Origin of the sequence: Piscinibacter sp. (assembly GCF_050175855.1) — a bacterium.
Lineage (GTDB): Bacteria > Pseudomonadota > Gammaproteobacteria > Burkholderiales > Burkholderiaceae_C > Piscinibacter.
The window spans coordinates 1-50,865 of sequence record NZ_JBFXIO010000002.1 but is presented as its reverse complement, the minus strand read 5'-3'; the positions used below and the strand labels follow the sequence as shown (position 1 = coordinate 50,865).

At 72.0% G+C, this 50,865-nt stretch carries 44 protein-coding genes and 2 pseudogenes; 20 read left to right on the top strand and 26 right to left on the bottom strand.

Annotated elements, in window-relative coordinates:
• A pseudogene (locus AB7U92_RS00675) lies at positions 1 to 117 on the bottom strand (nucleotide pyrophosphohydrolase); the annotation flags it as partial.
• A 595-nt stretch (positions 118 to 712) separates the two neighbouring features.
• Here AB7U92_RS00675 and AB7U92_RS00670 point away from each other — a divergent pair.
• The gene (locus AB7U92_RS00670; protein ID WP_428573724.1) at positions 713 to 1,009 is read left to right on the top strand and encodes a helix-turn-helix domain-containing protein; all 297 of its coding nucleotides are present in this window, start codon (positions 713 to 715) and stop codon (positions 1,007 to 1,009) included.
• 4 nt (positions 1,010 to 1,013) lie between these two features.
• A complete protein-coding gene (locus tag AB7U92_RS00665) occupies positions 1,014 to 2,375 on the top strand; it encodes a type II toxin-antitoxin system HipA family toxin (RefSeq protein ID WP_428573722.1) in 1,362 nt (453 codons plus the stop codon).
• Positions 2,376 to 2,433: 58 nt separating this feature from the next.
• On the opposite strand, the gene AB7U92_RS00660 is transcribed toward AB7U92_RS00665, so the two are convergent.
• The 3 genes from AB7U92_RS00660 to AB7U92_RS00650 all read right to left on the bottom strand — a co-directional run bounded on the left by AB7U92_RS00660 (position 2,434) and on the right by AB7U92_RS00650 (position 8,601).
• Positions 2,434 to 3,696 (bottom strand): amidohydrolase family protein, encoded by a 1,263-nt coding sequence (locus tag AB7U92_RS00660; protein ID WP_428573720.1) that lies wholly within the window; start codon positions 3,694 to 3,696, stop codon positions 2,434 to 2,436.
• 96 nt (positions 3,697 to 3,792) lie between these two features.
• Positions 3,793 to 7,026: a c-type cytochrome gene (locus tag AB7U92_RS00655; protein ID WP_428573718.1), complete on the bottom strand. Its 3,234-nt coding sequence runs from the start codon at positions 7,024 to 7,026 to the stop codon at positions 3,793 to 3,795.
• Positions 7,027 to 7,038: 12 nt separating this feature from the next.
• Positions 7,039 to 8,601 (bottom strand): DUF1501 domain-containing protein, encoded by a 1,563-nt coding sequence (locus tag AB7U92_RS00650; protein WP_428573716.1) that lies wholly within the window; start codon positions 8,599 to 8,601, stop codon positions 7,039 to 7,041.
• Between the two features lie 361 nt (positions 8,602 to 8,962).
• Here AB7U92_RS00650 and AB7U92_RS00645 point away from each other — a divergent pair, with 361 nt between their 5' ends.
• The 6 genes from AB7U92_RS00645 (at position 8,963) to AB7U92_RS00620 (ending at position 19,658) form a co-directional block, all read left to right on the top strand.
• Entirely contained in the window at positions 8,963 to 11,842 is a 2,880-nt protein-coding gene (locus AB7U92_RS00645) for an ATP-binding protein (protein ID WP_428573714.1), read from the top strand.
• A gap of 93 nt (positions 11,843 to 11,935) precedes the next feature.
• On the top strand, positions 11,936 to 12,136 hold the full coding sequence (locus tag AB7U92_RS00640) for a hypothetical protein (RefSeq protein ID WP_428573712.1): 201 nt from the start codon (positions 11,936 to 11,938) through the stop codon (positions 12,134 to 12,136).
• A 92-nt stretch (positions 12,137 to 12,228) separates the two neighbouring features.
• Positions 12,229 to 12,621, top strand: a complete 393-nt coding sequence (locus AB7U92_RS00635; protein ID WP_428573710.1) for a hypothetical protein — start codon at positions 12,229 to 12,231, stop codon at positions 12,619 to 12,621.
• Entirely contained in the window at positions 12,618 to 14,651 is a 2,034-nt protein-coding gene (locus AB7U92_RS00630) for a hypothetical protein (protein WP_428573708.1), read from the top strand. The genes AB7U92_RS00635 and AB7U92_RS00630 overlap by 4 nt, the downstream gene beginning before the upstream one ends.
• Before the next feature lie 93 nt (positions 14,652 to 14,744).
• The gene (locus AB7U92_RS00625) at positions 14,745 to 17,198 is read left to right on the top strand and encodes a hypothetical protein (RefSeq protein WP_428573706.1); all 2,454 of its coding nucleotides are present in this window, start codon (positions 14,745 to 14,747) and stop codon (positions 17,196 to 17,198) included.
• A 9-nt stretch (positions 17,199 to 17,207) separates the two neighbouring features.
• Positions 17,208 to 19,658 carry an InlB B-repeat-containing protein gene (locus tag AB7U92_RS00620; RefSeq protein WP_428573704.1) on the top strand — a complete coding sequence of 817 codons (2,451 nt, stop codon included), beginning with the start codon at positions 17,208 to 17,210 and terminating at the stop codon, positions 19,656 to 19,658.
• Positions 19,659 to 19,668: 10 nt separating this feature from the next.
• Here the strand turns inward: AB7U92_RS00620 and AB7U92_RS00615 are convergent, their stop codons facing one another.
• From AB7U92_RS00615 to AB7U92_RS00605, 3 genes are all read right to left on the bottom strand, one after another.
• On the bottom strand, positions 19,669 to 19,989 hold the full coding sequence (locus AB7U92_RS00615) for a hypothetical protein (RefSeq protein WP_428573702.1): 321 nt from the start codon (positions 19,987 to 19,989) through the stop codon (positions 19,669 to 19,671).
• A 73-nt stretch (positions 19,990 to 20,062) separates the two neighbouring features.
• Positions 20,063 to 20,320, bottom strand: coding sequence for a MoaD/ThiS family protein (locus AB7U92_RS00610; RefSeq protein WP_428573700.1), 258 nt, complete (start codon positions 20,318 to 20,320; stop codon positions 20,063 to 20,065).
• Positions 20,317 to 21,456: a glycosyl hydrolase gene (locus tag AB7U92_RS00605; RefSeq protein ID WP_428573698.1), complete on the bottom strand. Its 1,140-nt coding sequence runs from the start codon at positions 21,454 to 21,456 to the stop codon at positions 20,317 to 20,319. Before AB7U92_RS00605 ends, AB7U92_RS00610 begins: the two co-directional genes overlap by 4 nt.
• Between AB7U92_RS00605 and AB7U92_RS00600 the strand changes: the two are divergent.
• Positions 21,455 to 22,504: pseudogene (locus tag AB7U92_RS00600) on the top strand (flavin-containing monooxygenase); the annotation flags it as partial. The gene AB7U92_RS00605 and the pseudogene AB7U92_RS00600 sit on opposite strands and share 2 nt — an antisense overlap.
• 104 nt (positions 22,505 to 22,608) lie before the next feature.
• Here AB7U92_RS00600 and AB7U92_RS00595 read toward each other — a convergent pair.
• Positions 22,609 to 23,394: a Crp/Fnr family transcriptional regulator gene (locus AB7U92_RS00595; RefSeq protein WP_428573696.1), complete on the bottom strand. Its 786-nt coding sequence runs from the start codon at positions 23,392 to 23,394 to the stop codon at positions 22,609 to 22,611.
• Positions 23,395 to 23,557: 163 nt separating this feature from the next.
• Here AB7U92_RS00595 and AB7U92_RS00590 point away from each other — a divergent pair, with 163 nt between their 5' ends.
• Entirely contained in the window at positions 23,558 to 24,085 is a 528-nt protein-coding gene (locus AB7U92_RS00590; RefSeq protein WP_428573694.1) for a DUF962 domain-containing protein, read from the top strand.
• Between the two features lie 28 nt (positions 24,086 to 24,113).
• On the top strand, positions 24,114 to 25,556 hold the full coding sequence (locus AB7U92_RS00585; RefSeq protein WP_428573692.1) for an aldehyde dehydrogenase family protein: 1,443 nt from the start codon (positions 24,114 to 24,116) through the stop codon (positions 25,554 to 25,556).
• Here AB7U92_RS00585 and AB7U92_RS00580 read toward each other — a convergent pair.
• The gene (locus AB7U92_RS00580) at positions 25,519 to 26,331 is read right to left on the bottom strand and encodes an ADP-ribosylglycohydrolase family protein (protein WP_428573690.1); all 813 of its coding nucleotides are present in this window, start codon (positions 26,329 to 26,331) and stop codon (positions 25,519 to 25,521) included. The genes AB7U92_RS00585 and AB7U92_RS00580 overlap by 38 nt on opposite strands.
• Positions 26,332 to 26,390: 59 nt before the next feature.
• Here AB7U92_RS00580 and AB7U92_RS00575 point away from each other — a divergent pair, with 59 nt between their 5' ends.
• The gene (locus tag AB7U92_RS00575; RefSeq protein WP_428573688.1) at positions 26,391 to 27,086 is read left to right on the top strand and encodes a dienelactone hydrolase family protein; all 696 of its coding nucleotides are present in this window, start codon (positions 26,391 to 26,393) and stop codon (positions 27,084 to 27,086) included.
• 3 nt (positions 27,087 to 27,089) lie between these two features.
• Here the strand turns inward: AB7U92_RS00575 and AB7U92_RS00570 are convergent, their stop codons facing one another.
• The 5 genes from AB7U92_RS00570 to AB7U92_RS00550 all read right to left on the bottom strand — a co-directional run bounded on the left by AB7U92_RS00570 (position 27,090) and on the right by AB7U92_RS00550 (position 31,579).
• Positions 27,090 to 28,571: a Do family serine endopeptidase gene (locus AB7U92_RS00570; protein ID WP_428573686.1), complete on the bottom strand. Its 1,482-nt coding sequence runs from the start codon at positions 28,569 to 28,571 to the stop codon at positions 27,090 to 27,092.
• 140 nt (positions 28,572 to 28,711) lie between these two features.
• On the bottom strand, positions 28,712 to 29,119 hold the full coding sequence (locus tag AB7U92_RS00565) for a DUF302 domain-containing protein (protein WP_428573684.1): 408 nt from the start codon (positions 29,117 to 29,119) through the stop codon (positions 28,712 to 28,714).
• Between the two features lie 78 nt (positions 29,120 to 29,197).
• A complete protein-coding gene (locus AB7U92_RS00560) occupies positions 29,198 to 29,482 on the bottom strand; it encodes a hypothetical protein (protein ID WP_428573682.1) in 285 nt (94 codons plus the stop codon).
• A gap of 100 nt (positions 29,483 to 29,582) precedes the next feature.
• Positions 29,583 to 30,908, bottom strand: a complete 1,326-nt coding sequence (locus AB7U92_RS00555; RefSeq protein ID WP_428573680.1) for an ATP-binding protein — start codon at positions 30,906 to 30,908, stop codon at positions 29,583 to 29,585.
• Entirely contained in the window at positions 30,905 to 31,579 is a 675-nt protein-coding gene (locus tag AB7U92_RS00550) for a response regulator (protein ID WP_428573678.1), read from the bottom strand. Before AB7U92_RS00550 ends, AB7U92_RS00555 begins: the two co-directional genes overlap by 4 nt.
• A gap of 192 nt (positions 31,580 to 31,771) precedes the next feature.
• Here AB7U92_RS00550 and boxB point away from each other — a divergent pair, with 192 nt between their 5' ends.
• Entirely contained in the window at positions 31,772 to 33,265 is a 1,494-nt protein-coding gene (boxB, locus tag AB7U92_RS00545; protein WP_428573676.1) for a benzoyl-CoA 2,3-epoxidase subunit BoxB, read from the top strand.
• On the opposite strand, the gene AB7U92_RS00540 is transcribed toward boxB, so the two are convergent.
• Positions 33,222 to 34,517 (bottom strand): RNA polymerase sigma factor, encoded by a 1,296-nt coding sequence (locus AB7U92_RS00540; protein ID WP_428573674.1) that lies wholly within the window; start codon positions 34,515 to 34,517, stop codon positions 33,222 to 33,224. The two genes, boxB and AB7U92_RS00540, sit on opposite strands and share 44 nt — an antisense overlap.
• On the bottom strand, positions 34,514 to 34,867 hold the full coding sequence (locus AB7U92_RS00535; protein WP_428573672.1) for a YciI family protein: 354 nt from the start codon (positions 34,865 to 34,867) through the stop codon (positions 34,514 to 34,516). The genes AB7U92_RS00540 and AB7U92_RS00535 overlap by 4 nt, the downstream gene beginning before the upstream one ends.
• 158 nt (positions 34,868 to 35,025) lie before the next feature.
• On the opposite strand from AB7U92_RS00535, the gene modA reads away from it, so the two are divergent.
• From modA to AB7U92_RS00510, 5 genes are read left to right on the top strand one after another with little or no spacing between them, the layout of a single operon-like run.
• On the top strand, positions 35,026 to 35,769 hold the full coding sequence (gene modA / locus AB7U92_RS00530) for a molybdate ABC transporter substrate-binding protein (RefSeq protein WP_428573670.1): 744 nt from the start codon (positions 35,026 to 35,028) through the stop codon (positions 35,767 to 35,769).
• A gap of 12 nt (positions 35,770 to 35,781) precedes the next feature.
• Entirely contained in the window at positions 35,782 to 36,465 is a 684-nt protein-coding gene (gene modB, locus AB7U92_RS00525) for a molybdate ABC transporter permease subunit (protein ID WP_428573668.1), read from the top strand.
• Positions 36,462 to 37,538: a molybdenum ABC transporter ATP-binding protein gene (gene modC / locus AB7U92_RS00520; RefSeq protein WP_428573666.1), complete on the top strand. Its 1,077-nt coding sequence runs from the start codon at positions 36,462 to 36,464 to the stop codon at positions 37,536 to 37,538. Before modB ends, modC begins: the two co-directional genes overlap by 4 nt.
• A 7-nt stretch (positions 37,539 to 37,545) precedes the next feature.
• A complete protein-coding gene (locus AB7U92_RS00515) occupies positions 37,546 to 38,334 on the top strand; it encodes a TOBE domain-containing protein (protein WP_428573664.1) in 789 nt (262 codons plus the stop codon).
• Positions 38,331 to 39,176: a Rossmann-like domain-containing protein gene (locus AB7U92_RS00510; protein WP_428573662.1), complete on the top strand. Its 846-nt coding sequence runs from the start codon at positions 38,331 to 38,333 to the stop codon at positions 39,174 to 39,176. The genes AB7U92_RS00515 and AB7U92_RS00510 overlap by 4 nt, the downstream gene beginning before the upstream one ends.
• Here AB7U92_RS00510 and AB7U92_RS00505 read toward each other — a convergent pair.
• From AB7U92_RS00505 to AB7U92_RS00485, 5 genes are all read right to left on the bottom strand, one after another.
• Positions 39,162 to 39,362, bottom strand: a complete 201-nt coding sequence (locus tag AB7U92_RS00505; protein ID WP_428573660.1) for a hypothetical protein — start codon at positions 39,360 to 39,362, stop codon at positions 39,162 to 39,164. The genes AB7U92_RS00510 and AB7U92_RS00505 overlap by 15 nt on opposite strands.
• 74 nt (positions 39,363 to 39,436) lie before the next feature.
• Positions 39,437 to 42,124, bottom strand: a complete 2,688-nt coding sequence (locus AB7U92_RS00500) for a protein kinase domain-containing protein (protein WP_428573658.1) — start codon at positions 42,122 to 42,124, stop codon at positions 39,437 to 39,439.
• A gap of 4 nt (positions 42,125 to 42,128) precedes the next feature.
• Entirely contained in the window at positions 42,129 to 42,665 is a 537-nt protein-coding gene (locus AB7U92_RS00495) for an ECF-type sigma factor (protein WP_428573656.1), read from the bottom strand.
• A gap of 102 nt (positions 42,666 to 42,767) precedes the next feature.
• Positions 42,768 to 43,643 carry a patatin-like phospholipase family protein gene (locus AB7U92_RS00490; protein WP_428573654.1) on the bottom strand — a complete coding sequence of 292 codons (876 nt, stop codon included), beginning with the start codon at positions 43,641 to 43,643 and terminating at the stop codon, positions 42,768 to 42,770.
• 3 nt (positions 43,644 to 43,646) lie between these two features.
• Positions 43,647 to 44,237 (bottom strand): GNAT family N-acetyltransferase, encoded by a 591-nt coding sequence (locus AB7U92_RS00485; RefSeq protein ID WP_428573652.1) that lies wholly within the window; start codon positions 44,235 to 44,237, stop codon positions 43,647 to 43,649.
• A 112-nt stretch (positions 44,238 to 44,349) separates the two neighbouring features.
• Here AB7U92_RS00485 and AB7U92_RS00480 point away from each other — a divergent pair, with 112 nt between their 5' ends.
• Both AB7U92_RS00480 and AB7U92_RS00475 read left to right on the top strand, forming a co-directional pair.
• Complete coding sequence (locus AB7U92_RS00480; protein WP_428573650.1) at positions 44,350 to 44,832, top strand: (2Fe-2S)-binding protein; 483 nt, start codon at positions 44,350 to 44,352, stop codon at positions 44,830 to 44,832.
• The gene (locus AB7U92_RS00475; protein ID WP_428573648.1) at positions 44,829 to 47,183 is read left to right on the top strand and encodes a xanthine dehydrogenase family protein molybdopterin-binding subunit; all 2,355 of its coding nucleotides are present in this window, start codon (positions 44,829 to 44,831) and stop codon (positions 47,181 to 47,183) included. Before AB7U92_RS00480 ends, AB7U92_RS00475 begins: the two co-directional genes overlap by 4 nt.
• Here the strand turns inward: AB7U92_RS00475 and AB7U92_RS00470 are convergent, their stop codons facing one another.
• The 5 genes from AB7U92_RS00470 to AB7U92_RS00450 form a co-directional block, all read right to left on the bottom strand.
• Positions 47,184 to 47,573 (bottom strand): RidA family protein, encoded by a 390-nt coding sequence (locus AB7U92_RS00470; RefSeq protein WP_428573646.1) that lies wholly within the window; start codon positions 47,571 to 47,573, stop codon positions 47,184 to 47,186.
• Positions 47,574 to 47,623: 50 nt separating this feature from the next.
• Positions 47,624 to 48,757, bottom strand: coding sequence for a HupE/UreJ family protein (locus tag AB7U92_RS00465; protein ID WP_428573644.1), 1,134 nt, complete (start codon positions 48,755 to 48,757; stop codon positions 47,624 to 47,626).
• The gene (locus AB7U92_RS00460; RefSeq protein WP_428573642.1) at positions 48,754 to 49,929 is read right to left on the bottom strand and encodes a hypothetical protein; all 1,176 of its coding nucleotides are present in this window, start codon (positions 49,927 to 49,929) and stop codon (positions 48,754 to 48,756) included. The genes AB7U92_RS00465 and AB7U92_RS00460 overlap by 4 nt, the downstream gene beginning before the upstream one ends.
• 11 nt (positions 49,930 to 49,940) lie before the next feature.
• Positions 49,941 to 50,180, bottom strand: a complete 240-nt coding sequence (locus AB7U92_RS00455; protein ID WP_428573640.1) for a hypothetical protein — start codon at positions 50,178 to 50,180, stop codon at positions 49,941 to 49,943.
• Positions 50,181 to 50,191: 11 nt separating this feature from the next.
• Positions 50,192 to 50,865: DUF4331 domain-containing protein (locus AB7U92_RS00450; protein WP_428573638.1), on the bottom strand; the 674-nt coding region annotated here is incomplete at its 5' end.

Below are 50,865 nucleotides of genomic sequence, written 5' to 3'. Positions count from 1 at the left end.
GCCCGCTTCGACGACCAGCGCCGAGGCCAGGTTCTTCGGGGAATGGAACTGTTGCCACTCCCGGTCCTTGGCGAACCGGTCGAGCTGCAGGGCAAGGTCGGTGAGGGAGTCGGGCATGGTCTCGGAGCGCTTCCATGAAAGGGTCGCTGGCATCGAGCCAGCACCGCCAATGTAAGGCGTTCCTGTGCCGTCTCGGAGCGCGCTCGCGAGAGCTCGCAAGGCTCTACCCATCCATGCGGCACTATCCGGGACTTCGCGAAACGCTGCGAGACATCACGCGCGATTTGAGAGAAGATCTGGGCGCCGCGAGATGCGATGCGGGTGCTGCAAATTTGGGCAGCGAGACAGCCGAACCATGTGCTCGGCGTTGGGTGTCAGCAACTAATGCGGCACCTTCGAGGCTCGAGCAGGCCTGTTTCGCGCAAGCGTGAGGTCTCGTGCTGATCCTTCGATCGAGCCCTTGGCCACCAGAAATTTCCAAGGCGCGACAAGCACTTGGGTGAGACGGCAGCCGCGAGAGTGGCTGCCGTTTTTCATTCTGCGGGCGCTTGCGCGCGGGCGAACTTGCGGATGCCGGCTGGTCACGGCGGCTCGTCGCAACGCAGGCATGCAGCGCAACATTGCTGTACAAGATGCCGAATAAAGCATAGTTGGCAAACATGCTCTCTTGGGCATGTATTGCGATAATGCCGGATAAGGCATAAGCTGCGGCATGGACTATCCGATCCAAACTCCGCTGCAACTTGCCACCCACCTACGCTCGCTGCGCAAGGCGCGGGGCCTGAGCCAGGCCGATCTGGGCGCGCGGCTGGGCGTCGGCCAGACGCGCATTGCGCGCATCGAGGGGAACCCAACCGCCATCAGCGTCGAGCAGTTGATCGAGCTGCTGGGCGCGCTCGGGGTGCGGCTGGTGCTCCGTGACACCAGAGGGCCGCAACCGGACAACGCGACAGCATCGAAGCCCCTGCAAGGCAGCACCAGGCAGCGCAAGACGGGCGGCGAGTGGTGACGCGATGGCGGACCTGCACGTCTGGATGAACGGGATGCACGTCGGCGTGTGGTCGGCGCTGCGGACCGGCACGCCGGTGTTCCGCTACGACGAGGACTGGGTGCGGGCCGAGGAAGGTCGGGCCCTATCGCTGTCGCTGCCGTTCAGCGCGAACCTCGAACTTCGAGGTGACGCGGTCAAGAACTACTTCGACAATCTGCTGCCTGACAGTGCCGACATCCGTCGCCGGTTGCGGAGCCGATTCCGCGCGCGCTCGGCCGAGGCCTTCGATCTGCTGTCGGCGATCGGGCGGGACTGCGTCGGTGCGGTGCACTTGCTGCCGCCAGGCGAAGACCCCATCGGCTGGAACACCATCGATGCCGAGCCGCTCGACGAAGCTGGGGTCGAGCGCATCCTGGGGTCGGTGACGTCCGATATGCCGCTCGGGCAACAGGGTGACAACGAGGAACTGCGGCTGTCGATCGCCGGCGCCCAGGAGAAGACAGCGCTGCTGAAGATGGGCCGTCGTTGGTACCGGCCGCGCGGTGCGACGCCGACGACGCACATCCTCAAGCTGCCGCTCGGTCGGGTTGGCAACATGCGGGCCGATATGAGCACCTCGATCGAGAACGAGTGGCTGTGCAGCCGTATCCTGCGTGCGCTCGGCCTGCCCGTGGCGGAAACCGAGATGGCCCGGTTCGGAGACACCAAGGCGCTGATCGTGACCCGTTTCGATCGCCGCTGGGTCGGCATCGAGGATGGTGCGGCACGCAGGACGCGATTCCGGCCGCCAGACGGTGCATGGATCGCCCGACTGCCGCAGGAGGACTTCTGCCAGGCACTCGGCGTCGCGCCCGATCGAAAGTATCAGAGCGACGGCGGGCCCTCGATGCAGGACTGCCTGGCCGTGCTTTCCGGCAGCGAGCACGCGCAGGACGATCAGACCGACTTCGTGCTGAGCCAGTTCGCGTTCTGGCTGCTGGCGGCCACCGATGGCCACGCCAAGAACTTCTCGATCCAGCACCGGCGCGGCGGCCGCTTCGGCCTGGCACCGCTCTACGACGTCCTGTCGGCATGGCCGATCATCGGCAACGGACCGAACCACCTCTCCTATCAGCGCGCAAGACTCGCGATGGGCCTCAAGGCGGGCAACATGCACTACCGGTTGCGTGACATCCAGCCGAGGCATTGGCAAGCGCTTGCTGCGGCGCTGTCGATGGACGCATGGCCCCGGGTGATGGCCTTGGCGCAGAACGTCGATGCGGCGCTGTCTGAAGTGGAAGCCGAACTCCCAGAGGGGTTCCCATCGCGCGTGTGGGACTCGATCGCATCAGGCATGAGACGGCACGTGGATGTGCTTCTGCAAGCGCCGCAAACGTCGCATTGACCACTTCGTCCTCAGTGACGACACCAGCGGCCGTTTCGCTCGCACACCCAAGCCCACATCACTTCACGTAGATCACCCTTCCGTCGCGCACCACGCATTTCACCTCCGCGAAGCGTCTCACGTCTTGCGCCGGATCGGCCTCCAGCACCACGAGGTCTGCGTCGAGCCCCGGCGCAATGCGCCCGCGCCGACCCGACTCGTTCCATCGTGCGGCCGGCGCCGTGGTGAGCGAGGCCAGGATCTGCATGGCGCTCATGCCCGCCTGCGCCATCAGTTCGTACTCCGCGGTGGGGTCGGCGTCGGTCATGTAGTCGACGTCGGTGCCGAAGAGCACGTCGCCGCCGGCAGCGGCGAACTTGCCGAACTCCTGCACGCTCTCGTTCACGATGCGCTCGGCGATCTCCCTGGGTACCTGCTCCTTGGCCAGTTCGTAGCGCAGCAGCTTGAGCGTTGGTATCAGAGAGACGCCCTCGGCACGCAACTGATCGAACAGCGGCTTCGGCCAGGGCGCGGGCACGCCGAGAGGCGGGTGGGCCAGGATGTCCACGCGCGCCTGCAGCGCAGCGCGCACGCCATCGAGGTCGGTGGGGTGCGCGAAAACCAGCTTGCCGCGCCGGTGCGTTTCCTCCACCGCCGCTGCCGCGATGTCGGCGCTCATGCGCTTGACCTGGCCTCCGCCCTGGGGCGTGACGAGGAACAGCTTGGTCGCGTCGGCGCCTGCGTTCAGGTTCTGCCGCACGGTGGCCAGGGCGGAGTCCACCGAGTCGGGCTGTGGAAGCTTGTCGCGAAACGCCGGATCGAGGTGATCGAGATAGATGGGCAGGCCGACTGGCGGAAAGATCGGCCAGCCGGCGGTGAGGATGAGGGGGCCCGCCAGTTCACCCCTGTCGACTCGCGCACGCAGGGCCAGCGTGTTGCCGCGGTCGGAGGCGATGTCGAAGACGGTGGTGAAGCCCCAGCGCGTGAACAACGCCGTCAGCCCCTCCTCGAGCACGCGTGCAGGCCGCTCATGAGCGTTGGTGAACGCGCTGCCGATCAGGTGAACGTGGCTGTTCTGGAAGCCTGCGAGGATCACGCCGCCATCGCATTGCCGGGCCAGCGGCCGAGTCGCCGCTGTGCCTTCATCCGCAGGGCCGACCGCAGCCACCTTGCCGCCGCGGACAAGGATCACCCCGTTCCTGATCGGCATGAGGTCGGGCGCTGGGTAGATCACGCTTCCGCGAAGGGCTTGGGCTGCCGGGGGCGCCGCATGGGCCACCGGCAGGGCTAGCACCAGCATCAGCAGATGGGCCAGGGCGCGCGTGCTGTTTCGTCGGGTCATCGGGCACGTTTAACAGAACGAGGAGCCCGCCTCAACGGGCAGACCCCTCGTTCACTTTGCGCGCCGACTCGGCTGCGGCCTGTGGGCCAGCTCCACCTACTTCTTTTCCTTCAACTCTTCGACCACCCGCGACGCATTCCGCTCCGCCTCGTCGTAGACGCCCCGCTTCGCGGGCTGGTCCTGCTTCCCGATTCCCATCAGTCGTTCACGCTGCGCGCGGATGAAGGCCTCGTCCTGCACCGAGAAGCCCCAGCGCAGCTCCGGCACGGCCCGGTGGCGGCCCTGCACGACGCTCGGGCCGGTGACCATCAGGTACCAGGCGCGTTGGCCTTCCTCCATCGGCAGCCCGCCCTTGGGCGTCTTGAAGTCGCCGCGCGCACCGCTCACCGAGAGCGTCGCGCCGCGTGGAATCTCGATCAGGTCGCCCACGGCAAGTGTCTGCCCGGGCTCGAGCGGCTTCGGCGGCAACGGGCTGCCAGGCTGGCCGAGCAGACGCACGCCGCTCGCCGAGTCGATCTTCGCGCCTTCGAACCAGCCGAGCAGCAGTGCCGGGGCAAAGCGGCCGCTGCGGTCCAGCGGGGGCAGCGGGCCGCCGCCGCAGTCGATGCGCTGGCAGCCGATGTCGAATCGCGGGGGCTGCCTCGGCAGGCATCGCTGCGGGTCGCCCTGGCGGATGCAGGCATCGAGTTCGATCGGCAGCCGCCAGAAGGCGCACTGGCCTTGGGGGCAGATGACCTGCCAGTCGCGCCAGGGGCGCAGCTGCGGGCGTTCGGTCACGGTCACGCTGCCGGCCGAGCAGTTCAGCTGCAGAGCCGAGCCCGCGCGCGTCATGCCACCGGCGAGCTGCTGGCACATCTCCTCGTAGGTGCAGGGCGAGCCGTTGCACACCCGCAGGCGAGGCGCCGGCCCCAGGCTGCCGGCCGCGGCGATGCCCGCCAGCCAGTACTGCGGCGACTGCACGAGCACGCCGCAATACTCGCGCAACTGGCCTTCGAGCGTGCCGCGCGCGGCGGGACTGGAGACGTCGGCCAGCGCGGTGTCGAGATCGGGCACGCCGAAGAAGTCGTTGAGCAGGCCCTTCTCGAGCAGTCCGCCGTCGTGGGCCAGCGCGTCGACGCGGATCTGCGGGTCGTTGATGAACCAGTCCTTCATCGTCAGCACCAGGTCGCGCACCCGGATCGGTGCACCCGGGTTGGCGGCGTTGAAGGGGCCCACCGCGTCCACCAGGCGGTTGATCCAGTCGGGCCCCGACACCGGCCTGGTGCAGGTCTTGTGCTGCGCCTCCCAGGTCAGCAGGCCCTGGAAGTCGGTGTCGCGGAAGCCCGGCTCGGCGTCGCGCACGAACTGGCCGATCGACTTGGTCAGGTCGGCGCTCGGATAGCTCGCGTCGGCGAAGCGCTTGGGGGCCGGCCAGCCGAGCGCGGCGTGCATCGAGTAGGTGAGCGAGCGGGCGCTGTAGCGGTGGATGCCCTCGGCCATCGAGTTCTTGTGGTTGGCCGGCTGCGCGGCCGCGCTGTACGCCGGGTCAGGCACCGGCGCGGCCATCGAGGCGGCTGTCCAGCCGGCCTGCGCCACGGGCGGGAAGCGCGGGTCGATCTCGGTCCAGGGGTCGAGCACCAGGGGCTCGTCGTAGGGCGACGCGGCCGCCGTGGTCTGCGGCGACTTCCGGTTGAAGTAGTCGCTGAGCATGATGCGCTGCAGCAGCGCGCGCACCGACCAGTCGTTGGGCACCAGCGTGTACTCGGAGAGATACCACAGCACGTTCGACTGCGCCTGCGTGCGCGGGAAGTAGTTGGCGATGGTCAGCGGGGCCCCCATGGTCTCGGCCCAGACCTGGTCGGTGATGTTCATCGCCAGCAGGAAGGCCAGCGCCGGCGGGCCGTCGACTTCGCTGGGCGTCGCGGTGCACACGTCGGTGCTGCAAGGGGCGCACGCCATCGGCGTGCCGGCAGCGGGCAGGCTCGCGATCCAGTTGTCGACCTGTGTCAACTCCGCGTTGCTCAGGAACGGCCCGCCCGGCGGCATGCGCGAGCCCGAGCCCGCCGTGCCGCGCAGCTTGCGCGAGAGCATGCTCGCCGCGGCATCGCCGCGCGCCACGCGCAGCACGGTGGCGTCGCGCTGGCTGGGCTGGTCGACCACGTTGTCGGTCCAGTTGGCGGCGGCCAGGTTCATGCCGCCGGCCGGGCTCGTGCCACCGTGGCAACCGGTGCAGCCCTTGCTGGTGAGCAGGGTCTTCACGTCGGTGGTGGCCGGCTCGGGCAGCGGCGCTGGGCCGCCGCCGGTGCAGGCCGGTGTACCGCAGGCGTTGCACGCCGCCGGCTTGCTGCGCACCAGGCCGTTCAGCGCCAGGCTGCGCCGGCCGTCGTCGAGCAGGCTCTGCACCGTCCAGATCGAGCTGCCCACGGGCAGCGGCTGCGTAAGGTGCGGCGCCGGGCCGTGCGTGTCGACCGTGGCGGCGGCGCTGCGGAACGAGCCGCAGCCGGTGAGCGCCCCCCAGGGCGTGCGCGGCGGCGCGCTGCTCGGGTCGTCGAAGATGCCGCCCGAGGCGCCGGTGCGGAACAGCGACGAGAGCTGCGCCGGATCGCCGCCTTGCTCGTTGGCGAAGACCGCCTTCTCGAACTTGCCGAAGACGGGCCAGGCGCGCTTCCAGTAGGTCTGCGGCCCGGTGGTGGAGAACGAGCTGTTGTGGCACTGCATGCATTCGCTCTTGCGGTGCAGGTAGGCGTGCATGAAGGTCTCGGCCATGTCGGTGCGCTGGTTCTCCTCGTTCGCCTCGGCGCCCTGCAGCGGCTTGCTCTGCATCGCGAAGAGGTGCGCCGAGTAGGCCGCGAACACGTTGTCGGCGGCGAACGAGGAGGCGAGCACGTCGCTCATGTTGAAGGCCGACGGCGGCGTGCCGGTGAAGCCGGCGAGATCGGCGCGGCGGGCGAGCAGGAAGTCGGCCAGCGCCGCGTCGCTGCTGGCGCGCAGCGGCGGGCCGTAGCAGCCGGTCTGCGCCTTGTGGCCGCTGCGGTTGACGCGCAGCATGTCCACCAGGTTCTCCTGCCAGTGCGTGCTGAACTCGGGGTCGTGCATCAGCGCGCCGAGCACCTCCTCGCGGCCGCGGCCGTTGGGCGTCGCGGCAATCACGTCCACGAGCAGGCGGGTCTCCTCGGTGCCGCGCACCTTGCGGCCGAGCAGCTTGGGCACCGCCTGGCGCACGAACGACACATCGCCCGCGTCGTCGGAGGGAATGGTGGTGAACAGGGAACAACTCGGGCTGCAGCCGCCCACCAGGGCGACGAGCCCCAGCGCGAGCCAGCGAACGATGCGAGCGGACGGTGTCTTCATGGTGCTGCCTCCCTAGGCGCCGAGCACTTGGGTCTTCAGGCCACGCATCAGGTCGCCGTGGCTGGAGCCGGCGGTCGAGAAGCTGATGTCGGGCACCGCATAGGCGTCGTTCTCGAAGGGCATGATTCCGCAGGCGGTGAGGATCGCGGCACGCAGGTCGGCGGGCCTGAAGTGGCGTGCCGGGTCCGCGCGACCGTCGTCGCCTGCACTCACGCCGGGGGCGTTGCCGTCGAGCAGCGCTCCGGACACGCCACGTGTCACCGGCCCGCCGATCAGCACCTGGCAGAAGCCCTCGGGCCAGTGGTCGCGGCCGCTGCCTGCCCGCGTCGGCGTGCGGCCGAACTCGGTGGTCAGCACCACCATGGTCTTGCTCAGGTCGAGCGTGCCGGCATCGACCAGTTCGCGCAGCGTCTTGCAGATGTTGAACAGGTTGCCGCTCGTCACGCTCGCGTGCGCGCCGCCGTGCGTGTCGTAGGCGCCGCCGCCGGAGGCGGTCTGCATGCCCTTGTCGATCACGCAGGCGTAGCGCGGCGCGTTGGCGCCGGTCTGCGCCAGCAGGTAGGCCGCCAGGCGGATGCCGTGAGCCGGCATGTTCTCGAAGGTGCCCGCGCTGGGGCAGGCCGCATCGTTCGGCAGCGCCAGCGGTGCGGGCGAGCCGGGGGCGGTGAGCAGGCCGTGCAGCGAGGCCGCGCCGAACACCATCGAGCTGCTCGACTCGAAGGCGGCGAAGCCCTTCGAGCGCGTGCGGCCCGCGGGGGTGGTGGACAGCATCGAGCCGTGACGCAGGCTGGCGCTGTACTGGTCGACATACTGGCGCAGCAGCGCATCGCGCTCGCTGCGGATGCCGCTGCGCGTGAGCGAGCCCAGGAATCCCGGCAGGCCGGCGCCCACCTTGAGCACCAGCGGCCGTGCATACGCCGGGTGCATGCCGATGGCGGCCGAGGCCTGCAGGTTGTCGGTGGGGAAGCTGAAGGTCTCCGGCCACAGCACGTAGGAGTAAGGCCGCGGCGGCGGCGGGCCGGCTTCAATGTCGCGCGAGACGAAGTGGTGCTGGATGGCTGCGCCGAGCCCCGCGAGCTTCGGGTTGCCCAGGCGCTGGCCGGTCATCGTCAGCGGAATCGCCGCTTCGTGCGGCTGGAACTCGTGCGCCAGCACGACGATGCGCATCTTGTTCAGGATGGCCGGCTTCCACAGCGGCCGCGTTGCCGGGCCGAGGTGCACCGGCCGGCCATTGGCGTCGTTGGCGAAGGGCGAGAGCGCGGGGTCGGTGAAGGCGGCATCGCAGCCGGCGAAAGGCAGCGCGGCGATCTCGGCGTCGAAGCCTCGGAAGCGGTTGGCCGCGCCGGGCGCGCGGGCATAGAAGGTCTCCCACATCGAGAGACCGCCATAGAGATGGATCTCCAGGATGCGCAGATCCGGCGGCGTGGCCCACACGGTGCCGGCGGTGGCCGGGATGCTGCCCCACACCGCCGCGCGGCTGGCCGAGGGCAGCCAGAGGCCGGCGGCGCCGATGGCGGCGGCGGCCAGCGTGCGCCGCCGGCCGGGATCGATCACGCTGCTCGCACGTCGGGCCATGGCACCACCTCCGCGTCGTCAGTCCTGTGCTCGCACTGGAGCACAGCTGCCGCGGCGGCGCGTCGAACGAACTAGGGGTGCCAGGCCATGCCACTAGGGGGCTGCGTGCCTTCAGCTGTGTTCCTCGCCATGCGCGCCAGCGCAGCCGACGCTGAGCATCAACCGCACCCACGACCGCTTCTTGCTGTCCGACGCGTCCGGCCAGCGCGCGCCCACGTCCGCCGGCATCGACGAAATCCGGGCGGCGCGCGTCGCGGCGAGACCCTTCGCGGAAGTCCTTGGCCTGCGGACAAGCGTGAGGGATTGACGCCCCGACTCGCAGCCTCGAAGCTGCGCCCGGCCCTGAACTCTGACGGCGGAAATGCGACTGCGACTGTTCGGACGTCCCCATCTGACGCTCGACGACGGCCACTGCATGGCGTTCCAGCCGGAGCGGCGATATCGCCTGCTGGCCTACCTGGCCGTCACGGGGTCGTGGGTCACGCGCACGCGGCTGGCCACACTGTTCTGGCCCGAGCACGAGCCCTCCAGTGCGCGCACGAACCTGCGCAAATTGCTGCTCGAGGTTCGACAGCTCGGCCTACCGAAACTCGAGGAGGCCGAGACAGGGCTTCGCTGGTGCCCGTCGACCGATCTGGCCGAGTTCGAAGCGGCCGTGGCCGCGCAGGCATGGGATCGGGCCACGGAACTCGTGCAGGGCCCCCCGCTCGACGGCGTCGAGTCGGGCCCGGTCAGCCCGGCTTTCGAAGCGTGGCTTCAATATGAAAGGGCCCGGATCCTGACCCCGTGGCGACGCGGTGTGCTGGCTGCCTTGGAGCAGGCCGATCCGACCACGGGCATTCCGTGGTGCCGCGTGCTGCTGAAGGTCGACCCTCTCGACGAAGACGCCATGGCAGCGTGGCTGCGCCTGGGCCTGGCCGCCGACGGACGCCAGGAAGCCATCGATGCCTTCCGAGGCTATCGGCATCGGCTGGTGGAGAGCCTTGGCATCGAACCGTCGACTCGCTTGCAGCAAATCTCGGCGGCGTTTCAGCGGCCCCTGGGCGGTACAGGTCCAGTGCGCAGCGTCGCCGAGGTGCTCCTGGGCCGCGAGCCCGAACTGGCGCGCCTTGCCACGCGGCTGGCGGACCCGCAATGCCGCCTGCTCACCCTCGTCGGGCCGGGGGGTGTGGGCAAGACGAGTGTGGCCAGGAGGCTGGCCCAGGAGTGGGCTGCTTCGGGTCGGCCGGTCTGGTGGGTGCCGCTGGAAGACGTGCTGACCCCGTCGGCCCTGGTCGGCCGCATTGCCGATGAAGTGATGCCCGGCCTGCCGCTGCCCAGCCAGGCACTGTCGCATCTGGCCCGCCACTGGCCGGGTGGTCCCGGCCTGCTTGTCCTCGATGCCTTCGAGCATCTCGTGGATGCTGCGGAGCAGCTGGTCGCCTTGCTGGAGACCTCGCCGGCTCTGCGCATCCTGATCACCTCACGCGAACGGCTGGACGTTGCAGCCGAGTGGCTGTTTCCGCTGGCCAGCATGGGTGCCCCGCCGTCCGGCGCCACGATGGACGAGGTGCTGGAGCATCCGGCGGTGCAACTGTTCGACCAGCGGGCCCGGCGCGTGCAGCCCGAGTTCGAACTGGCCGCCGAGTGGCAGGCCGTGCGCGGCATCTGCGCCGCCACCGACGGGCTGCCCCTGGCACTGGAGTTGGCAGCCGGCTGGGTGCGCTTGATGCCATGCCGGCACATCGAGCGAGACCTCGCGACCGGTCTGGCCTGGATCGACGATGGCTCGCACACGCTCGCGCGCAGCTTCGAGCACTCGTGGTCGCTCCTGACGCCTGCAGAGCGCGACGCCTTCTGCCGACTGGCGGTGTTTCGAGGCGGCTTCACGCGCGAGGCCGCCGCGCAAGTGGCCGACGTGCCCCTGCCGCTGCTGGCGAGCCTGGCCGACAAGTCGATGCTGCGCAGGGATGGTCCGGCGCGCCTGTCGACTCATGCGCTGCTGCATGAGTACGCGATGCAGCAGCTGCGTCGCGTCCCCGCCACGCTGGCGAGCCTGCGCGAACGCCATGGCCGCTGGGCGCTGGCCCACCTGCGACATCACTACGGACTGGTCGATGGTCAGCACGCCACGAAGTGCGCTGCCCTCGCCGCGGAGCGCGCCAACCTGTTGCATGCCTGGAGCCACTGGGTCGCGAATGCGGCCCGGCCCGAGCTCGACCTGGCCGCCGAGGTGCTCGCGTGGTTTCACGTCGCCGAGGGGCGGCCGCAGGAAGCGATCGAGCTGTTCGCGCAGGCGGCCGACGCGTTGCGCGACGACACGCCCGAAGGTGCTGCACTGCGTGCGCACCAGGCATGGCTGGAACTCTGGATGGAGCGTTATGCGCAGGCGATCGCGATGGCGCAGCAGGTGCTGCCGGTGCTTCAAGCGTCGCAGCACGAGGCCGGCACGCTGCTGTCTCTGCGCACGCTCGCCCACGCGGCGCGCCGGCAAGGGCGCCATGCCGATTCGGCGAAGCTCTTCGACGACGCGCTGCGGCTGGCACGGCGCATCGGTGACGCGCGCCAGATGGCCACGATGATCGATGCGCGGGCCATGGCGGCCATCATGCTCGGCGAGTACACGCTGGCGATCGAGTCGCTGCGCGAAGCGATCGCACTCAACGAGCAGGTCGGCAACGATGTGCAGCGCATGTATAACGACTTCAATCTCTCGCAGGCCCACGCATTCTGCGGCGACGCGCAGTCTGCCTTAGTGTATGCCGATGCTGCGGTGGAGCGAACCGGGCGCATCGGCTACCGCATCTTCGAGCCCTACGTGCACTGCCAGCGTGCCGCAGTGCTGCAGGCCCTGGGCCGCCACGATCTCGCCGACGGCGACCTGCGGCGTGCCGACGAGGTGGCCCATGCGACGAGCGTGCACACGGCACGGGTCTGGGCGATGGAACTGCACGCGCGCTCGGCGCTGGCCCGCGGCGAGCCCGGCGCTGCGCGTGCGCTGCTGCGTGAGGCCGCGGCGCTGGCCGGCGAGACCGGCAACGTGATGATGGGCGCGGCGCTGGTGCCGGTGGCCGCGCGCACCTCGCTAGCCCTGGGCGACCACGAGCGTGCGTCCCGCTGGCTGTGCGGGCTGCTCGGCAGCGGCCTGACTCAGGCCCCGGTGCTCGCCGAGGCGAAAGCCTTGCTGCATGACGCCGCGCCGGGCCACGGTCCGGCTCCTGACCTGCCGACGACGCTGCTGGAGATCGCCAGCACGCGCTGATCGCGGCCGGACGGCCAGGAAACGGCCTCGAAACGGCACCCTGCCTAGCCTTTCCGGTATCGGGCCTGGGCCCATCCGGCAGGTGCTTCCAGCATGGTCGAGCCGCGGTTGCTGTTGCTTCGCCTCTGGTCGGGCGAGCGCTCGTTTCGCGCTGTCGTGCGCGAGTTCGAACCCGAGCGCAGCTGGCACTTCGACGACCGCCAGTCGCTGATCGACTTCGTGCTCGCATCGCGCCCGATGACGCAAGGCCCGATGGCCGACGACACCGACACGGAAGGGAGAGCAACACCATGACTGCATCGACAGCAACGCCTTCGTGCATCAACTCTGCGCGCCCGGGTGGTGCGTCTGGCCCGGGACCGGTGCCTGCCGAGCGGGCCATGGTCATGGCTACACGGATCGGCCTGGCTGCACTGGCGCTGGCCGCTGCCGCGGCGGCGCACGGGCAGACGCGCTGGGTGGTGGTCAACGGTGAGCGGTTGAGCGATGCGCAGGCCGCGCACTACGACCGTCTGCAATGCGCGACCGTGCCCGACGGCAACTACTGGCTGAACCGGCGCACCGGCGTGTGGGGCTACGCCGGCAACCCGCAGCCGCAGGGCAGGCTGGGCAACGGCTGTGCGCAGTCGGCACCCGGCGGCGTCAATGCAGATGGCACCCTCGGACCGTTCGTCACGATGCGCCGGGCCGAGCAGGAGGCCGCGATGTACCGCGCGCGCGGCCTGCAAGCGGTGGCGTTCCACAACGGCATCGGCTACTTCGTGCGGGTGTCGCGATGAGTGGGCTGCTGCGATGCCTGGGGCTGCTGCTGTTGGCCGTGCTGGCCGGCTGCGACGGCCGCGACCCGGCCCGCGCGGGATGGCCGGAGAGTCGCTCGGCCGTGATGTCCGTCTTTCCGCAGCGCTACACCTTCGGGGGCGACACGCTGCCGGTCGTCGTTCGGCTGGCCTCGCCGGCGGCACGGACCGCGACTTTCACCGTCCGCACCGAACTCCCTGCGGGCAGCGTGGACCTGCCCTCCGGCCCCCTGGAGATTTCGCCGGGCCAGAGCGAACTGCGCTTCGCGTTGAACACGCGGCCGGTGGCCGGCATCGAGCAGGGTCTCGTCGAAGTCACCTGGACCAATGCCGACACCGACACCGGCAGCATCGCGGGCGGCCAGCTCGCCACGCTGCTGCCGGAGCCCACAGCGTTGCAGCTGACCATCGCACCCGGCAGCGTGCCCGGCGGCCAGCCCACCACGCTGCAGTTGACGACCACTCCGACGTATCCGATCGACCTGGTGGTGTCGCTGAGCGCGCAGCCGCCATGGCCCGACCTGCCCGTGCAACTCAACGTGCCGGCGGGCGGGGCGGGCACGCCGACGCCGGTGGCGACCCGCGTCACCGCGGTGCCCGAGACGGTGCAGGTGACGGCCCGGTTGCGTGCCGCGGTCGACATCGAGACCTTGCAGATCCAGACCACGGCCTCCAGCCAGCTGCCGCTGAGCGTGTCCGTGCAGGGCGGCGGCACGGTCAGCAGCGAGCCGCCGGGCATTGATTGCGGCAGCGTGTGCGCCATGGGATTCAACGTCGGTACGCGCCTGGTGCTGACGCCACAGGCCGCGCCCGGCCAGCGCTTCTATGCCTGGACCGGCGACGGCGATTGCAGCGACGGCGTGGTCACGCTCGACTCCGCGCGCAGCTGCACCGCCGTCTTCCAGTCGGCACTGGCGCCGTACCTGCAGAGCCCGGGCTGGCAACAGCTGGGGGCTCCGCTGGCCACGCAGAGCGAAGTCGATCCGGCGCCGTCGCTGGCGCGCGACGGTGCCCATCCGGTCGTGGCCCATGTCGAGGCGCTGGGCGGTGACGTGGCGCGCCTGTACGTCAAGCGCCTGGAGGGCAACGGCTTCGTGACGCTGGGCGGCACGGCGCTCAATGCCGGCAGCATCACCGCCGCCAGCGAGCCGGCCCTGGTGACCAGCGTCACCGGCCAGCCCGTGGTGGCCTGGATCCAGGGCGACGGCATCCAGCAGAACGTGTTCGTGGCGCGCTTCGACGGCAGCACATGGCACAGCGTCGGTGCGGCCGGTGTGCCGCTGAATCAGCGCGCCGGCAGCCGCGCATCGCAGCCGGCCATCGCGCTGGACGCGCAACGCCAGCCGATGGTGGCCTGGCTGGAGGACGGCGCGGTGCAGTTCAGGCGCTTCGACGGCACGGCCTGGGTGGCCGCGGCGGGCGGCGCCGGCCCGGCGGTCGGCGGCGTGGTCGACCAGCTGCGCATGGGCGCCGATCTGGACGGCGAACCGGTGATTGCCTGGCGCGAAGGCACCGGCGCCGCGCAGGCGCTGCGCGTGGTGCGCGGTTTCGACTTCACGCCGCTGGGTGCGCAGGTGGTGCCCGGTGGCGGCCGGGTCGATCGCTTCGCGCTGTTTCCCCAGGTCGGCGGCGCGGTGGTGGCCTATGCGGTGACGGACAGGCCGGTGACCTTGCGCGTGGTCGAGTGGTCTTCAGGCCAATGGGCCGATCGGGGCACGATGCTCGCCAACGACCCGCGCCGCCTGACGCAGGTGGACTTCGCGCGCTTCCCGATGCATGCGTCGGTGGTGCTGGAAGACAGCGCCGCCGGCAGCACCACGCTGGCCCTGCTGCGACGCGACGGCGCCACGCAGGCCTGGGTGGGCGCCGCAGCCGCCCTCGCCAGCACCACGGCAGAGCGGCCGCTGACGGTGTCGCACGAATGGGTCGCGGTGGACTCGCCCCTGCTGGCCACCAGTCACGCGGCCCCGTCGGAACGCTACGCCCTGCGCGTGCGGCGCTTCTTCCCCTGAGCCACCCACGCCCGCAACCAGGAGCATTCGATGAACTGCGCCGGCAATGCAATCACTCCCCCATGGCGATCGCCGACAGGCCTTGTGCTCCTGGTGCTGGCGTGGCTCGTCGCCGCCTGCGGCGGCTCGGGCGGCGGCGGCGCGGCACCTGCACCGGCGCCGACGAGCGTGACGCGTACGGTCAGCGCGGCCGCCGGCGGCACGGTCGATGGGCCCGGCGGTACGCAGCTGGTCATTCCGCCCGGCGCGCTGGCGGCGGATACCGACATCACGATCGCGGTCGATGACCGCGGCCTGCCGGCCGTGCCTGCCGGTGCCTCGCTGGCCTCACCGATGCTGTCGATCACGCCGCACGACCTGGTGTTCGCGCGGCCGGTCACCCTGAGCGTGCCCGTGCCTGCCGACGCCGGTGCAGGCCCGTTCACGCTGCTCAAGACCAATGCCGGCCAGCAGGGGTGGCGCACGCTGGCGGCATCGAACGACGGCGCACGACTGGTCGCCGCGATCTCCGAACTCTCCGGCTTCTTCATCGACCCCGCCGGCTTTCCCATCGCGGTGGCCGTGTTTCCGCGCAGCTTCGTCTGGCAGGAGGGCGGCTTCGTGCTGTTGCGGGCCGATGCTGCATGGGGCTCGCGGCCGGGCCACTACGTCACCTACCAGTGGTGGCGCAACGGTTCGGCTCTCGGCGGCGAAACGAACGACACCTTGCTGATCGACCCCGTGGGCATGGCGGACGACGGTGCGCTGTTCCACGTCACCGTGCAGCAGTGGGGACCGATCGGGTCCACCGGCGCGGGCCAGCCGCCGGTGATGGGGCGCTGGGGCGTCGAGGTGGCCAGCGAGCCGCTGTCGCTGCGGGTCCGGCCGGCGGTGCCGGTGTTCATCGGCGCGCCGGCGGATCTGGCCGTCACCGCCGGCCAGAGCGCCCGCTTCAGCGCCGCCAGCAGATCCAGCACGCCGCAGACGCTGACATGGCGACGCTGCGAGGACCCGACGCGCAGCGGCACGGCCTGTCCGGCCGACTGCAGCGCCGCGCCCTGGGTCACGGTGGCCGGCGCCACCGCAGCGGTGCTGCAGATCGGCGCCGCGACGCTGGCCGACGACGGCGCCCGTTTCGCGCTGCAGGCCGCCAACCGCGGCGGCGCTTCGTGCAGCCGGTCAGCGCAGCTCACGGTCACGCCGGCGCCGGTGGCGCCGGCCATCCTGGGCCTGTCTGCGCCGGGCCCGCTGTTCGCGGGGCAGAGCGGCAGCTTCACCGTCAATGCGACCGGCAGCGATCTTGGCTATCGCTGGGAGACGCAGCCGAGCGGCAGCAACGCCTTCGCGCCGGTGCAGCCGCCGGTGGATGCCGCGACCTACACCGTCTCCAACGTCAGTGCGGCCGACAACGGCACGCTGGTGCGCGTGGTGGTGAGCAACGGCCTGGGCAGCGTGGTGCTCGATCCGCCCGCCGTGCTGCAGGTGCGTGCCGGTGCCGCTCTGGCACCCGTGCGACTGGGCACCTCGACCCACGCCAGCCTGGCGCTCACGGCCGACGGCCGCTTGATGGCCTGGGGCAGCAACGGCAACGGCCTCGGCGGCACCAACGACGGCGGTGACCTGCTCACGCCCGTGGCCATTCCCGGGCTGACGGGCGTCGCCCGCTTCGACGGTGGTGAACTGCATGGCCTGGCGCTTGCGGGCAGTGGCGAGCTGCTGGCCTGGGGCAGCGGCGCAGGCGCGCAACTGGGCACGCCGGTGGCGGGCTTCGAGACCAGGCCCGTGCCCGGCTTCGGACCCGGCAGTGCGCGTGGGCCGGTGTCCGCCGCGGCGGCGGGCGGCTCCTTCAGCATCGTGGCCACGGCCGACGGGCGCGTCTGGAGCTGGGGCTGGAACGACACCGGCAATCTGGGCGACGGCAGCACAGTGCCGGCGTTCGACACACCGGTCGAACTGACCGGCCTGGCCGGCATCGTCCGCGTGGCGGCCAGCCGCGAGGCGGCTGCCGCGCTGGACCGCCAGGGCCGCCTGTGGGTGTGGGGCGTGGCCGGCGGGCACCTGGGGCAGGACCAGGCCTACCTGCTGCCCACGCCCGTGCCGCTGCCGGGACCGGCCGTCGACGTGTCGCTCGGGCGTGGGTTCGGTGTGGCCCTGCTGGGCGACGGGCGCGTCGTGACCTGGGGTCAGAACGACCTGGGCCAGCTCGGCTCGGGCGACACCGAGCCTCGCCATGCGCCGGCCGTGGTGCCGCTGCCGGACGTGGCGGTGGGCATCAGCGTGGGCGACGACCACGTGGCGGTGCTGCTGGCCGACGGCCGGGTGATGACCTGGGGTGCCGGCAGCCAGGGCCAGCTCGGCGGTGTCTCAATGGCGCGGCGGACCGAGCCTGGGGTGGTCGAGGACCTGCCACCCATCCGGGCCATCGCCGCCGGCAACTTGCACACGCTGGCGCTCGACGCGCAGGGCCAGGTCTGGGCCTGGGGCCGCAACCGCAATGGACAGCTCGGCGACGGCACCACGCTCGGAGCCCTTCGTCCGCGGCTCGTGCCCGGCCTGAATCTCAACTAGGAGCCAACCATGAACATGCTGCGCAGCGGGTTGCTGCACACCCTGGCCCTGGTGGCCGTACTGCTGACGCTCGGCCTCGTGGCCGGCTGTGGAGGCGGATCGAGCGGGCCGTCGACCGTGACCATCGGCGCGGCCGGCGGAAGCGCCAGCGGCCCCGATGGCGCCGGGCTCGATGTACCCGCCGGCGCGCTGGCCGCCGACGCCGCCGTGGCGATCGAGCGCGACAGCCGCGGGGCGCCGGCGCTGCCCGCGGGCATGAGCACCTTCGGGCCGACCTACGCCTTCACGCCGCATGGCACCACGTTTGCCGTGGCGGTTTCGGTGCGTGTGCCCTACGACGCCGCATCGGTGCCGGCCGGGGCTGCGCCGGCGCTGTACAAGACCAATGCGGCCGGCGCCTGGGAGCGTGTGGCCGGCGCCACCGCGGCGGCCGGCATCGTCACCGCGCAGGTCACGTCGTTCAGCTGGTTCGTCGTCGGCAACCTCGCGCCCACCATCACGACCCAGCCAGCCGATGCCAGCGTGGTGGAGCCGGCCACGGCCAGCTTCCGCGTGGTCGCCATCGGCACGCCGCCCTTCACCTACCAGTGGCAACGCAGCGACGACGGTGGCGCGAACTTCTCCGACATCGCTGGTGCCACGGCCGACCGCTACACCACCCCGCCCACCGGCGCGGCGGCGGATGACGGCGCCCGCTTCCGCGTGCGCGTGGCCAATCTCGAGGGCAGCAGCCTGAGCCAGGCCGCGCGGCTCTCGGTCACGGCAGCTGCTGCCGCCACAGCGACCTTGACGGTGACCGTCACGCCGCCGAGCAGCGGCACGGTCACCAGCATTCCCGGCGGCATCGACTGTGGCAGCGACTGCAGCCAGGCCTACACGCTGGACACCGTGGTGGCATTGACGCCGACGCCGGCCGCGGGATTCACCTTCTCGGGCTGGAGCGGCAGTGGCTGCGGCGCCAGCGTGACGATGAGCGCCGCGCGCACCTGCACCGCGACCTTCTCGCCCGTCACCACCGGGCTCGACCTGACGGGCACCTGGGTCTCGAGCTACCGGTGCAGCGGCAGCGGCGGCAGCTTCAGCGGGCAGGACACCCTGACCGTGACTCAGAACGGCACGAGCGTGAACTTCACCTCGCAGTCCGACGGCGCCACCTTCACCGGCACGCTCAATGGCAGCACTCTCACCTACAGCGGCGGGCTGGCCGGCAGCTATACCGAGACCGGGACCTGGTCACTGCAGGATGCCAACCACTTCACCAAGACTTCGACCTACACGCGAACCGATGGCAGCGGTGGCAGCTGCCCGGGCACCGGCCAGCGACTCGGTGCAGCGGCGGCGCAGCGCATCGCCGCGGGTGCCGACTTCTCGCTGGCGCGCCTGGCCGACGGCAGTGTGGTGTCCTGGGGCTCTGACGCTTCGGGCACCCTGGGCGCTGGGCCGGGGGACCAGTCGCGCAACGTGCCCGGCGGGACACCGCTGAGCAACGTGGCCACGATCGGGGCCGGCGTCGCGCACGGGCTGGCCATCGTGGCCAACGGCGGCGGTCTGCGCGGCTGGGGCTACAACGGATTCGGCCAGTTGAGCGACAGCACGAACCTGAGCCGCGAATCGCCGGTGACTCCGCCGTTCAACCATCCCGAGGCGGTCGAGGTCTGCGGCGGCAGCCTGCACTCGCTGCTGCGGCGTGCCGATGGCGTGCTGCGCGCGTTCGGTGCCAACATGAACGGCCAGATCGGCGACGGCACCTTCGGGTCCTCCGCCGCGCCACCGTACAGCGTGCTGGTCAGTGGCATCACCGACGCTACCGCCATCGCCTGCGGCGGCAACCACTCGCTGGCCCTGCTGGCCGACGGCACGGTGCGCGCCTGGGGCGCGAACGGCGCCGGCCAGCTCGGTGACGGCACGACCACCGACCGCAACGCACCGGTGGCCGTGGCCGGCCTGAGCCAGGTGATCGCCATCGCCGCCGGCACCGACCACTCGCTCGCGCTGCGCAGCGACGGCAGCGTCTGGGCCTGGGGCAGCAACGCCAACGGCAAGCTGGGCGACGGCAGCAGCACCGATCGCCCCCTGCCGACGGCCACGCTGCTCACGTCGGGCATCACCGCCATCGCCGCGGGCGGCATGAACTCGCTGGCCTTGCGCGGCGTCGATGGCGTGGTGCTGGCCTGGGGCATCAACGAGACCGGCCAGCTCGGAAGCGGCTCGCTGGTCCCCGGGTTCCGAACCCAGCCTGCGCCGGTGATCAACCTGAGCAACGTGGTCGCCATCGCGTTCGGCCGCAACGACATCGGCCACGGCCTGGCCGTAAGTGCCGACGGCACGGTCTGGGCCTGGGGTGACAACCGCATGGGCAACGACAACAGCGGGCGCCCCGTCTACGGCAAGCTCGGCCATGGCAGCAGCGAGCCGTTCTCGGCCACGCCGGTGCCGGTCAGCGGCCTCAACCTGAACTGATGCGCCGAGCTCAGTGCATGTTCTGCGGTGGCTGGCTGAACAGCTTCGCCGCCCGCCCCTTCAACTCGAGCAGCTCGCTGGGCGTCACCGAGTAGCGGCCGCCCAGCGCATCGGCCTCGACGCGGAACTCCACCTCGCGCTGGCCGTTGCGCAGGATGCCGACGCTGAACTCGTAGTCCTTGCGCGAGGCGGGCACGCCCTGGGTGGCGGCGTCGTAGTCCTCGTAGCGCACGTTGCGGATCTCGCCGCTGGCCAGGTCGAGCTCGCCCTGCGCGCGGATCTCGTCGTCGCTGAGCTCGTCGATGATGGTGATGGGCAGTTTCAGGTCCATGGCCGGATCCACAAGGAAGTGAGGCCCCGATCGGGCAGGCGACGATTGTCCCTTGAACGCGCCGCGGCGGGATTCAACCGCCGCTGAGCGCCAGCACGATGGCCACGTCGTCCTCCGGCCGCAGCGCGTGGCCGAGGTCGCGCACGCAGCGGCCGTTGACGAACACGCGCATGTTCGCGCGCAGCTCGTTGCGCTCGTCGACGACGCGAAAGCGCAGCCCCGGGTGGCGGCGCTCCAGGTCGGCGAAGAGGGCGGCGAGCGTGTCGCCGGCCGCTTCCACCCGCGATTCGCCGGTGTAGGAGCGCAACGCGCCGGGCACCAGCACCTTCATGGCAGCGCCGCCACTTCCACCGCGTAGATCTCCGGCAGGTGCCGCGCGATGTTCTCCCAGCGCTGCCCGCCCTCGTGGCCGATCCACAGTTCGCCGCCGCTGTTGCCCAGGTACAGCGCCGGCGACGCCGTCGCGTCCACCGTCATGGCCTGGCGCTTGATCGTCCACCACGCCTGCCCGGCCGGCAGGCCGTGGTCCAGGCGCTGCCAGCTCGCGCCGCCGTCGTGGGTGACATAGGCAGCCGGCCGGCCGCCGGGGCTGGTGCGCGGCCAGACGTCGTTGCCGTCCATCGGGAATACCCAGGCGGTGTCGGGGTTGCGCGGGTGCACCACCATCGGGAAGCCGATGTCGCCGACGTCGGCCGGCATCGCGCGGCCGATGCGCTGCCAGGCGGTGTCGGGGCGGTCGAGCCGGTAGATGCCGCAGTGGTTCTGCTGGTAGAGCCGGTCGGGGTTCGTCGGGCACAGGCGAATGCAGTGCGGGTCGTGGAAGGTCACGGTGTTCTGATCGAACCCCTCCACCACCTGCATGCCCTCGATGAGCGTGTGCCAGCTGCGCCCGGCATCGTGCGACTCGTGCACGCCGCCGCCGGACATGCCGAAGTAGAGGTGCGATGCGTCGCGCGGGTCGACGATGATCGAGTGCAGCTTCGGGCCGTCGGGCGTGCCGTCCTGCACCGTGCCCATCCACTCGCGGAACTGCGCGTCGTCGTTGACGGCCGGCAGCGGCGTCCACGTCGCACCGCCGTCCGCCGAACGGAACAGCCCCTGCGGCGAAGTGCCGGCGTACCAGCTGCCCGGTTCGCTGGCGTGCCCCGGCGCCAGCCAGAAGGTGTGGTCGACGGCGCGGGCCGGCAGGCCGTTGGTGGGCTTGGCGAAGGCCGGCGGCTGGCTCGCCTCCTTCCAGCTGCGGCCGAGGTCGGTGGAGCGGAAGACCGTCGGGCCGAGGTGGCCGGTCTTCGCGGCGGCCAGCAGCGTGCGGCCATCGCGCGGGTCGAGCACCAGATGGCTGATGGTGTGGCCGAGGAAGTGCGGGCCGTCGACGCGCCACTGCTGGCGCCGGCTGTCGCCGTGCAACAGCCAGGCGCCCTTGCGCGTGGCCACCATCAGCAGCAAGGGGGTGGGCGATGCGGTCATGTCGGTTCCTTCGATGAGGGCTGCGGCCGAGCAGCGCGGGCCGGCGGATCGCTCCGCCGCATCGCCACGACGATCGAGGTGGCCCCGGATCGACAGCCGCACGGCCGGCGGCGATCATGCGCCGATGTCGCACGAAGATGAAGTGCTCGTGATCGGCGCCGGCCCGGCCGGGCTGGCCACCTCCGCCTGCCTGCGCCGGGCCGGCGTGGCGCACACCGTGGTCGAGCGCGAGGCGTCGCTGGCGGCCTCGTGGCGGCGGCACTATGAGCGGCTGCACCTGCACACCGTCAAGCAGCATTCGGCGCTGCCCTTCACGCCCTGGCCGGCCGAGGCGCCGACCTACCCCTCGCGCCAGGCGGTGGTCGAGTACCTCGAGCGTTATGCCGCCGAGCACGGCGTGCAGCCCCTGCTCGGCGTGGAGGTGCGGCGCGTGCGGCGTGACGGCAGCGGCTTCCTGGTGCACACCAGCGGGGGCGAGATCCGGCCGCGCGCGGTGGTGGTGGCCACCGGCTACAACCGCGAGCCCTTCGTGCCCGCGCTGCCCGGGCTGGACGAGTTCCGCGGCCGCCGGCTGCACTCGTCGCGCTACCGCGATGCCGCACCCTACCGCGGGCAGCGCACGCTGGTGGTGGGCTGCGGCAACTCCGGTGCCGAGATCGCGCTCGACCTGGCCGAACACGGCGTGGAGGTCGCGATGGTCGTGCGCGGCCCGGTGCACGTGGCGCCGCGCGACCTGTTCGGCCGCCCCGCGCAGCCGACCAACATCCTGCTGTCGCGCCTGCCGCTGGCGCTGCGCGACGCGATCGCCGTCACCACGCTGAAGCTGGCCGTCGGCGACCTCTCACGCTGGGGCATCGTGCGGCCGGCGCTGGGCCCGAACACGATGATCGAGCGCTTCGGGCGCATCCCGCTGCTGGACATCGGCACCATTGCGATGGTCAAGCAGGGCCGCATCCGCGTCGTGCCCGGCGTGACCGCGCTCACGCCGTCGGGCGTGACCTTCGAAGACGGCTCGAACCAGCCCTTCGACGCGATCGTCTTCGCCACCGGCTACCGCACCGGCCTGCACACGCTGATCGAGGGCTTCGGGGCGATCGCCGACGAGCGCGGCCGGCCCGACCGCTTCGGCGAGGAAAGCGGCATCCCCGGGCTCTACTTCGTCGGCCTGCGAAACCCGCCCACCGGCGCGCTGCGCGAGATCTCGCTGGAGGCGCCCAGGGTGGCCGCCTCGATCGCCGCGGCCACGGCGGCTTCCAGCCCGGCGGCATCGAGCAGCTCCACCGCGCCGTAGCGGCGCCGCACCCAGCCCTCGGCCTCGAAGTCGCGCAGCACCTCGCTGACCGTCTGGCGCGTCAGCGAGAGCATCGCGCCGAGCTGCTCCTGGCTCACCGCGAGGCGCCGCAGCGCCGCGCCGTCGGCGCGCATGCCGTGGCCGGTGGACATCGCCAGCAGCCGCCGCGCCACGCGTACCGGTGCCGGCTGCAGCGCCAGATCCTCGAGACCGGCGAACAGCGCGCGGGTCTTCTCCGCCAGCAGCCGGCCGAGGTGCCGCCACCAGGCCGGATCGTCCTCGGCCAGTCGCAGCAGCGCGGCCAGCGGCACGTGCAGCAGCGAGGCGGCGCTCTGCGCGCGGGCGTCGTGCGTTCGCGTGCCGCCGTCCAGGCAGGCGATCTCGCCGAACCACTGCGGCGGCTCGAGCACGCCCAGCACCGCCTCGCGTGCCGCCGAACCGGGGGCGCCGACCTGGATGGCGCCGGCGAGCACGGCGTACAGGCCCGTGTTGGCGTCGCCGCGGCGGAACAGCACCTGGCCGGCGGCCAGGCTGCGCGGCGCGCCGGCCTCGAACAACTGGCGCTGTTGCAGAGGCGCGAGCGAGGCGAACCAGCGGCCGCGCGCGAGCAGTGCATGCAGTTCGTCGGTCGTCGGCAGGCCGGGCATGCGGCGAGTGTCGCCGCCGGCCCGGCGGCCGCGCCTCGGGACCTACGCGCACCCGCGCTTGAATCGCGCCTGAACCGTCGGCTGGCCGACAGACGCGGCGGCCGGCGGCGCCGATCATGCGCGCCTTGGGGCGCGTGCCGCCGCCCCTTCGAGGAGACAGCCCATGAAGACCCTGATCGAGCAACTCGCCGGCTACGGCGCCTACCACCGTGACCGGCGCAACATCGCCACCCACTTCGTCGGCATCCCGATGATCGTGGTGGCCGTGGCGGTGCTGCTGGCCCGGCCGTCCATCGCCTGGCAGGGCTGGCCGCTCTCGCCCGCGCTGGCCGTGGCCGCGCTGACCACGCTGTACTACCTGCGGCTGGATGTGCGCTACGGCGTGGTGATGGGCGTGCTGCTCGGCCTCGCGGTGGTGCTGGCGCATCGCCTCGGCGCGATGGATACCGCCACCTGGCTGGGCTGGGGCGTCGGGTTGTTCGTGGTCGGCTGGGTCATCCAGTTCATCGGCCATGTCTTCGAGGGCCGCAAGCCGGCCTTCGTCGACGACCTGATGGGCCTGGTGATCGGCCCGCTGTTCGTGGTGGCCGAGGCCGGCTTCGCGCTCGGCCTGCGCCGCGAAGTAGAGAGCGCAGTCGAGTCGATTTGCGGCCCGGTGCGTCGCCACGGGGAGCCGGCTGGGGCAAGATGATCGGCCGCCACCCGCCGAACCGATCGCCATGTGCAACCCGCTGGATCGCGAGACCTCGCCCGCCGTCATCGACGCCCTGTTTGCCGATCAGGCGGCGCGCGCACTGGCGCTGCGCCGCAGCACGGTGGCCGAACGCCGTGCGAAGCTCGGCCGCCTGCTCGACGCGCTGATGGCTCGGCGCGAGGCCTTCGCCGCCGCCTTCGCCAAGGACCTCGGCAAGCCCGCCGTGGAGGTCGACCTCACCGAGCTGCTGCCGGTGGTCGACGAGATCCGCCATGCGCAGCGGCACCTCAAGCGCTGGATGCGGCCGCACCGCGCTGCGCCGACGCTGATGACGCTGGGCACGAGCGCTCGCATCGTCTACCAGCCGCGCGGCCGCTGCCTGATCATCGGGCCGTGGAACTACCCGGTCTCCACGCTGGTCGGCCCGCTGGTGTCGGCGCTGGCCGCGGGCAATGCCGTGATCCTCAAGCCCTCGGAGTTCACGCCGAACGTGAATGCGGTGATCGGGCAGCTGGTGGCCGAGGTGTTCGAGCCGGCCGAGGTGGCGATGGTCGAGGGCGCGGTCGAGACCTCCACGCACCTGCTCTCGCTGCCCTTCGACCACGTGTTCTTCACCGGTTCGCCGGCGGTCGGCCAGGTGGTGATGGCCGCGGCGGCGAAGCACCTGACGTCGGTGACGCTGGAGCTCGGCGGCAAGTCGCCAGTGGTCGTCGACCAGAGTGCCGACCTGCGCCATGCCGCCGAGCACGTCATGTGGGGCAAGTTCGTCAACGCCGGCCAGACCTGCGTGGCGCCCGACCACCTCTACGTGCACCGCTCGGTGATGGAAGCCTTCGTTGCGCAGTGCCGCACGGTGCTCGCCGAGCGCTTCGGCAGCGACGATGCGGCGGTGGCCGCCAGCCCCTCGCTCGGCCGCATGATCCACGCCCGCCATGCTCAGCGCGTGGGGGCGCTGGTCGACGAGGCGGTCGCGCAGGGCGCGCGCGTGCTCGCCGGCGGCGCGCACGATGCCGAGAAGCGCTACGTCGCGCCGACGCTGCTGGCCGAAGTGCCCGACGCCGCGCGCATCGCGCAGGAAGAGATCTTCGGCCCGGTGCTGCCGATCGCCGCCTTCGACGCGCTCGACGAGGTGATCGCGCGCATCAACGCCGCGCCCAAGCCGCTCGCGCTGTACCTGTGGAGCCGCGACGGCGCCGCGGCCGAGAAGCAGCGCACCGAGACCAGTTCGGGCAGCTTCTGCGTCAACCTGTGCGTGATGCAGTTCGCCCACGGCAATTTGCCGTTCGGCGGCGTCAACCACTCCGGCATCGGCAATGCGCACGGCGTCTTCGGCTTCAAGGCCTTCTCGCACGAGCGCGCCGTGCTCAAGGGCGGGCCGCTGTCGGCGCTGAAGCTGCTGTTCCCGCCCTACACCGAGGGCAAGGCGAAGCTCAGCCGGATGCTGCTGACGATGCTGCGCCGCCTGTGAAGGGCAGCGCGTAGGCAGCGCAGAAGCGCTGCGTGATCTCGCGCAGCGGTGCATCGAGGCGCTCCCACACGGCCTGCGCGATGGGCGCCGGCACGCCGCCCCAGTGCGCCTCGGCGATGGCGCCGGCGATGGCCGCCAGCGTGTCGGAATCGCCGCCGATCGAGACGGCGTTGCGCACTGCATCCTCGAAGTCGTGCGCCTCGAGGAAGGCACGGATCGCGTGCGGCACCGTGCCGGCGCACGAGAGGTCGAAGGCGTAGCCGGGTCGCACCTGGTCCAGCGCCACTGACAGGTCGTAGCCGAAGACCCGCTCGACGTGATCGCGCAGCGCGTCCTTGCCCGCGCCTTGCCGTGCCAGGAAGACCGCGGCGGCCGTGGCCTGTGCGCCCTTCACGCCCTCGGGGTGGTCGTGCGTCACCACGGTGAAGCGCTCGGCGGTGTCCATCACCTCGTCGAGCGTGGCGCAGGCCCAGCCCACCGGGCTGATGCGCATCGCCGCGCCGTTGCTCGCGCTCATCGGCGGCGCGGCGCCGTCGCCGGCCTCGATCCAGGCGCGGAAGGTCGGGCCGAAACCGGCCTCCGGATAGAGGCCGTGCATTTCGCGCATCGCGCGCCCGGGCGACTCGCCGTGCAGCAGCGCGCGCGCCACCGCCACCGTGAGCACCGTGTCGTCGGTGAAGCGGCTGGCCGCGTCGAACAGCGCAAAGGTCTTGGTCTTGACGTTGTTCCGCTCGTAGACGGAACCGATCACGTCGCCGGCGATGGCACCGAACATGGGTTCATCATAGGCGGCATACTCGCTTCGCTTCGAACCACCCCACGCAGGAGACAACCATGGCACAGACCATCGAATTCAAGCGCCCCGACGGACAGACCGTGAAGGGCCATCTCGCCGAAGCCGCCCAGCCGCTCGGCGCGGTGGTGGTGATCCAGGAGTGGTGGGGGCTGAACGACCAGATCCGCGGCGTGGCGCAGCGATTCGCCGAGGCCGGCTTCACCGCGCTGGTGCCCGACCTCTACCGCGGCAAGAGCACCGTGGAGGCCGAGGAGGCCCACCACCTGATGAGCGGCCTGAACTTCGGCGAGGCCGCGCAGCAGGACATCCGCGGCGCGGTGCAGTACCTCAAGGGCCGCAACATCGGCCGAGGCAAGGTCGGCGTCACCGGCTACTGCATGGGAGGTGCGCTCACCGTGCTGGCCTCGACGATGGTGCCGGAGATGGACGCCGGCGTGATCTGGTACGGCCTGCCGCCGCTGGAATATGTCGACGCCAGCAAGATCAAGGCGCCGCTTCAGGCCCACTGGGCCACGCAGGACGGCGCCTTCCCGATCGCCAGCGTCGATGGCCTGGAGGCGAAGTTCAAGGAGGCCAACGTCTGCTACGAGGGCTTCCGCTACCTGGCCCACCACGCCTTCGCCAACGAGACCGCGCAGGGCCGCAATCGCATCGCGATGACGCAGTACGACGCCGCCTGGGCGCAGATCGCGTGGGATCGCACGATGCGCTTCTTCGGCACCACGCTGGCGTGACCCTCAGCCGAGGTTGACCGGCACGAAGATCTGCTGGCCGTCGCGGCTGACGAGCAGCGCCACCGACTTCGGCTTGGCGCGCAGCGCCTCGCGCACCTGATCGATGCCACGCACCGGCTTGCCGTTGAGCGCGAGCAGCACGTCGCCCGGCTGCACGCCGGCGAGCTGCGCCGGGCCCGAGACCTGCTCGATCAGCAGCCCGTGGTCCAGGCCGGCGCTGCGCAGCTCGTCGCGCTGCAGCGGCCGCACGGCCAGGCCGAGCGAGCCCCCCGACGCGTCGGCAGCGGCCTGGCGGCCTTCCGGCTCGGCATGGCCCAGCGTCACGGCCAGCTCGCTGCGTGACTTGTCGCGCCAGATGCCCAGCGTCAGGCGCTCGCCCGGCTTGGCCAGGCCGATGCGTTGCGACACGTCGCCGGCCACCTGCACCGGCTCTCCGCCCACCGAGGTGATCACGTCGCCCGGCTTGAGGCCGGCCTTGGCGGCGGCGCTGTCCGGCGCGACGCTGGACACCAGCGCGCCGTCGGGAGCCGACAGGCCGAACGAGGCGGCCAGCGGCGCGGACAGGTCCTGCACCGTGACGCCCAGCCGCGCATGCTCGACCTTGCCCGTCGCGACGATCTGGTCCTTGACGTGCAGCGCCACGTCCATCGGGATGGCGAAGGCCAGGCCCTGGAAGCCGCCGCTTTGCGAGTAGATCTGTGCGTTGATGCCGACCACGCGGCCCGCCGCGTCGAACAGCGGGCCGCCGGAGTTGCCGGGGTTCACTGCCGCGTCGGTCTGGATGAAGGGCACGTAGCTGTCGCCCGGCAGCGAACGGCCCTTGGCGCTGACGATGCCCTGCGTGGCCGTCTGCTCGAAGCCGAACGGCGCGCCGATCGCCAGCACCCAGTCGCCCACCTGCACGCTGCGCGGGTCGCCCAGCGTGACGGTCGGCAGACCCTTGGCATCGATCTTCAGCACGGCGATGTCGGTGGCGGGGTCGCTGCCGAGCACGCGGGCCGAGAATTCACGGCGGTCGGAGAGCTTCACCGTCACCTGCTTCGCGTCGCGAACGACGTGGGCATTGGTCAGCACCAGGCCGTCGGGGCTGACGATGAAGCCCGAGCCCTGGCCGCGGAAGGGCATCGCGCCCTGCGGCGGCATGCGCAGGCCGGGAATGCCGCGGAAGAAGCGGAAGAACGGATCGAGGTCGGGGCCGTCCTCGGCGTTGTCGAAAGTGTTGCGCAGGCCGGCCACGGTGACGCCCACCACCGCCGGCCCCTGCGACTGCACGATGGCGCGGTAGTTGGGCATCTGGCCCGCCGGCAGCGGCGCCGCGGCCAGCGTGGCAAGTGCCGCCGGCGCGGCGGCGGCCACCGTCGCGCTGGTTGGCGTGTCGCCGCGATGCAACCAGGAGGGCAGCGTCCAGGCATCGGCTGCGGTGGTGGCCAGAGAGAGCACGAGCAGCGCCGAGGCGGCGGCCGTGGCGGTGAGCTTGCGGGACATGGAGGCTCCTTTCATCGGGACGCTGCGTGATGGCAGCGGATGAGGAGCACTCTAGAAAGCCGGGATGAGGCGCAGGTGAGGGGGAGGTGAGGCGAAGATGAGGACCGGTTCGCGACGCCGCGCGAACCGCACCCGGTGCGTCAGGCCGCCGAAGCGCCGCCGCCCAGCGCAGCGCAGGCCCGGCGCAGCCGGCTCTCGGCCTCGTCGGCCACGGGCTTCACGCCGGGCTTGCCCACCAGGCCCACCATCGTCTGCGGGTCCAGGAAGCCGACCACGACGCGGCCCGGTGCCTCCTCGCGGACGATCACGTTGCACGGCAGCAGCAGGCCGATGTCCGGCTCGGCCTGCAGGGCCTGATGCGCCAGTGGCGGGTTGCAGGCGCCGAGGATGCGATAGGGCCGCATCTCGGCGCCGAGCTTCTCCTTCATCGCCCGCTGCACGTCGATGTCGCTGAGCACGCCGAAGCCCTCGGCTTTCAGGGCGGCAGTGGTCCGCTCGAGCGCTTCGTCGAACGACAGCCCGGTGAGCGTGGTGGTGAATCCGTACATGTCAGACCTCGCGAGACAGGGGACAGGGTCGGTCGCCCGGCCCGTTTACATACCTAATGGAGTATACAGATCGACCGCTCAGGTCGTGGGGTTCGACCTGTACACGAGCTGCAGTCCCTGGCCACGGCTGTAGTAGTAGTCGCCAGCCGGGCTGATGACGACGGCGCGGGCCTTGCGCGCATCCGAGAAGTACTGCCAGCCGTGGCCCGGCTCGCCGGCCTTGGGGGTCACGACGATGGCCTGCATGCCCGCCGAAGCGCGCCGAGGGTTCTTCGATTCCTTGCGATGGTCGCCTGCATTCGCGGACGGGCCGATCGTCGCGGCCGCAAGGCCGAGAACCAGGGCGATGTTGCCGAGCTTCATGATCCTTCCTTTCGAGCGCTTCCAGTCGACACTGACTGTGCGTCTACTCTGGGCGCCGGAACTTAGGGATGTCTGAGCAGCGCGCGCCGGTTCGCCGCGGTCACGGCGAGGCGGGCGCGCGCAGCTCCACCGCCAGCCCGCCCGAGGGGCTGGTGCCGAGCTCGACGGCAGCGCCGTGGCGCTTCGCCACCGCCTGCACGATCGCCAGCCCCAGCCCGCTGCCTTCGGCCTCCCGGCCGGGGCCGCGCTGGAACCGCCTGAACGCCTGCTCGCGCTGCTCGGGCGCGATGCCCGGCCCGTCGTCTTCCACGCGCACCCGCCAGCCTCCCGCATCGCTGCCGCGCACGGTCAGCCGCACCTGCCGGCCGCCGTACTTCACGGCGTTGTCCAGCAGGTTGCGGATCGCGCTGCGCAGCGCCTGCGGATCACCGTGCAGGGCCACGGGCGAGGGTGCGTCGAGCGTGAGCTGCGTGCCCGCGCGTGCCGCCAGCGGTTCGGCATCGGCGAGGGCCTCGCGCGCCACGGCGGCGAGGTCGAGCTCGCTCGTCGGCGTGGCCGCGCCCGGCTCGGCGCGGGCGAGCGCGAGCAGTTGCTCGACGAGGTGGGTGGCGCGGTCCACGCCGGCGCGCAGCCGGGCGATGGCCTGGTTCTGCTCGGGGCCGGCCGGCGTGCCCTGCAGCAGCCCGATCTGCAGCTTCAGCGCCGTCAGCGGCGTGCGCAGTTCGTGAGCGGCATCGGCCACGAAATGGCGCTGTGCCTCGAAGGCTTCGGACAGCCGGCCGAGCAGGCCGTTGAACGCGCCCACCAGCGGTTGCAGCTCCTGCGGCAGGCCCTCGTCGGGCAGCGCCGCCAGGCTGTCGGCGCCGCGTGTGCTCGCCGCCTGGGTCACGCGTCGCAGCGGCGCGAGCGACAGGCCGATGATCCACCACAGGCCGAGCGCCACCAGCGGTGCAGCCACGGCGATCGGCGCGACGCTGCGCAGCGCCGCGGCCGTGGCGAGGTGGCGGCGCACCGCGAGCGGTTGCCCGACCTGCACCACGCGCAGCGGCGTGGCCGCGGCGAACACGCGCCACTCCTCGCTGCCCAGGCGCACCTGGCTGTAGCCGAGCACGGCGCGCTGCGGCAGCGCCGGCGCATGAGCGGGCCGGCGGCTGCTGTACAGCGTCAGCCCGTCGACCGACCACACCTGCACGACGTAGTCGAACTCGGGGTTGGCCAGCGCCTCGCGCTCGTCCTCGCCGATGCGGCCCTGGTCGCGCAGCGACAGCGCCATCTGGCGCAGGTGGTAGTCGAACAGTTCGTCGGCCTCGGCGCGAACGCTGACGTAGGTGGCACCGCCCACCGCCAGCGCGGTCAGGCCGGCCAGCGCGAGCAGAAAGGCGAACAGCCGCCCGCGCAGCGATCGAAGCAGCGGCTCGGCCTTCAAGCGCCCGCGTCCTTGGCCGGCCCCGCGTAGTAGCCCAGGCCGCGAACCGTGTGCAGCAGGTCGTCGCCGAGCTTGCGCCGCAGCTGGTGCATGTAGACGCTGATGGCGTTGCTCTCCAGCTCCTCGCCCCAGCCGTAGAGCCGGTCTTCGAGCTGGGCCCGCGACACGATGGCGCCGGGCCGCTCCAGCAAGGCCTGCAGCACGGCGAACTCGCGCGCCGACAGCAGCACGGGGCGCCCGGCGCGCATGACTTCGCGCGTGGCCGGGTCGAGCGTGAGGTCGGCCACCTGCAGCAGCGGGCGCGTGCGTCCTTCGTGGCGGCGGCGCAGCGCGCGCAGCCGCGCCAGCAACTCGTCGAGCTCGAAGGGCTTGACGAGGTAGTCGTCGGCGCCGCCGTCGAGGCCCTTCACCTTGTCGCTCAGCGTGTCGCGCGCCGTGAGCACGATGACCGGGGTGGCATCGCCGCGCGCCCGCAGGCCGCGCAGTACCTCCAGGCCGTCGCGATGCGGCAGGCCGAGGTCGAGCAGCAGCGCATCGAAGCGCTCACTGGCCAGCACGGCCTCGGCGGCGCGGCCGTCGCGCACCCAGTCGCAGGCCATGCCCTGGCGGCGCAGCGCCTCGCGCAGGCTCTCGCCGATCATCGTGTCGTCCTCGACCAGCAGCACGCGCATGCAGCCGATGATGCCAGCCGGGGGCGCGGCCGACGTGAGGCCGAGATGAAGGCGGCGAGGCGTCGCGCGATTCCGCCGGAGTCTGATCCAGATCAGAAACTCGCCTGGAGACATGCAGCATCCTGCGCATCGCGCTGAACAAGATATGCATGAAAGTGCATTCCGCGAATCATCCACCAGGAGCGAGCACCCATGAGCGAGACAACCGACACGCTGATCGAAGTACCGGAATCCGTGCGAGGCGAAAGCTTCGTCGAGGTCAAGTACGACGATTCGATACCCAACAACGTCGACCTGGCCTCCGACAAGCAGCTGCAGCGCGCGCTGGAGAGCTGGCACCCGGGCTACCTCGACTGGTGGCAGGACATGGGGCCGGACGGCTTCCAGGACGCCGAGGTCTACCTGCGCACGGCGGTCGGCGTCGACCCCAAGGGCTGGGCCAAGTTCGGCTACGTGAAGATGCCGCAGTATCGCTGGGGCATCCTGCTGGCGCCCAAGGTCGAGGGCCGCACCATCCCGTGCGGCAAGCACAAGGGCGAGCCGGCCTGGCAGGAGGTGCCGGGCGAGTACCGCTCGCTGCTCAAGCGGCTGATCGTGATCCAGGCCGACACCGAGCCGGCGTCGGTGGAGCAGCAGCGCTACCTCGGCAAGACCGCGCCGAGCCTGTACGACATGCGCAATTTGTTCCAGGTGAACGTCGAGGAAGGCCGTCACCTGTGGGCGATGGTCTACCTGCTGGTCAAGCACTTCGGCAAGGACGGCCGAGAGGAAGCCCAGGCCCTGCTCGAGCGCCGCTCCGGCCAGCAGGACAACCCGCGCATCCTCGGCGCCTTCAACGAGCGCACGCCGGACTGGCTGTCGTTCTTCATGTTCACCTACTTCACCGACCGCGACGGCAAGATGCAGCTGGCCGCGCTGGCCGAGAGCGGCTTCGACCCGCTGTCGCGCTCGTGCCGCTTCATGCTCACCGAGGAGGCGCACCACCTGTTCGTCGGCGAGACCGGCGTGGGCCGCACCATCGAGGCCACCTGCGCCGCGATGAACAAGGCCGGCATCACCGACCCGTACGACGTCGAGCGCATCCGTGCGCTCGGCGTGGTCGACCTGCCGCTGCTGCAGCGCAAGGCCAACTTCCACATGAGCGTGACGCGCGACCTGTTCGGCGCGGAGATCTCGAGCAACGCCGCCGACGCCTTCAACTCGGGCCTCAAGGGCCGCTTCAACGAGGCCCAGCTCACCGACGACCACCAGCTGCACGACGCCACCTACGACGTCACGCGCGTGGTCGGCGGCAAGCTGGTCGACGAGGCCGTGCCGGCGCTGCGCGCGATCAACTGCCGGCTGCTCGACGACTACATCGCCGACTGCCAGGGCGGCATCGACCGCTGGAACAAGGCGATCGAGAAGGCCGGCATCGACTTCAAGCTGACCCAGCCGCACAAGGGTTTCAACCGTCGCATCGGCGAATTCGCCGGCCATCGCATCAGCCCCGACGGCCGCTTGCTCACCGAGGCCGAGTGGGCCGCCGGCCAGGGGGAGTGGCTGCCCAACGAGGCCGACGGTGCCTTCATCCAGTCGCTGATGAAGCCCTGCACTGCGGCGGGCCAGTACGCCAGCTGGATCGCGCCGCCGCGCATGGGCATCAACGGCCAGCCGGGCGAGTACGAGTACGTGAAGATCGCCTGAGGCCTTCGGCCAGCGCCTCGCGCCGGCGCGCCAGCAGGCGTGCGTCGGCCGGGTGCGGGGCACAGGCTTCGGCCTGCGCCAGGAGATCGAGTGAGGCGCCGATGTCGCCGAGCCTCTCGTGGGCCCGGGCGAGCGCGGCCAGTGTGTGCGCGCGCAGCGCGGTCGGCACCTCGGGCAGCAAGGCCTCGAGCCGCGAGTGCGCCGCCGCCGGCTCGCCGGCCTCGGCCAGCGCGATCGCGTGGCCGAGCCGCGGCGCCGCCGACGGGTCGAGCGCGAGGAGCGCGTCGTAGTAGCGCACGATCGCGGCCCAGTCGGTGCGGTCGTGGTCGGGCGCGATGGCGTGCTCGGCGGCGATGCCGGCCAGCAGGTGCCAGCGCGAGGACTGCGCGGCGCGCTGCGAGGCCTGCAGGTGCACGAAGCCCATGCGGATCATGCCGGCGTCCCAGCGGTCGCGGGGCTGGCCGGGCAGCGGCACGATGTCGCCGGCGTCGTCGATCGAACCGCTCAGCCGCGCGCCGTGCAGCAGCAGCAGGGCGGCCAGTGCATCGGCATCGCCATGCGCCGTGGCCGGATGGGCGGCCAGCGCGCGGGCCAGGTGGATCGCCTCCCAGCAGGTTGTCATCGCATCGTGTGCACCCTCGGTGCTGCCCGCCCGGCCGCCGGCGCGCATGCCGAGGTGAAACATCAGCGCCAGCGTGGTGGCCACCGCCTCGCGGCGCGCGGGCAGTTCGTGGCCGGCCGGCACCCGCAGCGGCTGGCCGGCAAGCATCTCGCGGGCACGGGCCAGGCGCTGCGCCAGTGCCGCCTCGTTGGCGAACACCAGCGGCGCGATCGCCTTCAGCTCCAGCCCGGCCAGGGTGCGCAGCGCCAGTGCCACCTGCGTGGCCGGCGGCAGCAGCGGGTGGCAGGCGGCGAAGACCAGCGCGAGCTCGTCGTCGTCGAGCTCGCCGCCGAAGCGGCCGGCCGGTGCAGGGTGGACGGGCAGCTGCGATTCGTCGTCGGGCAGCGCTTCGGCGCGGCCGTCGTGGCGTAGCGAATCGATGGCCTCGTGGCGCGCCACCCGGTACAACCAGCCGGCCGGGTTGGCCGGCAGGCCATCGAGTGGCCAGCGCTCCAGCGCCCGCAGCGCCGCCGCCTGCACCGCATCCTCGGCCAGGCCGAGCTGCGGCAGGCCGAGCGAGCGTGCCAGGTGCGCCACCACGCGGCGCCGCTCGCGGGCGAGCACAGCGGCCAGCGCCTGGCCGGCGTTCATGTCATCGCGTCGATCTTGCGCAGCTCGATCCAGCGCCCGCCGCCCTGGTGCGGGCACTCGCAGGCGATGGCCTCGGCCTGCGCGTCGCTGTCGGCCGTGATCACGTAGTAGCCGCCGATCACGTCGTGCGCCTCCGCGTACGGGCCGTCGGTGGCCAGCGGTCGGCCGTCCTGGAATCGGATGTGCCGCCCGCCGTCGTCGCACAGCTTCTCGCCGCCGGCGAGCTGGCCGCGGCCGGCCAGGCGTTCGGCGAAGGCGCGGTGCGATTCGATGATCTCCTGCATCGCCGCCGGGCTCAGCTGGGCGAAGTCGGCGGGGGTCTCGTGCAGCAGCAGAAGGTACTGGCTCATGGGGTTCTCCGGTGCGGCGCCCACGGGATTGTGGTCGCTCCCGGGGAAGACGAACGACGCCTGCGCGGCATGACGGTGTCGCGCATCGGCAGGCGAACCGGCGGGAGAATCGCAACGTTATGTATTACGATACACAACGATTTGCCTCAGACCAGCCCATGCGTCGCCCGCTTCTCTTCGCTCTCGCCTTCGCGTTCGCGGCCCTCGCCCGGGCTGGAGAAGTCCAGGTGGCGGTGGCGGCCAACTTCGCCGGTCCGTTCGCGAAGATCGGCGAGCAGTTCACCGCCGCCACCGGCCATGTGCTGAAGGTCTCCAGCGGCGCCACCGGCAAGTTCTACTCGCAGATCGTCAACGGTGCGCCGTTCGAGGTGCTGCTGGCCGCCGACGACGAGACGCCGCGCAGGCTCGTCGCCGCGGGCCATGGCATCGCCGGCACCGCCTTCACCTACGCGCTGGGTCGGCTGGCGCTGTGGAGCGCGCAGCCGGGCGTGGTCGACGCGCAGGGCGCGGTGCTGGCTTCGGGCAAGGTGAAGCACATCGCCATCGCCAACCCCAAGGTGGCGCCCTACGGCGCGGCGGCGATGGAGGTGATCCGCGCGCGCGGCCTGGCCGACGTGCTGGCGCCGAAGCTGGTGACGGGCGAGAGCATCGCGCAGACCTTCCAGTTCGTCGCCACCGGCAACGCTGAGCTCGGCTTCGTCGCGCTGTCGCAGGTGGCCGTGCCGGGCAAGCCTGCCGGCGGTTCGTACTGGCCGGTTCCGGCGAACCTGCACGGCGAGATCCGCCAGGATGCGGTGCTGCTCAAGTCCGGAGAGAAGAACCCGGCGGCGCGTGCGCTGCTCGACTTCCTCAAGAGCGAACCGGCCCGGGCCGTTATCCGCGAGTTCGGCTACGGCCCCTGAGGCCGGCGCGCCATGCTGAGTCCCGCCGAATGGAGCGCCGTGCGCCTGACCGCCGAACTGGCGGCGGTGGCCACGGTGCTGCTGCTCGCCGTCGGCACGCCGATGGCGTGGTGGCTGGCGCGCACGCATTCGCGCAGCAGGCCCTTCTGGGCGGCACTGGTGGCCATGCCTCTGGTGCTGCCGCCCACGGTGATCGGCTTCTACCTGCTCCTGCTGATGGGTCCGAACGGCCCGGTGGGACAGTTCACGCAGTCGCTGGGCCTGGGCCGTTTGCCCTTCACCTTCGCCGGGCTGGTGGTGGCTTCGGTGATCTACTCGCTGCCCTTCGTGGTGCAGCCGTTGCAGCAGGCCTTCGAGGCGATCCCCGAACGCACGCTGGAGGCCGCCGCCACGCTGCGCGCCAGCCCCTGGGACCGCTTCTTCACCGTGGCGCTGCCGCTGGCACGGCCAGGCTTCGTGACGGCCAGCGTGCTTGGCTTCGCGCACACCGTCGGCGAGTTCGGCGTGGTGCTGATGATCGGCGGCAACATCCCCGGCGAGACGCGCGTGCTGTCGGTGGCGCTGTACGACCATGTCGAGGCGCTCGAGTTCGCGCAGGCCCACCGGCTCGCCGCCGGCATGGTGGTGTTCGCGCTGGTGGTGCTGGTGACGCTGTACGTGGTGAATCGGCCGCGGCGCGGGGAGCGCCCCGCATGATCGAGGCTCGGCTGGCATTGCCGCGCCGCGGCTTCACGCTCGACGTGTCGCTCGCGCTGCCGGCGCGCGGCGTGAGCGCGCTGTTCGGCCCGTCGGGCTGCGGCAAGACCACGGTGCTGCGCGCGCTCGCCGGGCTGGAACGCGCCGTCGGCCGCGTGGCGCTCGGAGGCGAGGTCTGGCAGGACGACGCGTCCGGCGCCTTCGTGCCCACGCACCGTCGCGCGATCGGCTACGTGATCCAGGAAGCGGCGCTGTTTCCGCACCTGGACGTGCAGGGCAACCTGTCCTATGGCCTGAAGCGCATCGCGCCCGCAGCGCGCCGCATCGCACTCGACCAGGTGGTCGAACTGCTCGGCATCGGCCACCTGCTGGCACGCCGCCCTGACACGCTGTCCGGCGGCGAACGCCAGCGCGTGGCCATCGCCCGCTCACTGGCCACCAGCCCGCGGCTGCTGCTGATGGACGAGCCACTGGCCGCGCTCGATGCGCGGCGCAAGGCCGAGGTGCTGCCCTACCTCGACCGCCTGCACGAGGAGCTGGGCATCCCGGTGATCTACGTCAGCCACTCGATCGACGAGGTCGCGCGCCTGGCCGACCACCTCGTGCTGATGGACGCCGGCCGCGTGCTCGCCCATGGCGCGGTGGCCGACATGCTGGCGCGGCTGGACCTGCCGGTGGCCTTCGGCGACGACGCCGGCGTGGTGCTCGACGCGGTGGTGGCCGAGCGCGATGTGCACTGGCAGCTGGCCCGGCTGGACGTCGACGGCGGCGCCTGCCGCTTCTGGGCCCGCGACGACGGCGCGCCGGTGGGTCGGCGCGTGCGCCTGCGCGTGCTCGCCCGCGACGTCAGCCTGACGCGAACGCAGCAGTCCGGCACCAGCATCGGCAACCAGCTGCCGGGCACGGTCGAGGCGATCGCCGACGACGAGCACCCGGCGCTGGCGCTGGTGCGCGTGCGTGTCGGCGGCGTGCCGGTGGTGGCGCGGCTGACGAAGCGTTCGGCCGAATCGCTCGGCCTGGCCGTGGGCCTGACAGTGTGGGCGCAGGTGAAGACCGTGGCGCTGATGGAATGATCGGGGCATGGGCGGCAACCTGATCAGCGCGGATCTCAAGCTCGCGGGCCGGCTCGACGCGCGCTTCTTCGCGCTGATCGAGGCCATCGAGGCCACCGGTTCGATCAACAAGGCCGCGCGCACCGCCGGCCTGAGCTACAAGGGCGCCTGGCTGATGCTGGAGGGCGCCGGCAACCTCGCCCATGCGCCGCTGCTGGAGACGGCCACCGGCGGCGCAGGCGGCGGCGGCACCCGGCTGACCGAGGCGGCTCGTGGCCTGCTCGGTGCCTGGCGCACGCTGCAGCACGAACAACGCGAGTTCCTGCGCGCCCAGGAGGCGCGCCTGGCCGAACTGCCGGCGCTGGCCGGCCTGCTTCGAAGGATGTCGATGAAGACCACTGCACGCAACCAGTTCGCCGGCGTCGTCGAGGCGCTGGACCTCGGCCCGGTGTCGGCCACGGTGACGATCGCGCTCAAGAGCGGCGACAGGATCGTCTCGACCATGACGGCCGATGCCGCCAAACGCCTCAAGCTGAAGAAGGGCAAGGAGGCGCTGGCGCTGGTGAAGGCCTCGGCGGTGGTGCTGGTCACCGACTTCGCCGGCTGGCAGCTCTCGGCGCGCAACCAGCTCGCCGGCACCGTCTCGCGCATCGAGCGCGGCGCGGTGTCCTCGCTCGTGGCGCTGACGCTGCCCGGCGGCATGACGCTGAGCGCCAGCGTCACCAACGAGGGCGTGGAGTCGCTCGACCTGAAGGTCGGTGCGGCGGCCACGGCCGTCTTCAAGGCCTATGCCGTGATGGTGGCGGCGCAGCCATGAGCCGCATCGCCACCGACCTGCTGGCGCTGCTGGAGCGCCTCGCCGCCCTCGGCCCGCTGCCGCGCGTGAAGCGCCTGCACCTGCCGCCACCCGCAGCCGACGGCAGCCGCGACGGCGAGTTCTGCGCCATCGAGCTCGACGACGGCTCGCTGGGCCTGAGCTTCGTGCTGCTCGGCGACACGCTGGCGGGGCTGCGCGGCGTCGATGACGACGCGGTGGTGGGCATGTCATCGCTCGACCTGGCGCGGCGCTATGCCGAAAGCAGCGGCCTCGAACGCACGCTGGGCTTCGCCGCCGTCAACGCGCTGACGCGCCACTGGTTCGACCGTACCAGCTACGAGCCGCCGCCGGCGCAGGGCTCGATCGGCGACCTCGACCTCGCGCCGGGCGACCACGTCGGCATGGTCGGGCTGTTCCCGCCGCTGGTGAAGCAGGTGCTGGAGACGGGCGCCCGCCTGACGGTGATCGAGCTGCGCCAGGACCTCGCCGGCCTGCGCGAAGGCTGGCGCGTCTCGCTGGACCCGGCCGACCTCGGTGCCTGCAACAAGGTGCTGTCCACCAGCACCGTGCTGCTCAACGACACGCTGGAGTCCATCCTGTCGCACTGCCGGGCTGCGCAGCGGGTCTCGCTGATCGGCCCGGGTGCGGGCTGCCTGCCGGATCCGCTGTTTGCGCGCGGTGTCACGCTGCTGGGCGGCAGCTGGATCGTCGATGCCGCCGGGTTCAAGGACGCGCTGGCGTCGGGCGTTTCGTGGAGCCCGTTCGCGCGCAAGGTGGCGATTCGCCGCGACGCCTACCCCGGCGCCGAGGCGCTGCTGGCTCGCGCCTCAGCGCGGGGCTGAGTCGGCCGGCCGGCCGTCGTCGGCGCAGCGGCAGGAGACGATCAGCGAGTCGAAGGTGACCACGGCGCCGCAGCCTTCGCATCGGCACGCCAGGCGCGGATTCGAAGGCACCTGCGCCGGTGCGACGATCACGGTCGGGGCAACGCCGGCGGTGATTGGCGTGACGTCCATCGATGGCATGTCCATGGCATCTCTCCGTGAATCTGTCGGACCCAGTATGGGCGCCTGCCGAGGTCACCGCATCCCCCTGGATGCAGGCCCTAGTTCGTCGCTTCGCCGCCCAGCAGCAAGTGCGCGCGGCGAGCGTCGGCGCTGAGCGGGCCGGCAGCGGCCTCCAGGTGCTCGCGAGCCTGCTGCAACGCAGCATGTGATTCGTCGGCGCGGCCGGCCGCCGCTTCGACCCGGCCGAGCAGCAGCCACGCGAGGCCGGTGCTGTCGGAGTGCGGCTTGCCGGCCTGCAGGCGCTGCGCGATGGCCAGGGCCTCGCGGGCGTCGTCGGCCGCCGCCGCGGGCCGGCCGAGGTCGAGCGCGGCTTCGGCGCGCTCGCGCAAGGCCATGCCGATGTAGGACGGGTTGGCGCCGATCGAGCGCAGGAACGTGAGCTGGCGGTCGAGCGCTTCATGCGCCTGCGCCGCCTGGCCGCGCTTGAGCATCAGGCGTGCCCGGACCCACTCCGCGCGGATGACGGACGGGTGGCCCGTTTCCTCGGCGCCGGGCAGCGCCGCGCCGCGTCGCAACGCGGCATCCGCCTCGTCGAGGCGGCCGGTCGCGACCAGCACGCTGGCCATGCCCACCAGTCCGTAACGGCTGCCCTGGGCGTGCTTCGAGGCCTCGCTGGCGCGAAGCGTCTCGGCGTAGGCGGCCAGGGCCTCGTCGTGACGGCCGGTGCGCTCCAGCGCCAGCGCACGGTTGCCCAGCACCCAGCTCGGCGGATCGCGCCATGCCATCAGGCGACGGTGGCTGTCGAGCAGTTCGTCATAACGCGCCAGGGCCCGCTGCACGTCGCCGGTGGCCAGCTCGACCACGCCCCAGTTGCTGAGCATCACGCGCGCGTGCAGGCTGTCCTGCCGGTTCAGCGCACGGTAGCGCTGCTGCGACTGCTCGAACCAGGCTTCGGCCTCGCCGCTGCGGCCGCCGGCGTGCAGCGCGAAGGCGATGTCGCCGAGCAGGTCGGCCTCCATGTCGCCGCCGGCCTGCCCGGCGGCGCGCAGCCGCTCCAGCGCCGCCTGCGACGAGCGCAGGGCCACCGCCGCCTCGGTACGGTTGGCGGCGATGGCGCCGCGCATCTGCAGACAATGCACCGCGGCAAGGTCGGGCGTGCCCGGATCGGCGATCCAGCGCTCCACCATCTGCACCGCCTCCGCGGTTCGGCCGAGCGACTCGAGCAGCTGGCCGCGGTCGCAGTCGATCTGCGCGCGCAGCGTGCGATCGGCCGAGCCGCGCGTGATCTCGGCGGCGCGCGCGAGCATCGCCTCGCTGCGGTCAGGGTCGTTGTAGTACTCGGCGAGGATGCGCAGGATCGCCGCCTCGTTCTCAGGCACCGCGCCGAAGGCCGGGCCGACCATGTGCCAGCCGCGGTCGAGCAGTGCCTTCACCGCATCGGCCTGCTCGGGCGCCACCGCCTCGCTGAACAGCAGCGTGAAGAATTCGTTGATCGCCTCGTTGCGCGCCAGCAGCGCACGCGCCTGGTCGCGTTCGCGCTGCGCCTCACGCGCCTGCCAGGTGGCCAGCGCGGTGCCGGCGATCAGCGCCACGGCCACCGCCGCGCCGGCGGCCAGCGGCAGGCGGTGCCGCGCCATCGCCTTGCGCAGCCGCTGCGCCAGGCTGTAGGGCCGCGCCAGCACCGGTTCGCCGGCGAGGTGCCGTTCGACGTCGGCGGCGAAGGCCTCGACGCTGCGGTAGCGATCGGCCGGCTCCTTGCGCATCGCCTTGGCGAGGAGGGTGTCGAGGTCGCCGCGCAGCGCCCGCGCGACGCGCCGGTCGGCCACGCGGCTGCTCGCAGGCGGCACGTCGGCGGCGAGCACGGCCTCCTCGAGCGCGGCCGGCGTGTCGCGCGGCAGCCGGTAGGGCCGCACACCGGCGAGCAGCTCGTAGAGCACCACGCCGAGCGAGTAGACGTCGGTGGCCACGCCCACCGGCTTCGCGCCCACCTGCTCGGGCGAGGCGTAGTCGGGCGTCACCGCACGGCCCATCAGGCGGGTGATCTGCGCCTGCGTGGGCCCGTCGTCGCCGAGCAGCTTGGCCACGCCGAAGTCGAGCAGCCGCACCTCGCCGGCCGCGGTGACGAGGATGTTGCTCGGCTTGAGGTCGCGGTGCACGACGAGCCGGCCGTGCGCGTACGACACCGCCTCGGCCACCTGCAGGAACAGGCGCAGGCGCGCCTCGATCGACAGCGCATGCTCGCGGCAGTGCACGTCGATCGGCGTGCCGTCGACGAACTCCATCGCCAGCCAGGGCCGGCCCTCGGCGGTGACGCCGGCGTCGTACAGCCGCGCGATGCGCGGGTGCTCGAGCGAGGCGAGGATGTCGCGCTCGCGCGCCATGCGCTGCGCCAGGCTGGCGGCCCAGCCGGGATGGGGCAGCTTGAGCGCCTCCTGGCGGTTCAGGCTGCCGTCGGTGCGCTCGGCCAGCCACACCGTGGCCATGCCGCCGTGGCCGAGTTCGCGCAGCACCCGGTAGGGGCCGATGCAGTCGCCGGGGGCGTCCGGCTCGAGGCCCGCCTCGTCGAGGCCGCCGGGTCCGTCGAGCACCAGCGGCTCGCGCAGGAAGTCGTCGCCGGCGTCGGTGCCGGCGCGCTCGAGCAGCTGGCGAAGCAGCGGCAGCAGGTCGTGGTCGGATGCGGGCAGGCCGCGCAGCCAGGCCTCGCGCTGCGCCGGCGGCAGCGCGAGCGCGGCCTCGAGCAGGCCGTTCAGGCGCCGCAGCTCGCCGGGGTCCTGCGGCGGCTTCATCGTCTCAGCGGCCGAGCATCTGCGCCAGCAGCAGCCGGGCGCGCTCCCAGTCGCGCCGCACCGTGCGGTCGGTGACGCCCAGCGCGCTGGCGATCTCGGCGTCGGTCAGGCCGGCGAAGTAGCGCATCTCGACCACGCGCACCAGCCGCTCGTCGACCTGCGCGAGCATCTGCAGCGCCTCGTGCACCTCGAGGATCTCGTCGTCCCTCGTGCCGAGCATCTCGCCGGCGCGGGTGTCCAGCGTCACGTGCTCGGCCTCGCCGCCTCGCCGCCCGGCCTGGCGGCGGCGCACGAAGTCGATCACCACCGAGCGCATCGTCGTCGCGGCGTAGGCGAGGAAGTGCTCGCGGTCCTTCAGCGCCACTAGCCCGCCGCGCTGCATGCGCATGAAGGCCTCGTGCACCAGCGCCGAGGTGTCCAGCAGGGTGTGGCGGCCGCCTCCGGCCAGGCGCGAGCGCGCCAGTCGGCGCAGCTCGTGGTACAGCTGGGCGAACAGCACGTCGGCGGCAGGCGCCGCCTTCTCGATCTCGGCAGTGACCATGGACAGGGCTCGAGGCAGGAAGCCCGTCGGCGACGGGCGGGCAACGATCCTGCGCGCCGCACCGGTCCATCGCAATCCCTCCAAAGAGCCACGGCGGCGCGTTCAGGCCACCGCACGCCCCGCGTCCGCGGCGAGCGCCTCGTGGATCTCGCCCAACTGTGCCTGCGCGGCGCGGCGGCCGGCCTCGAAGACCTCGGCCATCGCGCCGGTCTGCCACAGGCCGACCTCGCGATCGAGCTTCAGCACCACCGGCAGCAGCCGCTGGCCGCGCGCGGCCGCCGTCTCCAGCCGCGCGCGCATCAGGTTGTTGAGCAGCGAGGTGCTGACCTGCGCCACCAGCCGCGAGGGCTTGTCGATGCGGCGCGGCATGCGGCCCTCGAAGCCGAGCGTGAGCACCACGCGGGCGTCGAGCGCGGCCGAGACCGGCAGCGGGTCGGACACCACGCCGTCGACCAGGCGCTGGCCGTCGATGCGCACCGGCGGGAACAGGAAGGGTACGGCCATGCTCGCGCGCAGCGCGGTGGCCAGCGGCCCGCGCGTCAACAGCACGGGCTCGCCGGTGGCGGCGTCGGTCGCGGCGATGCGCAGCGGGGTCGGCAGCGCCTCGATGCGGCTCGCGCCGAAGGCCGCCTCGATGCGCTCGGCGATGCGCGTGCCGTGGCGCAGCGCGAAGTCGGCGTCGAAGCCGGCCCAGCGTGGCACCAGCAGCTGCGCGTAGGCGCGCCAGTTGCGCTGCTCGGTGAGCTCCTGCGACCACAGCTGCCGGGCCTGCGCGAGGCCCTCGGCCGGCGCCGTGCCCGCGGCGATCAGCGCGCCGAACAGTGCGCCCGAACTGCAGCCGACCACCAGGTCGGGGCGGATGCCGTGGCGGGCGAGCACGTCGGCGATGCCCAGCGCAGCGACGCTGCGCACGCCGCCACTGCCGAGCACGAGGGCCAGGCGCGGCGCCTGGAAACGGGGGGCGCTGACGCTGGCCATCGCTCACGCCCTCCCCAGGGTGCATGGGGCCGGCCGCCATGCGTCGTGCCGCCAAGGCGGCACCGGGGGCGCCGGCAGGCAGCGCGCCTCGGCGACCACCACGCCGGCGTCGCCACGGTGCGGGCTGAGCGTGAAGCCGCAGCGGCGCATCAGGGCCAGCATCGGCAGGTTGTCGGCCAGCACGTGGCCGTACAGCCAGTGCAGGCCTTCGTCGGCGGCAGCGCGGCGCAACGCCGCCACGCAGCGCCGCGCGATGCCCCGGCCGCGCCAGCCTTCGGCCACCACGAGGGCGAATTCGGCGGCGCTGTCGCTGGCATCGGTGACGCAGCGGGCGTCGGCCACCAGCCGCGTGGTGCCGTCGTGCTCGGCCAGCGCGACGAGGGCGATCTGACGGTGGCCGTCGGCGCCGGCCATGTCGTGCAGGCGGGCTGCCGAGACGGCGTTGACGGCGCCGTGAAAGCGCCGGCGCCGCGCCAGCGGTGACAGGCCGGCCAGCATGCCGGCCAGCGCTTCGGCATCTTGCGGGCAGACCGGCCGCAGGTGCACGCGCTGCCCGGTGCGGGTGGTGAAGCTGTCGATCGTCGGGGGTGTCATGGGGTCCTCCTGAGCGGTACCACGCGAAGCGCTCGGCGATCCGGACATCCCCGCCCCTGCGGCCGGCGGGCGAAGCGACTAGCATGGCGATCGCCCGACGAAAGGTGACTCCATGACGACATTGCGCATCACGGTCAACGGCCGAGCGGTCGAGACCGACGTGGCCCCCACCACCTTGCTGGTCGAACTGCTGCGCGGCCCGCTGGCGCTGACCGGCACCCACCAGGGTTGCGACACTGCGCAGTGCGGCGCCTGCACCGTGCTGGTCGACGGCGAGGCGGTGAAGAGCTGCAGCATCCTGGCGCTGCAGGCGCAGGGCCGCGCGGTCACCACCGTCGAGGGCCTCGCGAAGGGCGATGCGCCGCACGCACTGCAGGAGGCCTTCATGGCCTGCCACGGCCTGCAGTGCGGCTTCTGCACCCCGGGCATGCTGATGTCGGCGTGCGCGCTGCTGCGCCACGAGCCGAACCCGAGCGAGGCGCAGATCGCCGAGGCGCTGGAGGGCAACCTGTGCCGCTGCACCGGCTACGTCAACATCGTCGCCTCGGTGCAGCAGGCTGCGCAGGCGCTGGCCGCGAAGGGAGAGCGCGCATGAGCAGCACCACCACGGTCGAGGCCGGCCGCTACGGCAGCGGCAAGGACGTGCGCCGCATCGAAGACCCGGCGCTGCTGCGCGGCGAGGGCCGCTTCACCGACGACCTGGCGCGCGCTGCGCAGACCCACCTCGTCTTCCTGCGCTCTCCCTACGCCCATGCGCGCATCCTCGGCGTCGACGCGAGCGCCGCGAAGGCGATGCCTGGCGTGCTGGCGGTGTTCAGCGGCGCCGACCTGCACGCCGCCGGCGTCAAGCCGATCGGCCCGGCCGTGCCCTTCCCCCGCCCCGACGGCAAGCCAGGTGCCTCGGCGCCGCGCCACCCGCTGGCGCTCGATCGTGTGCGCTACGTCGGCGAGGCGGTGGCCGCGGTGGTGGCCGAGTCGCGCGAGGCGGCACTCAACGCCGCCGAAGCCGTCGTCGTCGACTACGAAGACCTGCCGGCTGTGACCGACCCTCTGGCCGCGATGCGCCCCGGCGTGCCGGTGCTGTGCGAGGCTGCGCCCGACAACATCGCGGCGGAGATGCGCCATGGCGACGCCGCGGCCACCGAAGCGGCCTTCGCCACGGCGGCGCACCGCGTGTCGCTGGACCTCGTCAACCAGCGCCTGGCGCCGGCCTCGATGGAGCCGCGCGTGGTGCTGGCCGAGACCGATGCCGCCACGGGCCGCTTGCTGATCACGCTGTCCAGCCAGATGCCCACGGCCGTGCGCGACGGCGTGGCCGGCTCGCTCGGCCTGGCCAAGGAGCAGGTGCGCGTGACGGTGGGTGACGTGGGCGGCGGCTTCGGCATGAAGACCGGCCTGTACCCGGAAGACATCGTGGTTGGCCACGCAGCGCGCACGCTGGGCCGGCCGGTGAAATGGTGCGCGCAGCGGCTCGAGGAGTTCAGCGCCTCGGTGCACGGCCGTGACCTCGTCACCCGCGCCGAGCTCGCGCTCGACGCCAACGGCAAGGTGCTGGCGCTGCGCACGCGCTCGGTGGCCAACGTCGGCGGCTATGCGATGACGGTGGGTGTGGCGATCCAGCTGCTGATCGGGCCGTGGGTGTCGACCAGCATCTACGACATCCCCGCGATCTCGCTGCACCTGACCGCGGTGATGACCAACACCACGCCCACCGGCGCCTACCGCGGCGCCGGGCGGCCGGAGGCGATCTACGTGATCGAGCGGCTGATGGACGCCGCCGCGCGCGAGATGAAGATCGACGGCGCCGAGCTGCGCCGCCGCAACATGATCCGCCCCGAGCAGATGCCCTACAAGAACCCGATGGGCCAGACCTACGACGTCGGGCAGTTCGAGAAGATGCTCGACCAGGGCTTGGCGCTGGCCGACTGGGGCGGCTTCGAGGCGCGGCGCACGCAATCGAAGGCGAAGGGCCGGCTGCGCGGCCGAGGCATCGCCACCTTCCTCGAGTGGACCGGCGGCAACGCGCTGTCGGAGCAGGTGACGGTCAACGTGCTGCCCGAGGGCATCGTCGAGCTGACGGTGGCCACCATGCCGATGGGCCAGGGCATCAACACCAGCCTGGCGCAGCTGGCGGTCGACGTGTTCGGCGTGCCGCTCGACCAGATCCGCGTGGTGCATGGCGACACCGACCGCGCCAACGGTTTTGGCAGCGCGGGGTCGCGCTCGCTGTTCACCGGCGGGGCGGCGGTACAGGTGGCTTCGGAGAACACCATCCAGGTGGCCAAGGATCTCGCCGGCGAAGCGCTGGAGGCCGCGCCGCGCGACATCGAATACCGCGCCGGCCGCTTCACCATCGCCGGCACCGACCGCGGCATCGGCCTGTTCGAGCTGGCTGCGAAGCAGCCGGCCGCGCGCATCACCGCCGAGGGCGGCGCCACCGCCGGCGCGCCGAGCTGGCCGAACGCCTGCCACGTGTGCGAGGTCGAGGTCGACCCCGACACCGGCGCGGTGGAGATCGCGGCCTATGCGTCGGTCAACGACATCGGCCGCGTGGTCAGCCCGACCATCGTGCGCGGCCAGATCGAGGGAGGCGCCGTGCAGGGCATCGGCCAGGCGCTGTGCGAGGCGGTGCGCTACGACGGCGACAGCGGCCAGCTGCTCACCGCCAGCTTCATGGACTACGCGTTGCCGCACGCCGACGTCTTCCGCGGTTTCAAGACGGTGTTCGACACCTCGGTGCCCTGCACCACCAATGTGCTCGGCGTGAAGGGCGTGGGCGAGCTCGGCACCATCGGCGCCACGCCGGCGGTGGTCAACGCGGTGGTCGATGCGCTGGCCGGCGCGGGCCTGGGCCGCGAGGCGGAGCAGGTGCAGATGCCGCTGACGGCGCCGACGGTGTGGCGCGCGCTGCAGCGCGATTTCGATGCGGTGGCCTGGGGCGGATGATCAGCGCCGCGCCACCATGTCGATCTCGATCAGCGCGCCCTTGGCCAGGCCGTTGACGCCGACGCAGGTGCGCGCCGGCCGGCGGCCGGCCGGGAACCAGCTCGCGTAGGCCTCGTTCATCGCCGCATAGTCCTGCTCGAAGCGCGTGAGGTACACGCGCATCTGCAGCACGTTGGCCAGCGTGAGCCCGATGCCCTGCAGCACCGTCTGCAGGTTCTTCATCACTTGGTGGGTCTGCGCCTCGATGCCCTCGGGGTAGGGCTCGTCGATGGAGGTGCCTGCAAAGGGCATCTGCCCGGTGACGAACACCCAGCCGTCGGCCTCGACGGCGTGGCTGAAGGGCGCGACAGGGTCGGGCGCGCCGTTGATCATGTGGAAGATCGGGGCCATGGCAGGAAGGCAGTGTCGGGAACCGACAGTGTTCCACGACACCGCCGCGTTCAGCTCGGCAGCAGGGCCCAGCCCAGGCTGCGTTCCAGCGTCCAGACCAGCGCCAGCAGCGCCACGGCCGCCGACATGCCGGGCACCAGCGCGCGCCGATACAGTGGCGCGCGGCGCAGCGCAATGGCCGCCGGCAGCAGCAGCGCCACCAGAGCCAGCTGGCCCAGTTCGACGCCGAGGTTGAAGCCGAGTAGCGGCAGCATCAGCTGCCCCTGCGCGAGGCCAAGATCCTGCAGCGGCCCGGCGAAGCCGAAACCATGCACCAGTCCGAAGAGCGACACCATCATCCAGCGCGGCGCGCGCAAGAAGGGGCGCAGGTTGTCCAGCGCTGCGAGCAGCACGCTCGCGGCGATCAGCGACTCGACCCAGCGCGAGGGCGGTGCGAGAACGCCTGACGCAGCCAGCCCGAGCGTGATCGAGTGCGCCGCGGTGAAGGCTGTCACCAGGCGCAGCGTCTCGGCGCACGCCGAGCGCGCGGTCTCGCGCGGCGCCCAGCCGCGGCCGTCTCGGCGCCACACGGCGACGATCAGCAGCGTGGCGAGGAAGAGGATGTGATCCAGGCCGATCGCGATGTGGTGCATGCCTTCAGCGACGAAGCCGGCGAAGGAGCGCGGGCTGTGTTCTTTGCTGCCGAGCGAGAAGCGCTGCGTCGCCTCGCCTGGCACCAGCACCGCCTGCTGCGTGGATCCGCCTGCATCGAGGCGGGCGATGCCGCGGTGATCCGCATCGCTCTTGGCGAACAGCCGGTAGCTCACCGTGAGCGAGCCGACCGCTGCGGCGCAGTCGCGCTGCAGCCGCAGCACCGCATAGCGGCCATCGGTGTGCTCGTCGAGCAGCGGCGTGCCACGGCTCGTCACCGGGCAGTCGCGCTCGTCGGCACGCATCGCGATTGCCGCGTCGGCCAGGCGCTCGATCTCGGACCAGCGCGAGCGCACCTCGCCCCAGCGCAGCTGGCCGTCACCATCGGCATCCAGCACGAGCTCGCGGTCGAGGTCGCGCAGCGCGATGTCCACGCGCTGCTCGATGCGTGTGCCGTCGACCTGCCAGCGCAGGTAAGCGTCGCTGGACTTGTGCGCCTGTGCGGCGCCGGCCAGACATCCCAGCGCCAGAGCCAACAGGTGACGGAGCTTCATGATCGTGCGTCCTTGCCGGCAGCGGCGATGCGCACATCGATGGCGGCCCAGTCGCGCAGCGCGTCAGCTGCCAGTGGCCGGCCGGCGGCCTGCGCCGCGCGCGCGAGCAGCAGGGCATCGGCCGGTTCCTTCTGACGCGCCCAGTTCCGTTCGGCCAGCGCGAGCGCGCGCGCCGGCTCGCGCTGGAGTTCCAGCGCCAGCAGCGCTTCCTCGCGAAGGTGCAGGTTCTCGCCGCGCAGGCGTGCCGCGTCGAAGCGCGCCTGCAGCGTGGCGGCGTCGGCCGCGGCGCGCGAATCTCCAAGGCGTTCCCAGGCGATCGCGCGGCGCAGCAGCAGCGCGTCGGCCTCGACGCCGTGCGGCTCGATCAGCGCCAGCGCTTCAGCGGCGCTGCCGCGCTCGATCAGCCAGTCGGCGCGCGCCGCGATCGCATAGATGCCGGGCGTGCCGGCGGTGGCTTTGCGGAACAGCGTTTCGGCCGCGGCGTGGTCGCCCATCCGTTGCGCCAGTTCGGCGCGCACCAACGCCAGCCAGCCGTCGCCCGGCACCTCGCGTGCCAGTGCCGCGAGCGCAGCGGCAGCCTCGCGCGGCTGGCCGCGCAGGCTGTGCAGCTCGGCGACGCAGGCACGTGCCGGTACCGCGAGTGCCGCGCCCAAGGCCGCGAAATCGGGTGTGGCCAGCGCGCGGCAGTCCTCTTCGGCCAGCGCGAGCCGGCCGGTCACCTGCCGCACCGCGGCGCGCGTGAGGAGGGCTTGCGCGCGCAGCGGCAACGGCGCGGCGGCATCGGCCACCAGCGCGTCGAGATCGGCCAGCGCGCCATCGAAGTCGTGCTGGCTCTGCCGGATCGTGGCGCGCAGCAGCCGCACCGCCGCGGGTGGTGCGGGCTGCATCCACCAGGGCTTCAGCGCCGCCTGCGCCAGCCCGAGTTCGCGCGGATCGCCGCGCATCCGGGCCCGCTCGATGGCCGATCGTGCGGTGGCCAGCGCCAGCGGCAGCTGCCCCGGATCGCGCGCCAGCACGGCGCGCTGGCGGCGGGTCTCGGCGCTCTGTCGCGTGGGCAACCGCTCGATGACGACCTCGTCGCCGGACGGCGTGAAAGGCGCCGCCGTCGCCACGAGCCCGATCGCGGCGCAGAACAGTCCCGCTGCGAGGCGGGTGAGGATCGGCGGTGCCATCACCCGCCCCCTCAGCGCAACGGGGCGGGTTCGTCGGTGTCCGACGCCGGCGGCAGCACGCCGTCAAGCTTCAGCGGCTCGCCGGTGTCGTCCGCCGGCAGCGAGCCGACATAACTCGTGAAGGCCTGCGGCGAGGCCGTGGCCGCGGGCGGCACGGTGTCGGTCACCGGTGGCGCGTCGTTGCTTCCACCGCCGCCGCACGCTGCCAGCGCCGCTGCGGTGGCCAGCAGGATCAAGAGGTTCTTGCTCATGCTGCCTCCGCTCAACGGGTGCCGCCGATCGGCGTGTTCAGGTACGGGAAGCCCGCGAGCAGCGGCACCGTGGCCTGGTCGACGGCGTCGTGAAGCTGGAAGGCGGTGGCCCCCAGCGGCGCGGCCGAGGGCTTGCACGCCGTCCCCAGGCCGAGCGTGTTGGTGTCGCCGTTGGCCACGCACAGCCCGCCCATCACCGCTACCAGCGAGATGTCGACCACGTCGTCCTTCGGCCGGCGGCCGTTGGGGAAGCCGGCGTTGTCGCTGCCGCCGGCCAGCAGGTTGCCCACCACGCCGAGACGGTTCTGCTGCGCGAAGGGCACCGGCGCGATCGCGGTGTTCAGCCGCAGCATCTCCGAGGCCTGCACCGAACGCGGCTGGTTCAGCCCCGGGATGCCGGTGAGGAAGGTGGTGACGAGGTCGGTGCGCGGGAAGTTGGTTGGCGCCGTGCCGGGAATGCCCAGCGCGATCTCCAGCAGCGCCGGCAGCGTCGGGTGGGTCACGTAGTCGGCGAACTGCGTGTCGTCGGCCGGCTTGGCTGCGTTGAATCGGTCCTTGTCCTTCAGGCCGATGACCACCTCGTTGACCAGCGGCATGCCCAGGCGCGACACCTGCACCCAGGCCCCGCCGGTCTTCTCGCTGGTCTGGTGGCCGCTGGCCGGCGTGCCGTCGAGCAGGCGCGCCT

Bases quoted from the DNA above. Each gene is read 5' to 3' on its own strand.
- AB7U92_RS00550 (WP_428573678.1), bottom strand. From the start codon at position 31,579: ATGCGCGTGCTGCTGGTCGAGGACGACACGATGATCGGCGAGAGCCTG.
- modB (WP_428573668.1), top strand. From the start codon at position 35,782: ATGCTGAGTCCCGCCGAATGGAGCGCCGTGCGCCTGACCGCCGAACTG.
- AB7U92_RS00570 (WP_428573686.1), bottom strand. From the start codon at position 28,571: ATGTCCCGCAAGCTCACCGCCACGGCCGCCGCCTCGGCGCTGCTCGTG.
- AB7U92_RS00465 (WP_428573644.1), bottom strand. From the start codon at position 48,757: ATGAAGCTCCGTCACCTGTTGGCTCTGGCGCTGGGATGTCTGGCCGGC.
- AB7U92_RS00485 (WP_428573652.1), bottom strand. From the start codon at position 44,237: ATGACACCCCCGACGATCGACAGCTTCACCACCCGCACCGGGCAGCGC.
- AB7U92_RS00565 (WP_428573684.1), bottom strand. From the start codon at position 29,119: ATGTACGGATTCACCACCACGCTCACCGGGCTGTCGTTCGACGAAGCG.
- AB7U92_RS00580 (WP_428573690.1), bottom strand. From the start codon at position 26,331: ATGTTCGGTGCCATCGCCGGCGACGTGATCGGTTCCGTCTACGAGCGG.
- AB7U92_RS00660 (WP_428573720.1), bottom strand. From the start codon at position 3,696: ATGACCCGACGAAACAGCACGCGCGCCCTGGCCCATCTGCTGATGCTG.
- AB7U92_RS00655 (WP_428573718.1), bottom strand. From the start codon at position 7,026: ATGAAGACACCGTCCGCTCGCATCGTTCGCTGGCTCGCGCTGGGGCTC.
- AB7U92_RS00665 (WP_428573722.1), top strand. From the start codon at position 1,014: ATGGCGGACCTGCACGTCTGGATGAACGGGATGCACGTCGGCGTGTGG.
- AB7U92_RS00640 (WP_428573712.1), top strand. From the start codon at position 11,936: ATGGTCGAGCCGCGGTTGCTGTTGCTTCGCCTCTGGTCGGGCGAGCGC.
- AB7U92_RS00595 (WP_428573696.1), bottom strand. From the start codon at position 23,394: ATGCCCGGCCTGCCGACGACCGACGAACTGCATGCACTGCTCGCGCGC.
- AB7U92_RS00505 (WP_428573660.1), bottom strand. From the start codon at position 39,362: ATGGACATGCCATCGATGGACGTCACGCCAATCACCGCCGGCGTTGCC.
- AB7U92_RS00455 (WP_428573640.1), bottom strand. From the start codon at position 50,180: ATGAGCAAGAACCTCTTGATCCTGCTGGCCACCGCAGCGGCGCTGGCA.
- AB7U92_RS00630 (WP_428573708.1), top strand. From the start codon at position 12,618: ATGAGTGGGCTGCTGCGATGCCTGGGGCTGCTGCTGTTGGCCGTGCTG.
- AB7U92_RS00500 (WP_428573658.1), bottom strand. From the start codon at position 42,124: ATGAAGCCGCCGCAGGACCCCGGCGAGCTGCGGCGCCTGAACGGCCTG.
- AB7U92_RS00460 (WP_428573642.1), bottom strand. From the start codon at position 49,929: ATGGCACCGCCGATCCTCACCCGCCTCGCAGCGGGACTGTTCTGCGCC.
- AB7U92_RS00635 (WP_428573710.1), top strand. From the start codon at position 12,229: ATGGCTACACGGATCGGCCTGGCTGCACTGGCGCTGGCCGCTGCCGCG.
- AB7U92_RS00610 (WP_428573700.1), bottom strand. From the start codon at position 20,320: ATGAAGGTGCTGGTGCCCGGCGCGTTGCGCTCCTACACCGGCGAATCG.
- AB7U92_RS00535 (WP_428573672.1), bottom strand. From the start codon at position 34,867: ATGAGCCAGTACCTTCTGCTGCTGCACGAGACCCCCGCCGACTTCGCC.
- AB7U92_RS00510 (WP_428573662.1), top strand. From the start codon at position 38,331: ATGAGCCGCATCGCCACCGACCTGCTGGCGCTGCTGGAGCGCCTCGCC.
- AB7U92_RS00615 (WP_428573702.1), bottom strand. From the start codon at position 19,989: ATGGACCTGAAACTGCCCATCACCATCATCGACGAGCTCAGCGACGAC.
- modC (WP_428573666.1), top strand. From the start codon at position 36,462: ATGATCGAGGCTCGGCTGGCATTGCCGCGCCGCGGCTTCACGCTCGAC.
- AB7U92_RS00475 (WP_428573648.1), top strand. From the start codon at position 44,829: ATGAGCAGCACCACCACGGTCGAGGCCGGCCGCTACGGCAGCGGCAAG.
- AB7U92_RS00495 (WP_428573656.1), bottom strand. From the start codon at position 42,665: ATGGTCACTGCCGAGATCGAGAAGGCGGCGCCTGCCGCCGACGTGCTG.
- AB7U92_RS00605 (WP_428573698.1), bottom strand. From the start codon at position 21,456: ATGACCGCATCGCCCACCCCCTTGCTGCTGATGGTGGCCACGCGCAAG.
- AB7U92_RS00585 (WP_428573692.1), top strand. From the start codon at position 24,114: ATGTGCAACCCGCTGGATCGCGAGACCTCGCCCGCCGTCATCGACGCC.
- AB7U92_RS00490 (WP_428573654.1), bottom strand. From the start codon at position 43,643: ATGGCCAGCGTCAGCGCCCCCCGTTTCCAGGCGCCGCGCCTGGCCCTC.
- AB7U92_RS00575 (WP_428573688.1), top strand. From the start codon at position 26,391: ATGGCACAGACCATCGAATTCAAGCGCCCCGACGGACAGACCGTGAAG.
- AB7U92_RS00480 (WP_428573650.1), top strand. From the start codon at position 44,350: ATGACGACATTGCGCATCACGGTCAACGGCCGAGCGGTCGAGACCGAC.
- AB7U92_RS00540 (WP_428573674.1), bottom strand. From the start codon at position 34,517: ATGAACGCCGGCCAGGCGCTGGCCGCTGTGCTCGCCCGCGAGCGGCGC.
- boxB (WP_428573676.1), top strand. From the start codon at position 31,772: ATGAGCGAGACAACCGACACGCTGATCGAAGTACCGGAATCCGTGCGA.
- AB7U92_RS00515 (WP_428573664.1), top strand. From the start codon at position 37,546: ATGGGCGGCAACCTGATCAGCGCGGATCTCAAGCTCGCGGGCCGGCTC.
- AB7U92_RS00470 (WP_428573646.1), bottom strand. From the start codon at position 47,573: ATGGCCCCGATCTTCCACATGATCAACGGCGCGCCCGACCCTGTCGCG.
- AB7U92_RS00620 (WP_428573704.1), top strand. From the start codon at position 17,208: ATGAACATGCTGCGCAGCGGGTTGCTGCACACCCTGGCCCTGGTGGCC.
- AB7U92_RS00645 (WP_428573714.1), top strand. From the start codon at position 8,963: ATGCGACTGCGACTGTTCGGACGTCCCCATCTGACGCTCGACGACGGC.
- modA (WP_428573670.1), top strand. From the start codon at position 35,026: ATGCGTCGCCCGCTTCTCTTCGCTCTCGCCTTCGCGTTCGCGGCCCTC.
- AB7U92_RS00650 (WP_428573716.1), bottom strand. From the start codon at position 8,601: ATGGCCCGACGTGCGAGCAGCGTGATCGATCCCGGCCGGCGGCGCACG.
- AB7U92_RS00560 (WP_428573682.1), bottom strand. From the start codon at position 29,482: ATGAAGCTCGGCAACATCGCCCTGGTTCTCGGCCTTGCGGCCGCGACG.
- AB7U92_RS00670 (WP_428573724.1), top strand. From the start codon at position 713: ATGGACTATCCGATCCAAACTCCGCTGCAACTTGCCACCCACCTACGC.
- AB7U92_RS00590 (WP_428573694.1), top strand. From the start codon at position 23,558: ATGAAGACCCTGATCGAGCAACTCGCCGGCTACGGCGCCTACCACCGT.